Below are 57671 nucleotides of genomic sequence, written 5' to 3'. Positions count from 1 at the left end.
GTTAATTCGGGACGCAAATTGCCATCAATATCCGTAAACCAATTGTGAATGTTGAGGTAATTAGCCCCTTGCTTTTGGGCAATTATAGCCAGTTGGGCGTTAATATTACGAATTCGACTATTGGGGATTTTCTGCGATCGCACAGGTAAAATAGATTGGACAATAATCTGACTACTGGGATGACTCTGACGTAAGCTATGAATAATCCGCGAGGAATTGACCAAAATTGACTTGTCAGTAGCGCCCTTACGTAAATCGTTAATCCCAGTCATCACATAAATTACATCGGGTCTGGTGGCAGAAAATGCCGACAATCTTTTAGAAACGCCCTCAGAAGTGTCTCCAGATATACCTTGATTTAGCCATAATTTACCCGTAGGTAGTTTGTCCTTGGGAAACCACAAACTTAAAGAATCACCTACTAAAATACTCAACCGATTCGCACCTTGACCTTTAGCCATAGCTTTAGCTTCCATAGCTAATAAGCTTTTCCAGTCTTGATAAGTCAGTTTATCTGCCTTATTTGATTCCCCAGACAATGCTAAATTTTCATCATTATCAGTGCGCGTATAAATCTGACCAGATATAAGTGATGCTAATCTTTGCTGGTAGAGTTGACTACCAGAAATAGGTGATTTAGTTGGTGTCGTTGGGGAATTTAAGTTAAAGGATGATTTAACAGGTATTGATAACCCATGCTGTCTAAATTCTGATAAGAGAATCTCTAAGGTGGGGAGGTTTTTCCTGATTACTGATGATTGTTCAACGGTTGTCGGCGCTTGTCTACTAAATTCTGGTAATAATTTATCAGTCTTGACAAGACTCTTATTTGCTGATGAGGAGTTTTCAATTTGATTACTAAATTCAGGTACAGCAATTTGACGTGGAGAATTTCTTTTGCCCTTGTAAACCTGGAAACCCTCGGCTAAATCCAATAGAGATAGAGAATCTTTGGGAAGATTGGTTATTTGTGGGGGCATTGATATTGGTATGACCAATCCTGTTAATAAACTTGCAGCCAACAGATAAGGTTCACTCATCGTTGTTTTGTTCCTTGTGCGTATTCACTACTTTTTCTTATGACAGCGTTAACTAAGTGAATTCAGGAAGATTTCGATTTCTGTCTATACCCCACATTGAAAAAAGCCTTGATTCGTAGCGACTGTCTTGATTGTCAATCGATCATTAAGTGAGACGGGGCTTATTTTGCTAGTTTACAATATTTAATAATATTAAGTTATTCAACGCTTTTCAATCCGTTGAACCACAATAAATATCCTCCCGTCAGGATTAATCAACACTAAATTTTGGGATTTTCTATTTTAGAAGATTTACTGTATAAGCTTTCCGGCTTTTTGAGTATCTCTCTGTTACCATCGGGTTTCACAATCTTATCCCTTGATGATCTACTAAATTTTAGGTTTAATACTTTTGATAGATGACAATAATTAATTGTTTGTGTTGTGAGTTGTAAGAAAAATTAATAAATAATTATATAGGTATCAATTTTTGTTGCTAAAAAAACAGCAATAAAACGCCAGAAAGTCCAATTGATAAGCTTTAAATAGTATTTATTTTTTTAAGATAGCTACGTTTATTTACACCTATCTCTATAAGCAATGTTATTATTGATACTTAAATAAGTTGCGTTATTTTATTGTGTGATTTCAGTAACACGGCTGTTTGTAGCAGAGTAAGTAAATCGTTAAAATGCTTGCTACAGAAGAGTTATGTCCGTAGTCAAAAAGTTAGATTTGCAGAATTATTGAGTCTGTTTGCTATTTATAGTTTGGATTAGACATACAAAGATTTATCGAAACTAAAGTAGATCAGTTCCGGGGATGTAGAATAACTTAGCGAAAAGTGCTAAGATTTATCGGATGTCATTAATGTTTCTTTTTATAACGTGGCTAGAGCTAGTACAGCAATCGGTGTATCTCCCATCATTAAGGAGATTGTGCAAAAACAGGCACATTCAACTCGCTTAACTTTGAAAGAAGTTATTCTCATGGGAATGTTGGCAATTGATAAGTTAGATGATCAAAATTGTCAAGAATTGGCAGATCAAGTTCATCAAATGCAGGTTAATGGTGAAATCTAAAGCTGCTGGCAGGAGTCTAAAATTTAAAGTCTCAAGCCTTCAGTTCACAAGCTAAAAAATAGCAAAAGTGGTAGTGTGATTTATCAAGTCTCTACTTTTGACTAAAACCTTAGCTAGTTGCCATTAAATAGTTTTCGTTTAAGTTCAAACTTAACTAACGGTATTGCTAATTTACAGTAGTAAAGTCCGTTGTGTTAAAGGCAAAAAAGGGATCTGAAACTAGATCCTTTTTGTCTGTAAAAAATTTAATAAAAAACTCAGCGAAAGTTTCATGAACTTTGCTAAATGAGGTTTAATTTCTGCTTGTTTACAGCGGTGCAAATAGGCAATATTAGACTTGATAGCGACGATTTCCAGTAAATTGGCAAGATTGCCTCCATGATTGGGAAACTGATTAAAAATATCATTTCCAATTCGTAAAATATTTTAGCCTCATAGCCATTTTTGAGTATTTTTGCATACTCTGGCTATGGGGCTTTAATATTTTTTAATTATTTGTTGGAATTCTGATTTTACAAGTTTTCTGAATTGGTTATAGCGGTTATTGGTTGAGTGAAATACAAGAACCCCACCCCCAACCCCCTCCCCGCAAGCGAGGAGGGGGCTTATGACTGTATCTCATTCAAGTGCATACCGCTATAATGCTTTTATTGAGTATTATTGATTGTGAATTAAAGAGTTTGGGGTAAATGGTTGGAAAAGGAAAAATTTAAAATAATGCCATGATTGCAGCGGGAGAACCAGAACCTCCTCTTAATCTGAGAATTCCAATAATTAAGGTGATACCATGTGGTGGTAACTGATCTAAATTGGTGAGGTTTTCGAGAACAATTAGCGATAGCTCTAAAAGCAACCGATTAATAGTAAAATTGGTATCTTGCCCAGAATCTACACCATGAGTATCAATACCCACACCAGTAATTTGCCTGTGTGTAATTAAAAACTCAGTCGCATCATAGCTAAAACCAGGAAAGTGCATTTTTCCGTCTTTATCTTGGTTAAAAAATGCCTGGTGATTTAACCATTTTTCTTGCCAGCCAGTATATAATATCACTAAGCTACCTGTGGGAATTTCTCCAAATTCAGTTTCCCAAGTCTGGATATCACTAACAGTCAAGGCATAATCAGGATTTACTGCTGCTTGGTCACAAATATTGATAACTATAGCTGGTAATATTAAAGATGATGCTGGATACTGGTCAATACTTGCGCCGTTTGCATAAAAACTATTAGGGGCATTGATATGAGTCCCGCTATGTTCTCCCAAGGAAAAGCCTCGTAAGTAATAACCATCCTCTGGAATTTCTGCAACACTGGTAAATTCTACGGGAGGATCACCTGTCCATTTTGGTATATCTTGATTAATGAGATGACTAAGATGGATGACACGAGAGTAACTAATATTACTTAATGGTTGGGAATTTTTGCTGATCAAAAGGGTTTTTTTGTAAGTTGAGGATATTTTAACAAATATAGGTGTTATGCACGCTCACTAACTTACCATGATATTAATAAACGAAATTGCGTCGTTTTCAGCTTTGGGAATAACTTACAAAAGTAGGGTGTGTCAGATAAAGGAAATCTGTTCTCTAGTGACATACTCCACTTTAATATTTAGGAAACTTTGTCAATGCCTAAGCCCTAAAATAATCCCCCAAACCTTTTCACTTGAAGGTAATGGGGGGAAATTTTAATGTTGCAGCAAATAGTGAACTTAACCCTACTGAACATTAGAAAAGTTAAGCTTTAAATAAGGAAGAGTTAATTTTACATGAATTTTCTCCAAACGAGATTTCTGTAACGCTTCTTTCTCCTGACTGGGCGCAGGCCCTGCGCCCCTACCTCCTGACTTCAATTAGCCATGACCTTGGGTACTACTAGGACTTTATCAACCCGATTTCCGTCCATATCCATAACTTCAAACCGCATACCATCCCATTCAAAATGATCTGCGGCTGCGGGAATCCGTCCTAAATGGGTGATGACAAAACCGCCTAATGTTTGATAATTTCCTCTTTCTTCATGTTCTAATTCTTCAAGATCAAATAGTTCTAAAAATTCTTCTATGCCTAACATTCCATCTACTAACCAAGAACCATCTTCCCGTTGTACAGCTTCAGGTTCTTCTTGTCCTGGTTCTGTGGGAACATCACCGACGATTTCACTCATGATGTCATTGAGGGTGACTAAGCCTTGAATTACGCCATATTCATCTACGACTAAAGCCATGTGTGTGACGGTTTGTTTGAATAATTCTAAAACTTTTAAACCGCGTGTGCTTTCGGGGACAAATACGGGTTGACGTAATCCTAGAGTTAAGTCTAAGGGTTCGTTGCGTAAACTTCTGGCTAATAGGTCGGTGACGGGAATAATCCCCAGAACGTTATCTAGTCCTTCTTGACAAATGGGATAGCGAGAATAGCCGCTTTCTGCCATTTTTTGGCGATTTTCTTCGGGGGGATTTTCCAAGTCTAACCAAACTATATCAGGTCGGGGTGTCATAAAGGAGGTGACGGGGCGATCGCCTAACCGGAAAACTCTCTCTACCATGTCCTGTTCTGCTTCTTCAAATGTTCCCGCTTCTGTCCCTTGTTCGATGAGAATTTTGATTTCTTCTTCTGTGACTTGTGGTTCAGCAGAGGGTGTGATTCCTAATATTCGCAAGACTAAATCTGTAGATGCACTCAAAAGATAAACTATGGGTGAGGCTATTTTTGCTAAAGCCCGCATTGGTATGGCTACTGAAGCAGCGATTTTTTCGGGGTTATTTAAAGCCAGACGTTTGGGGACGAGTTCACCAACAATTAAGGAAAAATAGGTGATCAGTAAGACTACAATGCCAAAGGCGATCGCATTACTATAATTAGCTAAAATTGGAATTAGCTTGATATAATCTTCTAATCTTTTGGCAATGGTCGCACCACCAAAGACACCATTCAGAATATTGATGAGTGTAATCCCCACCTGGACGATAGAGAGAAAATGATTGGGAGATTCTGCGAGTTTTAATGCAGCCTTGGCGTTAATATCCCCTTGATTGGCTAACTGCTGTAGTCTGACTTTCCGGGCTGAAACTACAGCCATTTCCGACATGGAAAATACACCGTTGGCGAAAATTAGCACCAAAATCGTTAAAATTTCAAACGTGAAGGAAGACATTTTTAAAATTGCTGGTATAAAGAATAGAAGTATACGGTGATCAGAAGTTGCCCAGTGTTCATTCAATCAAACTGATCTTAGTATCCAGTATTTTAGGTAATTCTCTAAATACTTTGACTATACACAAAGTAATAGCTATATTGCTTCTGTCTATGAGTAGTTCGGTTTGATTCTTTCCTATTTATCCTCAAGACAGGGGTTAACACTTTTAAAATGGTTAACAGGAAATAATTCGAGATTTTCACGTCAGCAGCGACTTCCTTTTTTAGCGTAAAACTTATGTCCTTCTCTTCTATTGTGCGTGCTTTGGCGCGATCGCCTCTTACCGCAGAACTAATTACTAAACTCAATAAGCAACAGGAATTGCGGTTAAATGGGATTTCTCGGCTACCCAAAGGACTGGTAGCTTCAGCATTAGCAAATTATGAAGATCAGGATTTATGTGTGGTCTGTGCCACTCTAGAGGAAGCTGGGCGGGTTTTTGCCCAAATGGAAGCAATGGGATGGAAAACTGTCCACTTTTATCCCACGTCCGAAGCTTCCCCTTATGAACCCTTTGACCCTGAAAATGAGTTGAGTTGGGGTCAAATGCAGGTGTTAGCTGATTTGGTCAATGGTCAGTCGTCAGTGGTCAGTGGTCAGTTGCCAAAACAAAGAACTGCCATAATTGTGACAGTGGGGGCGTTGCAGCCGCATTTGCCACCACCGGATGCGTTTAAATCATTTTGTGTCACCTTAGAAAAAGGGATGGAATTTGATTTAGATGGGTTTGGGGAAAAAATCACGATTTTGGGATATGAACGAGTTCCCTTAGTGGAAACTGAAGGACAATGGAGTAGACGGGGAGATATTGTGGATGTGTTTCCCGTGTCCTCCGAGTTGCCTGTGCGCTTGGAATGGTTTGGCGACGAAATTGAACAAATTCGGGAATTTGACCCGGCTACCCAGCGTTCTGCCTTGGATAAGGTGGAAAAAGTTACCCTTACCCCTACAAGTTTTGCACCGATTATCAACACAGCACTTACAGAAAATGTAGAGACGTTTCATGAACCGTCTCTACAAGAGTTAGGAACATTAGAAGGAAGTCGGCGGTTTTTGGGGTTGGCTTTTGCAAAACCGGCTTCATTGCTGGATTATTTAGCAGCAAATACCCTTGTTGCCATTGATGAACCAGAACAATGTTATGCTCATAGCGATCGCTGGGTGGAAAATGCTAATAGTCAGTGGTCAGTGGTGAGTGGTCAGTTGTCGGTTGGATTACCTAAGATTCATCGAAACTTTGATGAGTGTATAGGGGAAATTAGTAATTTTAGAAAGTTATATTTATCAGAATTGTCGGAAGAAAATCATGGTTTAAATTTAGCAAGTAGACCTTTACCTGTTACACCTCACCAATTTGCCAAGTTAGGGGAAACTATTAGAAACGAGAGAGAACGCAATTTTGCAGTTTGGATAATTTCGGCTCAACCTTCCCGTTCGGTTTCTCTGCTACAAGAACATGATTGTCCTGCCCAGTTTATCCCCAATCCCCGTGATTATCAAGCTATTGATAAACTGCAAATTAATCATATCCCGATTGCTCTTAAATATTCCGGTTTAGCAGAATTAGAAGGGTTTATTTTACCTTCTTTTCGATTAGTTATTGTCACCGATAGAGAATTTTATGGACAACATTCTTTAGCTAATTTTGGTTATGTCCGCAAACGTCGTCAAGCCACATCTAAACAAGTTGATCCTAATAAATTACGTCAGGGAGATTATGTTGTTCATCGTAGTCATGGTATTGGTAAATTTGTTAAATTAGAAAGTCTAACAATTAATGATGAAACCCGTGATTATTTAGTTGTGCAATATGCAGATGGTTTATTAAGAGTTGCGGCTGACCAAGTTAGTTCTTTATCTCGTTTTCGCACCAGTGGAGATAAAGCCCCAGAATTACACAAAATGACCGGAAAAGCCTGGGAAAATACTAAGAATAAAGTCCGTAAAGCCATTAAGAAACTAGCAGTAGATTTGTTAAAATTGTATGCTGCCCGTTCTCAACAACAAGGTTTTTCCTATCCCGCAGATATGCCTTGGCAAGAAGAAATGGAAGATTCTTTTCCTTACCAACCTACCACAGATCAGCTAAAAGCTGTACAAGATGTGAAACGGGATATGGAAAGTGAAAGACCGATGGATAGGTTAGTATGTGGAGATGTGGGTTTTGGCAAAACTGAAGTGGCAATTCGGGCAATTTTTAAAGCTGTCACCGCAGGAAAGCAAGTAGCACTTTTAGCCCCAACCACAATTCTCACTCAACAACATTATCATACAATTAAAGAACGTTTTGCCCCCTATCCTGTGAACGTGGGGTTACTAAATCGGTTTCGCAGCGCAGAAGAAAAACGCAATATTCAAAAACGTCTAGCGACTGGAGAATTAGATATAGTTGTCGGGACACATCAATTATTGGGAAAAGGTGTGCAATTTAAAGATTTAGGACTTTTAGTAATTGACGAAGAACAAAGATTTGGAGTTAATCAGAAGGAAAAAATAAAAAGCCTCAAAACGCAAGTTGATGTTCTCACTCTTTCCGCAACTCCTATTCCCAGAACCTTATATATGTCATTATCAGGAATTCGGGAAATGAGTTTAATTACCACTCCACCTCCCACCAGAAGACCAATTCAAACCCATCTCGCACCTTTAAATTCTGATATTATCAGAAGTGCAATTCGTCAAGAATTAGATCGAGGTGGACAGGTATTTTATGTAGTTCCGCGAGTCGAAGGGATTGAAGAAACTACTACAAAATTGCGAGAAATGGTACCAGGAGGAAGATTTGCGATCGCTCATGGTCAAATGGACGAAAGCGAGTTAGAATCAACTATGCTGACTTTCGGTAATAATGATGCCGATATTCTTGTTTGTACGACAATTATTGAATCTGGTTTAGATATTCCGCGAGTCAACACAATATTAATTGAAGACGCGCACCGTTTTGGTCTATCTCAATTATATCAATTACGGGGTCGGGTAGGACGTGCCGGCATTCAAGCCCACGCATGGTTATTTTACCCCAAACAAAGAGAATTATCCGATGCAGCTAGACAAAGATTAAGAGCAATTCAAGAATTTACTCAACTCGGTTCTGGATATCAATTAGCAATGCGAGATATGGAAATTCGCGGAGTGGGAAACTTGCTAGGTGCAGAACAATCTGGACAAATGGATGTAATTGGCTTTGATTTGTACATGGAAATGTTAGAAGAAGCAATTCGAGAAATTAGAGGTCAAGAAATACCCAAAGTTGAAGATACCCAAATTGACCTCAATCTCACTGCATTTATCCCTGCTACCTACATTCCTGATCTTGATCAAAAAATGAGTGCTTATCGCGCTGTAGCCACAGTAAAATCAAAATATGAACTCAAACAAATTGCCGCTGAATGGACTGATAGATATGGGACTATACCAGTTCCAGCAAATCAATTATTGCGAGTTATGGAATTAAAACAATTAGCTAAAAATCTGGGATTTAGTCGCATTAAACCAGAGAATAAACAGCATATTGTTTTAGAAACCCCAATGGAAGAACCAGCTTGGAATCTCTTAGCAGAAAACCTCACTCCCACAATGAAAGCAAGGTTTGTTTATTCTCCTGGGAAGGTAACAGCAAGAGGTTTAGGAGTATTTAAAGCAGATCAACAATTGCAGACTTTAATTGATACTTTTGTAAAAATACAAGGGGCAATTTCAGAAACTGCTGGAGTTTAATTTTATTGGGTAATAGTCACCTAACAAAAAAGGTTCTTCGGTTTTTTTTATGGAAATCCTGGTTCAAAATCATTGGCAGTCTTATTGTGTGGGCATTTCATTGAAAATATGGGGAATCTTACAAAAAAGAATGTAGAGACTTTCCATAAAACATCTCTACAACAATTTTGGAAACCGCACATTTAATCAATTGGATCAATACCCAGTGCGCGTAATTGTTCTGTCAATCTTCTAGCCCGTTGGCTTTCTTGTTCAGCCCGTTGATGTTCTTGTTCAGCCCGTTGATGTTCTTGTTCTACCTTTTCGACTGCCCAGGGTAATAGATTACCTGCTTGATCCCACCATCTTAGCCAGTAACCTATGCGCCCCTCTTTTTCTCCTTCCCACAATCCCAAAAATAATCCCATGTCTGTAATCCAGTAGCGATTATTCTCGTCTATTGGCTGTAATTTATACTGTCCCGACTCAATTTGATGAACTTCTAATTCAGCCGTCAGGGGGTCAAAAATTACATAGGTAGGGACTTGGAGAATTTGTTCATAAAAAAACCATTTTCCGGGGGGGAAGGCGCGTCTAGCTGAGTATTCTTTCCCGTCTGTATCTGAGCAAAATTCCATGACAACGCGGGGAATTTCTCCTTCCAGATTAGGTGTATAACTGCGTCTATCTGTTGTCCCAGACAAGGGTAAAACTGTCTGCACGAAAAACCAATCTGGGGCTTTAACAACTAGTTTGCCATCCATTGTGGCACAAATACCCAAATTAGCAGCTATCAGCATGGTGGGTTGAATGTATCCACTCAGTTCTAGACTTTCTCGTAATGCCCCTGCAATTAATGGTTGTGCAGTGTTTTCCACAGGTTCTTCTTCTAGGATAAAATCTTCGGGTAATCCTTCCCAAGAAATTGCTATTGTTGATAGTTGTGGAGCAGTCGAGATTGGAGTAGCCACCATAACTCTAACTCCCTGTTGTGAGGATTTTTTGTAATTTATTATCGTCCTATTGTAGCTGAATATTTCGATTCTTAATTTAACTGTTGGCGGAGTTGCTGAAATAAACTTGAAGAGTCAACAATTTCCAACTTTGTATTTTGGAGCGAAACATAATTCATCTCGCTATTATAGCGGTTATTGGTTGAGTGAAATACAAGAACCCCACCCCCAACCCCCTCCCCGCAAGCGAGGAGGGGGCTTATAACTATATCTCATTCAAGTGTATAGTGCTATATACAATGGTGACGTACTCCACACACTCCTTTTCAGGTGAGTGTGGGCTTCTCAGTGACTCCTCTATGAGGACATTAACTGAGCTTTAAGACCGTGCGCCCCACGGTTCTTTGGTTTTGAGATTTGTTTTTTGTTTTGTAGGCTGCATTTGGAGCATTTAATTGGACTACACCTACTTTTTTATAATAACATAAAATCAATATTTTGTTCGTTTCGTCGCTGTAGCCTTCTTTGTTTTCGCTACGCTCAAATACAATTTGGGCTACGCAACTCAACTCACGCGCATTCATCCCACGCTTCTAAGAGTGAGACGTGGGGCTTCTGCTGATTAAGCTAAAAATCAGTATTAGTCAGGTTGAGTAGATGGAGAAAAACTTTCCTGAAAATTTAACTCCTCATATACAGCCAATGTTTCTTGGTGTACACGGGCAACATTTAACCATTCTAGATTGTCCTGCGATCGCTGTTTCCATTCCTGAAGTATATTCGCATCACTCAATAATTTCACTAATGCCTGAGCCAATTGATGACTATCCTGCACCGGCACTAAGATCCCCGCTTTGCCATTATCTAACGCCTCTGGAATCCCGTCCACCTTCGTAGCCACAATTGCCAGCCCTGCTTCCCTCGCTTCCGAAAGCACCAAGGGACAAGGATCACGGTGGGAAGCCAAGACAAAAATATCACAGGCTAGTAAATAACGTTGGGGTTCAGGCTGAAACCCTTCAAAGTGAATCCGATGACTCACAGCCGTTGCTTGGGCTTGAGACTCAAATATTTGTTTATCTGGACCATTTCCCACCAAATATAAATGTACTTCGGGAAAATCCTGAGCAATTTCTTCAAAAGCCGCAATTAATTCAGTGATGCCCTTTCTTTTATACATTCCTGCTACGGTGGCTATCGCTGGACTTTGTAAACTTAAAGGTTGATAATCGGATATTTTCCTAGTCCGAGGACTGCCCAATGTCCCATTACAAATTACCCGTAATTTTTGTTTGGGGATTCCCCGTTGTACCATCGAATTTTTGACAGCCTTACTAACAGCAATTACTCGGTCTGCTAAACCCATTAATAGGCTACTAGGTTGAAATTCATTATGGACAGTAGCCACTAAAATATATCTATTTTCCCATCTCAAAGCCCGCGCTAACACCACACCAGTCATCATGTGAGCATGAACTATATCTGGTTGAAATTCTTGCACAATTTTCCGATAAGCGATCGCCGCCTTCATCATTGTTATTGGCTGACGACTTTGGTTAATTTCGTAATGTTTAACACCAAATTGATTTAATAATTTTTCGTACCCCCCTCCCGCTGAAATTACCGCCACATCATCGCCAGATTGGGATTGTAAACAAGCTAAATCCACAGCTACATTGACAATACCATTACCGATTTCCTGGACATGATTTAATATATGTATGATTCGCATAAAGTTAAAAATGTGTATCAAAACTTAAATACATTTCAGCAAAGAAAGATTAATCATCTAATTCAAAGGGAACAGGGAACGGGCAACAGGGAACAGGAAAAACTCATGTTTAAAAACATGAGATTGAAATAATGACACTGTTTTTTTCGTGCTACGCATCTGGTAAAAACATCCTTTTTTTGACTGAAGCTCTAAACTGGTGCAAATGAGTGTTTCTTATTTGCTCCCTGTTCCCTTCTTTTGTAAGTGAATGGAAAAAAGACTAAATATGTAAGGAAAAGTCAAGTTGCCCAAAACCTCTTTTCTGTTCCCTTGCCATAACAACAATTTTTAACGCCAACCTACTTAATTACCTGATAACTGCTATATCTATGTCGGTCTTTCTGATAAGTCATGCTTACTATATACAGATCCAGTATAATCTAACTGTACATTAAGAAACATATATCAAAGATAATTTGGGGTAGTTAACTTATACTGAATTATTAATTAATAATCACCGTTTTTTACTCTGATCAGGATCTTCCTATTAATTATCATTTAAGCATTCAGTATTCAGCTATCAGTTTTCAATACGGAAATACAGAATGTTAAATGTGTATAACTTTCAGGAAATAACTACTTCCTCATCTCCACTATTACTGCTGATAGCTGAATGCTGACATCAAATATTAAATCAAGGTGATAAACGCTCGATTTCCCATCCGTCATTATCTACACGAGTATATAACAGGCGGTCATGTAAACGACTCGATCTTCCCTGCCAAAACTCAATTTTTTGGGGAATCACGCGAAAACCACCCCAATGGGGAGGACGAGGAACTTCCTGAGTTTCGTATTTGCGCTGAAATTCTTGTAATTGTAATTCTAAAAATTCCCTACTCGCAATTACTTCGCTTTGATTAGAAGCCCAAGCACCTAAACGACTATATGTAGGGCGGATTTCAAAATAGCTATCAGATTCTGCTGCGGAAATTTTTTCCACAGTTCCCACAATTCTGACCTGGCGTTCTAATTCCGCCCACCAAAAAACCAAAGCAGCATGGGGGTTTACTGTCAATTCCTGTCCTTTTTGGCTATTGTAATTAGTAAATAAGACAAACCCCCGTTCATCAAAATCTTTGAGTAATACCATTCTCGCCGAAGGCTGACCATCGGACGTACAGGTAGCCAAAGTCATAGCATTAGGTTCAGGTAGCTGGGCTGATAGGGACTGACTGAACCAAATTTTGAATTGTATAAATGGATTTGGATCAATTTGTTTCTCATTCAAATCTTGTAATGTGTAGTCTTTGCGAAGATCGGCTATGTTAGTATCCATTTTTGTTATTTCCTCAAATTTAGATCAGCTAAAATTTATGATCAAAATCAGTAAATAGTTTAGACAATAGTAATACCTTGTCCATTTTCCGTAGGTTGGGTTAAGCGACAGCGCAACCCAACAAATGCGTTAGGTTTCATGCTGATTGCTTGGCGTTCACGCAGTATCCCGCAGGGATACGTTTACGTTCCACGGCTTTTTCCAATTTGGACAAGGTATTGACAATAGGAAATGGAAATTACCAAAGTATGGCTTCCGCCACACTAGGTCTCCTACACCTGAAGTCCTTGCTTATACATTAAATCAGATGCGCCGTCTTGCTTCTCTGCAAACTCTGTTAACTTATGGACTCAGTGGGCCAATTATCGCCCTCAATATCTGGCTACTGTCTGTATTATTCCATTTTTTCCAGAATCCAATTACTATTCTCAGTATTGCTGCAATTCTAGCTTTTCTATTGAATTACCCGGTTAAGTTACTGGAGAAAGTCAGAGTTACCCGTACTCAAGCAGTAATTATTGTTTTACTGCTGACTTTAACTTTGTTTATTGTTTTGGGTGTTACCCTTGTACCAATGGTCATTGACCAAACCATTCAATTGTTAAATAAGATTCCTGATTGGTTAGCGACTAGTCAAGCTAATTTAGATCACCTAGAAAGTTTAGCAAAGCAGCGGCGGTTATCTATAGATTTAAAGCTGGTAACAAACCAAATAAATGCTAATATTCAGAATTTAGTACAGCAAATAGCTTCAGGGGCGGTAGGATTTGCAGGAACATTGTTATCAGGAATACTCAACGTAGTATTGGTCATTGTTCTAGCTTTTTATATGCTCATATATGGCGATCGCGTTTGGTCTGGTTTAGTTAACATTCTCCCGTCTAATATTGGTATTCCTTTTAGCCGCTCATTACAGTTAAATTTTCAAAACTTTTTTTTGAGCCAATTATTGCTAGGACTATTTATGGTCATAGCCCTTACACCCATTTTCTTATTTCTGAAAATTCCATTTGCCCTGTTATTTGCTATTATTATCGGTATTTCTGGGCTTATTCCCGTTGTTGGTGCAACTTTAGGCATTGGTTTAGTCACATTGTTGGTATTAATCCAAAATTGGTGGTTAGCCTTTCCAGTCGCTACAATGGCAGTTATCATGCAACAAATCAAAGACAATTTGTTAGCACCAAAATTAATGGGCAATTTTATTGGACTTAACCCTTTATGGATTTTTATTGCCATTTTAATGGGATTTGAAATTGCTGGACTATTAGGAACACTCGTTGCTGTGCCAATTGCGGGAACTATCAAAGGCACTTTTGATGCCATTAAAGGCAGTGATCACAGCGATTTTGTCTCTACTTTTCGAGCTAATTACGGCTCGGAATTTGAACAAGATGAATAAATTGGTCATTGGTCATTGGTCATTGGTGAAAACCATTCTTCTTCCTCCCCCTACTCCCCCTACTCCCCCTACTCCCCCTACTCCCCCTACTCCCCTACTCCCCCTACTCCCCCTACTCCCCCTACTCCCCTACTCCCCCTACTCCCCCTACTCCCCCTACTCCCCCTACTCCCCCTACTCCCCCTACTCCTGAACTCCTGACTTCTGGTATATGAAATTTTGAATTAAATGGATGCAGTCGAACTATTAGAAACAATTACACACCTCATTGAGCAAGCTGAAAAAGGGGAAATTGACCCTTGGGACGTGCGAGTTATTGAGGTGATTGACCATTACTTAGAATTGATGGCTCCAGAAGCAAGAACTATCAGAGGCTATGAAAGTGACTTGTCTCAATCTGGACAGGCTTTTTTATCAGCATCAATGCTTGTATTATTTAAAGCTAATACATTAATGCAGTTGTCGACAGTATATAATAGCTCAGAAGAAGTTGTAGATGATACACTATTAGAAATTGAGGATGGATTGTTATATCCAGCCCATCGTTTGCAACTGGAGCAACACTTACGCCGTCGTCCAGCAGCTATGCCACCCCCAAAACGGCGGGTAACTTTACAAGAGTTAATAGACCAGTTACAAATTATGGCCAGCCAACTAAAGCTGGTAGAAACAGTAGATAAACCTAAGCGACTGAAACGTCAACCTAGTGTGCAAACTATGAGGGAAGCCCTAGAGTTAGCACACCAGGAAAATTTAACGGAAGTCGCGCTAGAACTAGAGCAGCTATTAAACTCTGCTGCTAAAGGGCAAAATTTAGAGGAACAATGCTGGAATTTAGAACAACTGATAGATTTGTGGATAAAGACAAAACAACCAGAGAAAAAAGCTTCTCATCATGAATCAGAACACGGTGACTTAGTTAGCGTTTTTTGGGCGTTATTACTGCTATCGGCTCAATCTAAGGTAGAACTATTTCAACAAGAATTTTACCAGGAAATTCAAATCCGCTTACTTACTTAAAGGCAGGGAGCAGGGAGTAGAGAGTAAGGGGAGTTGGGGAAGTGGGGGAGGTGGGGGAAGTGGGGGAAGTGGGGGAGGTGGGGGAAGTAAAAGGGGAGAAATATTCTTGTGCAACTGACAACTGACAACTGACAAAGGAAATAAAATTTTATGAAAGCGATGATTCTTGCTGCGGGAAAGGGTACTCGTATCCGTCCCATTACGTATACAATTCCCAAACCGATGATTCCTATACTGCAAAAGCCGGTTATGGAATTTTTGCTGGAGTTATTACGTCAACATGGCTTTGACGAAATTATGGTCAATGTCAGCCATTTGGCGGAGGAAATAGAAAGTTATTTCCGAGATGGTCAGCGGTTTGGAGTGCAGATTGCCTATTCTTTTGAAGGTAAAATTGATGATGACGGTAAACTCGTCGGTGAGGCTATTGGTTCGGCTGGGGGTATGCGTCGGATTCAAGATTTTTCCCCATTTTTTGACGACACATTTGTAGTGTTGTGTGGTGATGCTTTAATTGATTTAGATTTAACTGCGGCGGTAAAGTGGCATAAATCCAAAGGGGCGATCGCTACTATTATTACCAAATCAGTTCCCAAGGAAGAAGTTTCTAGTTATGGTGTGGTAGTTACGGACGACGATAATCGCATTCAAGCTTTCCAAGAAAAACCAACTGTTGAAGAAGCTCTTAGCACTAATATCAATACAGGTATTTATATTTTTGAGCCAGAGGTGTTTAGGTATATACCCTCTGGGATGGAGTATGACATTGGTGGCCAATTATTTCCCCAACTTGTGGCAGATAATGCCCCTTTTTACGCCATTCCTATGGATTTTGAATGGGTAGATATTGGTAAAGTTCCTGATTATTGGCGAGCAATTCGTGGTGTTTTATCAGGGGAAATTAAGAATGTACAAATCCCTGGACATGAAGTTTTTCCAGGTATTTTTACTGGATTAAATGTATCTGTAAATTGGGATAAAGTAGATATTACTGGACCTGTTTATATTGGGGGAATGACTAAAATTGAGGATGGCGCAAAAATCATTGGTCCGGCGATGATTGGTCCAAATTGTTGGATTTGCAGTGGTGCGACTGTAGATAACAGTGTGATTTTTGAATGGTCGCGTTTAGCTCCAGGTGTGCGTTTGGTAGATAAGCTGGTGTTTGGACGTTATTGTGTGGATAAGACGGGGGCATCAATTGATGTCCAAGCTGCGGCTTTAGATTGGTTAATTACTGATGCTCGTCAAACTCCACCTTCTCAAAAGCCTTTAGAACACCAAGCGATCGCCGAATTATTGGGAACAAACTCAATTTAGTCAGTGGTCATTTGTCAGTTGTCAGTTGTCAGCTATCGGCTGTAATTTACTACTAACTAATGACCAATAACTAATGACTAATGACCAATAACTAATGACTATTCAAGTAAGTATACCGTTGTAAACTTTGCTCGTAAGTTTGTAGTAGTCGCTGGGACTCTGTTATGGTGATATGCTGCTCTTCTAAAGCTCGCTCACAACGTTGGCGAATATTTTCTATCATGTCTTCAGAATCATACTGGACATAGCTTAAAACTTCACTCATGGTATCGCCCTTGACAACGTGTTCAATTTGATAACCCTTGGGGGTTAAATTAATGTGAACAGCGTTAGTATCACCGAAGAGGTTATGTAAATTTCCCATAATTTCCTGGTACGCTCCATTCAGGAACATTCCTAGATAATAGGGTTTCCCCGGCTCAAATTTGTGCAGTTCTAAAACTGATTTGACATCCCGTAAATCTATAAAGCGGTCTATTTTTCCATCACTATCACAGGTTAAGTCCGCTAAAATTCCTCTGCGAGTTGGTTCTTCATCAAGGCGATGTATGGGCATAATGGGAAATAGTTGATCTATCGCCCAACAATCTGGTGCTGATTGAAACACTGAAAGATTGATGTAGTAAATGGAAGCCATAATTTTTTCCAGGTCTTCCAACTCATCAGGTACGTATTCTTCCTGACGGATAAGAGTTAAAACTTTTTGACAACAAGCCCAGTAAAGACGCTCGGCTTTAGCGCGTTCGTTGAGGCGCAAAATTCCTAAGTTGAAACGACTGATGGCTTCTTCTTTAAATTGAGCAGCATCGTGATAGAACTCTTGGTAATTTTCCTTATTAATGGATTGGTAGGTTTCCCAGAGATATTTAATGATTGGGGATTCTCCCTCTTGGTGAGGAGAAGGGGGATCAAGAGGCACATCACTGGTGCTGAGAACATCAAAGATTAAAACCGATTGGTGGGAAGAAATCGCCCGACCACTTTCACTAACTAGCGTTGGTACGGGAATATGCTTTTCATCACAGGTGTCTTTTAACTCTGCTACGATATCGTTAGCATAGTTTTGCATATTGTAGTTTTTCGAGGTGTAGAAATTGGTTTGAGAGCCATCGTAATCTACACCTAAGCCGCCACCAACGTCTAAATACTTCATATCTGCCCCTAACATTGCCAATTCTACATAAATGCGGCTGGCTTCTTGGATGGCATCTTTAATGACATTGATCGCGGAGATTTGAGAACCAATGTGGAAGTGTAATAATTGCAAAGAACCGAGTAAGTCGGCTGCACCTAATTTTTCCACAGCTTCCATAATTTCAGGAATTGTTAACCCAAATTTAGCGCGATCGCCTGTGGAAGTTCCCCAACGTCCCATTCCTTGGGTACTTAATTTCGCTCTTACTCCTAAGATGGGCTTAATGCCTAATTGACGACTAGCCGTAATAGCTAAATCTACCTCTTCAATTTGCTCTAGGACGATAACTGGTGTTTGTCCTAGTTTTTGGGCTAACATCGCTGTTTCGATGTATTCCTGGTCTTTGTAGCCGTTGCAAATTAACAATGCTCCTGGTGTATCCAACAAAGCCAGAGCAATCATTAATTCTGGCTTAGAACCTGCTTCTAAACCAAATTGATGAGGTTTACCAAACCGAACTAAATCTTCGATCAGGTGGCGTTGTTGATTACACTTAACTGGAAATACTCCCCGATATACACCAGGATAGTTATAGCGAGCGATCGCCTTAGCAAAACAAGCGTTTAACCGCTCAATTCGGTCTTCCAAAATATCAGAAAACCGGATTAACATGGGCAGACCCAAATTACGCTGCTTTAAAGCATTTACCAACTCAAACAAGTCTAATGACCCACCGCGTTCACCCTTGGGAGAAACAGTAACATGACCAGCCGCATTAATCGAAAAATAAGGCTGTCCCCAACCTTCAATGCGGTAAAGGTCTTCACTGTTCTCAATTTTCCAAGGCGCAGGTAAATCTCCTGTACTTGTACTAGGTACTAACAGTTGTTTCTTTTTTTGGCGTTTTAGTTCGGATTTATGCCCATTAGATGGCATTTTCACAATCTCATCAGCGGTTGACTCGACACCCATTTTTTCCTGACCTCTGTATTGCGCCCACGAAATAACAATTTAACAAAATAGTCTGGTAACGGATATACAACTAGAAATAATTTCTGATTAAGAATTAGTAATTAGAAGTATGGTTAATACCATGTTGCGCTACCCATAGAGGGGTAAGTAAGCCTTGCTAGTAGTTCGTCAAATTTATTTTGACGGGTAATGATCGGAAAAAACTTCTGTTCTTCCCTCCCCTGTCACCGGTGCCTCTCTTCTCCCCCTGCTTGCCTTCACCCGTCATTTTCGGGTTGACAGACTACTAGGTTTTGACCAGAAAGAAAAGAAAACTATCTTTGCTTAATTCCCTGATCTCTGCAAATTTTTCGGGAAAATTCGCAAAACTACTAGACAAGAGACATCAATACAACTGACAATTAACCCATCAAAATTAGATTATGTTTTTGGAGACAGATTTGGAACGCACATTTTTAGCAATTAAGCCTGACGGTGTCCAGCGCGGACTAGTGGGTGAAATTATCCGCCGATTTGAAACCAAAGGCTTTACCCTGGTGGGTTTAAAGTTTATGAAAGTCAGTAAGGAATTAGCGGAAAAACATTATGATGTTCACCGTGAAAGACCTTTTTTCCCTGGTTTAGTGGAATTTATCATTTCTAGTCCTGTGGTAGCAATGGTTTGGCAAGGTGAGGGCGTTGTGGCAGCAGCCAGAAAAATTATTGGCGCAACCAACCCTTTAACAGCAGAACCAGGCACAATTCGCGGCGATTTTGGTGTTAATGTCGGTCGTAACCTCATTCATGGTTCTGATGCTCAAGAAACCGCTCAAACAGAAATTGCGCTGTGGTTTAAGGAAGAGGAGTTAGTCGCTTGGCAACCTCATTCTACACCTTGGTTAAGTGAGTAGTTAGGGATTGGTAATGGGTAATGGGTAATGGGTAGTAAAACTGTTCCCTGTTCCCTGTTACCTGTTCCCTGTTCCCTAATCACTTCGATACTTCAGCTTTTTCCTTTTCTTCTGGGGCTAATTCTACAACGTTGCGTTTAGAGAAGCCCCAGGCTAAGATGATCCCAATGGCAGTCACTACGAGCCATTCTGGTGGGACTAAATCGTCGTTGATGACTTTTAATAAGAGACGTAAACCCACAAATGCTACAGTGATATAGCCTGCGTCTTCTAAGTTTGTATATTCATCTAACCAGCGGATAAATAATCCAGCCATAAATCGGAGGGTGACAATCCCAATGGTTGTACCTGTGATTACTAACCATATTTCTTGAGAAACGGCGATCGCTGTGGTGACACTATCCAAGGAAAAGGCTAAATCTGTAAAGGCAATTACGGGGATAGCTTGCCATAAAGATTTAAAACGTGGTCCATGATGGTGATTGTTTTCATCTTCTTGGGAACTGAAGTGTTGAAATACTAGCCATAATAGATAAACAGCACCCAATAGTTCAAATTGCCAAAATTTCTGTACCCAGGTAGCTGTTAACAGTAGGGTAATGCGGAGAACATAAGCGAAGACTAACCCAATATTTAGGGCTTGACGTTCTAGTTTCTTGTCTTCTAGTCCTTGGGCGATCGCAGCGAGAGCGATCGCATTATCAGCCGACAGTACTGCTTCTAAAATCACTAATATTAAGAGGACTATAGAAGCTTCAACACTGAAATGAAAATTTAAGTAATCAAATATTTGGTCTAACATTCCAATTTCTCAGGCAAAAATTTAAGAATCTACAGGATACGGGATTAGAGATTTTTATTGTCGAAACTACAATAAGTTACAAAAAAGGGAACAGGGAACAGGGAACAGAGAAGAAACTAAAGTTTCAGAGTTTAGAGTTTCAGTCAAAAAAAACAGTTGTCACTAACTGCTCCTTACTCCCACCTTGCCCCCTGCTTCCTGTTCCCTTTGAGTACTTCCATCTATCTTAACGTGCATTTAGCCCACTTTTAACGAGTAACTCTTGTTACCAATTGCTCCCTGCCCCCTGTTCCCTCTTAATTGCTTGATATGTCATATTTTCCTGACATTATGGTAATTCTTATTATTAACAACCTTTTTCCTCATTGATTCCACAGGATTTCCACAGGTGATTTTGGACTTTTCCACAGACGTTCTACGATTTAATCAGTCATTGCTGACTTATTGGGGATTGTTAATTGTTCGCTACTAACAGGGTGGATAACCGAGTTTTTATAAAGTTATATAACAAAAATATAGTTGTAAGCCTGATTATTTCGTCAATATTTATTTTTGACTGCTAATTGTTAACATTTCGCAGCATTGACAAATCCACCCCTGGTGAGCGCAGAATAATGAGTCTTAGTTTGATTTCATTCAGCATCTGAATTTTGTGTTCTGGTTTATTTTAATTTCTCCCTACGTCCCTCACAGGGCATGAATCAGCCCTCAGTAAAACTGAACACCAATAACTTCTCTTGATTGATCTACAGGAAAATTTTATGAACACCACAGTCCCTATCTTTACGGAAATTCCCGAAACATTACAGGAATCCATGAACAACTACTTAGAAACCCATCCTGATTGGGATCAAACCCGTGTCTTAACAGCGGCTTTATCATTATTTTTGCTGCAAAATGGTGAGAGCGATCGCCGAGCGGCGCGTGTTTACTTAGAAACTTTATTTCATCAATAATCCATAAAAATACTGGATTAAATTCGTAAATCAAGTTTATTTATTTGATCCCACCAGGGGATTGGCGGGGGTTTACAGGTGGTAGTCAAATTTTAGGCAGAAGTAGCGCATTCAAATTTGTACCCTACACCACGAATAGTATGAATTAATGTTGATTGAGTAGGATCTATTTCAATTTTCTTACGAATTTGACCGATATGAACATCCACAACCCGCTGATCCCCAACATATTCATAGTCCCAAACTTCTTGAATGAGTTCGGATCGTCGCCAAACTCTAGCTGGATGACTAGCAAGAAAATATAATAAGTCAAATTCCAGCGCAGTTAGGGGAATGGGTTCGCTATTAATCATTACTTCCCGCCGCATAGAATCAATTGTTAATTTGTCAAAAATTAAGCGTTGCTGTTCGGCATTAGTCACAACTCGCTGCCGCCTTAAAATAGCCGCTACTCTTACCTCCAACTCTCCCAAGCCAAATGGCTTAGTGAGATAGTCATCAGCACCTTTAGCAAAACCGCGAATTTTATCACCTTCGTCGGTTCTACTGGTCAGGAGTAGTACAAATACGCCACTACGACTCTGCATTTCTTGACAAAGGTTAAAACCAATTACATCCGGCAGATTAACATCTAAAATTACTAAATCGGGATTAAATTGTTCAAACATACTCATACCAGTCTTCCCATCTTCGGCAGATTCAACTTGATAATTTTGTTTGAGCAAAAAGCGTTGGATTAAATTCCGAACCGCAGGATCGTCGTCAACGACAAGAATCTTAGCAAGAGCCATAGGGATTACTTTTTATAAAAGCGCATAGGATTAACAAACATGATTGCGTAGGGACGCAGGTTCTACTTTGGTACTAATTCAAAATTTACAGGGGAGAGCAATGATTATCCTGATTATTTCCATAAAATGTGATTTTTATTATGGATAGGCAAGAGGTAAATATGCTGGTATAGCAAAAGTTATGAGTAATTCAGTCTTTTTGAATTTGTGTGCGGTTGACCCGACTCGTGCTATGATTCTAGTAGATGTATAAAATTGCCTAAGACATATAATTTAGCTTAGACAGTAGAAGTCTCTCACCTACCCTATCGGGTAGGTGATGAGATGAATACAATACGCGCGAGTGAGGAATTACCCAACGAACAAAATTAAGCGCAGCTTAATCAGTGTTGTTGGGCGATGGGGAATGAACACTTTCTTGATTTTTTTTCAAATATTTGATATAATTTTCAACAGTAGGTGTAACTCAATTAAATAAATGCACCAAAAGCAGCCTATCAAAATAAAAGCTAATTGTTCGGCTTAACCAAAGAACCGTGGGACACACGGTCCTAAAGCTCAGTTAATGTCTTCATAGAAGAGTCGCTGAGAACCCCACGCTCGCCTGTTCGCGCAAGCGTGCCGCAAGGCATAAGGGAGTGTGTGGGGTGTGTCACATAGTTACTGATCTAGTTGTTGTCTTTATTTCTATAAAATCTAAAGTTGTTTTTTTGTAAAATAAAAAGTGCCGCTGATTAAGGCTAAAGTAATAACCTCCCATGAGTGATCAAAGTCCCTACGAAAAACTTGGGGTATCGGAAGACGCAAGCTTCGATGAAATCCAGGATGTTCGGAATCGCCTGTTGGAAAAACATGGTGGTGATGGCAGTGTCCGAGAAGTTATTGAAGCCGCTTATGATGCGATTTTAATGGAACGCCTGCGGATGCGCCAAGAAGGTAAGATTAAAGTGCCTGAGCGCATCCGATTTCCAGAAATGCGAGTTCCATCTTCTCCTCAAACAAGTCAGTCTCTTAGTCAGCAGTCTCCTGCATGGCTACAGCGAAGTTTAGATCAGCCCACGTTAACTGATGTCCTGCTACCAGGTGCCTGGTATCTAGGTTTGGGTGCAACGAGTTTGTTGTATCCCGGTAGTGGTGGACAGGTTTTACAACTGTCCTTGGTAGTTGGGGTCGGTATTGGTATTTACTTTCTCAATCGCAAGGAAGGAAAGTTTGGTAGAGCAGTTCTATTGACGCTGGTGAGTTTAATTGCTGGTTTAATTGCTGGTGGTCTGATTGCTGGCTTGATATTACCACTGCCATTGATAAATATGACGGCGAATCAGTTTTCTACGTTGTTGACTTTTATCTTGCTGTGGTTAGTAAGTAGTTTTTTACGTTAGGTAATGGGTAATTGGTTAACGTGAATTCGATGAACCTCACCCCAACACCTCTCCGTGTTGGAGCTATCGTGTACACACAAGTTAGATTACCCCCCTTAATCCCCCCGATGCTTTGGGGGGAAACCGGAAAAATTAGTTCCCTCCCCTTTGCAAGGGGAGGGTTAGGGAGGGGTCAAAATATTTGATACATGAATCATGACTTTTTAAACACCCTCTTAGGAGAGGTTTACCAGGGGGGTTAAAAATTATTGGTCGAACTCACGTTTGGTTCATTAGACTTCTCCAGATTGTAGAGACGTTCCATGGAACGTCTCTACAAGGGTTTCAAACGACGCACATTTAATTTTCGGAGATGTCTATTGCCGATTCCCATTATTTTTGTTTTTACTCGTTGAGGATGAAATTTACAGCGGTTTTTAAGTCTGGCATAATCAGATCAGGTTGATAAGATTCTAGTTGGGTGCGATCGCGGATACCAGATTCAACAGCGATAATTTTAATATTATGTTTTTTGGCGGCGGTAATGTCGGCCTCTGTGTCTCCCACCATCCAACTATCAGCAGCGGGGGGGAGTTCGGCTAAGGCTTTAGCCATTAACAATGGTTTATCTTCGACATCACGGGTTTTTACATAGTCGTTGCTTAGGCAATAACGGCGATTTTCTGGGAAAAATTGGCTTAAATTATGTTGATTAAAGGCATAGTCCAGTTCTCGTACCCTTCGCATTGTCATTACGGCTAAATCAACACCGGCGGCTTGAACTTGACTGAGTGCGGCTAATGCTGTGGGGACAAGAACATCATGCTGGAAATAAGGGAGGGTGTGGACTGTTTGTTTACGGATTTGGGAAAATTTTTGCCCTTGTTGGGCATCTAAACCTGATTTTAGGGCAATTTGGAGTTCGGGAGTGTGCGATCGCTTGAGTTGCCAAAATTCGGCTTTAGACAGTTCTGTAATTGTTTGTTGAGGATATCGAGTTTTCTCTAGACACAATTGATAAACACGGTAATAGCGTTCCGAAACATCCATGATTGGACCGTCAAAGTCAGTAATTAATCTCAGCATGAGTAGATAATTGGATATAGATCCCCGACTTCTCCAAGAAGTCGGGGATATGGGTATTACATCAATAATTGTAACTGTGAACCTTGCTGATTTTTACTCACTTCGATTCTGGCTTGGAAGGCTTCTTTGAGGTGGGGCATATGGGTAACAGTAAGTATACAGGCAAAATCAGCGGATATGGCGTTAATGGCGGCAATTAGGCGATCGCATCCTTCCCCATCTTGAGTCCCAAAACCTTCATCTACTACTAATAATTGTAATGATGCTCCTGCTCTTTGTGCCAATAATTTTGCCAGTGCTAAACGAATGGCAAAGTTAATTCTAAAAGCTTCCCCTCCTGAATAAGTTTCATAGGATCTCGTTCCCCTGGCATCAGCAATTAAAATATCTAAAGTATCTATTAATTTGGCATTTTTCTTACTGGATTTGCCACTGCGTCCGGCTTTTTGGGTAATAAATTGGACGTGAAATTGATTCGCACTCAATCGAGAAAGTAGTTGATTGGCTTCTGCTTCTAGTTGAGGTAAAATATTTTCAATCATTAAAGCTTGAATCCCATTTTTGCCGAAAGCTTGGGATAATTCCTGATACACACGCTGTTGTTGTTTACAATTTTGTAATTGTTGTATTCCTTGTTCATACTGATTTTGTAAAGTTTCCAATTGCAGGGACATTTGTTTTAATTGTCCTAACTGAGATATTTTATTATCTAGTTCCTGTCTGCGGTTTGCTAATTGTTGTTCTAAATTATTAATTTGGGCTGTGGGGTTGGCACTATTAGATAATTGTTTAACAATATGATCAACTTCTTGAGTTGATATTTCTCTTTCTTTCAGGATTCTTTGCCATGAATCTTCTAAATCTTGGCTTTTATTAAGTAATTGCGGATATTGTGCTTGTGCTGATAATAATTGTTGATGACGTAATTGCCAAACTTGCCCTTGTCGCACACCTTGACGCAAATAATTATGCTGTTCAGAACTATAGGCAATTTCCACAATTTGCTGTTCTAAATTAGCAATTTCTTTGGCACAATCAGAATCAGTTTGTCCCTGTTGCAGTTGCCATTGTAATTGAGTAATATTCCCTGTTAATTCTGGCTTTTTAGCTGTTAGTTGTGCTTGGCGTTTTAAGGCATCTTTAATTTGTCCTTGTTTAATTTCTGCCCACCGTAATTTATCCACCTCACTGCGGGCAAGGGCGTGGTCTTGTTCACTATAATTAAGTTGTTGAAGAGATTGATCTAATTGCTGAATTTCTGTCTGTTTTTCAGGGGCATAATCACCACTTTCTAAAGAACGTTCTAAATGTTCTTTTTGGGCAATAATTTGTAATAACTGTTGTTGGACATCACTTGTAGCTTCTAACTGTGCGGCTAATTGTCCCCGTTGTTCTCGCAATGAATCATAACCTGATAATTTTTGGGATATTTCTCGATATTCTTGTCGGAGTACCTGAATTTCTCGATCTGAAACTGCGAGTTGTTCCCGCACTACCCAAAATTGTCCTTGAGTATCCTCATATTCTAATTGGGTTTTTTCGATAACTTTACTCCAATGATGTTCATCTAAAGGACGTTCACACAAAGGACAACTAGCATCGGGATTTTGTAACATTTGCAATTTTTGTTCTAGTTCTGCCAACAACCTTTCATAATCTCGTTGGTGGGCTTGCAAACGTTCAATAAAATGTCGTCTTTCCTGTCCTTTTTCCTGGACTCTTTGGAGATAAACGCGCTTTTTGTCTAATTCTTCAATTTGCGTGCCTATTTCTATGACTGCTTGTTGTAATTGGGGTTGCCGGTGATGTTGATTTTGCAGTTGTTTTTCTGTGGCTTGCATTTGCTCTAATCGCGCGACTAAACTAGCATGAGTGCGATCTAACTGAGTTTGCAAACTGGCTCTTTGTTGTAATAATGGTGTTACCTGCATTTGCAATTGATCTAAGTTAGTCAAATGCTGACGGGCGGTATTTAATTGTAATATAGCTGTTTCGATATCCCCAGCTTTACTCAGGGTTTGATTAATTTCTTGTTCTTGCTGTTCTAAAGCTGCTAATTGAGCTTGGGCTTGTTGTAATTGACGTTCTAAATCTTGAGTTTGTTTATATAGCTGTTGTTGTTTTTGTTGTTTTAAATTGGTAGCGCGGGTATGTTGTTCAAATTTAGTGGCAAAGATTTCTTCTTGAGATTGCAGATTTTGATATTGAGTATAACCAGCTTGAATATCAGTTTGTTGATTGATAATCTTTTCTAAATCTGCTAGTTGGGACTTTACGGCTATTTGTTCTTGTTGTAAGCGATCGCTATCTTGACTGAGATTATCATATCGTTGCCGCAGAAAATTTAATTGCTGTTCCCAACTTTGTCTTTGATGTTGGATAACCTGTAAACTTTGTAACTGAATATTTTCAAAAGCCTGCACCTCTTGTAGATTATTTAGTTGCGCTTCTAACTCAGTGCGTTGAGTTTCCGTTATTTCCCGTTGTTGGAGTTGAATTTTGATATTTGCTAAAGAATTTTCTAACTCTTCTCCTTGGATTCTATAAAGTTTAGCTTTATCCTTGGCTCGTTCTTCCAACTCATCATACTGATTTAGTTTCAATAACTCTGCTAAAATTTCCTTGCGTTCAGCAGGACGTTTGAGCATAAATTCATCGGCTTTTCCTTGACGCAAATAAGCCGAATTAATAAAAGTCTCATAATCTAGCTTAATATGTTCGAGAATGACATCCTGAGTAGCTTTTAATCCCTTACCCGTCAAAGGACGAAACCCAGTAGGAGTTTCAATTTGAAATTCTAAAATACTAGTTCCACCCCTAACCCGGTTGCGAATTACCCGATAAGTTTGCTGACCACTTTGGAAAGTGAAATCAATTCGGACTTCTTTCGCACCAGCATGAATCACATCATCCTCAACAGTAGCACGGCTTTCACCCCAAGTTGCCCAAGTGATAGCTTCTAAAAGGGAAGATTTTCCCGCACCATTAGAACCACAAATGCACGCCGTATGCAAGCCGCTAAAATCTAAACTTGCATCACGGTAACTGAGAAAGTTTTTAATGATAAGTTGGACTGGGATCATTCAGGCTATAGTGCCACATTTAGAATTTTGATTGTTAACAGTACAGATGCACTTAGTTTTTAGTTTAGTCATGTAATTAGCAGGTTTCTAGTCTTGAAGACATCAATTTTACAAAAATTTACAATATCAAGACAACTTTTTTCAAATGCCATCTGATGCCATCGTCAGATATTCTGTTTTTGTTGATACAATAGGCAATAAGTGTGCTGAAGCTATAATTAGACTTAATTCTATGGACTTTGACAAAAAAGCCTTCAGCGAACGTGACATCTGTACTAAATATATTACTCCTGCCATAGTGCAAACAGCAGTTAATAGCCATTACGGGTTGGGGTAAATAAATTTCATGCTGTCATTGATGAATCGTTTCTGGGCGCAGACCCTGCGCCCCTACTTTCTGAATTTTTCATGGTCAGAATCTACTAAGTAATTGGACAAAAATATTTACAGTCATTGCGAGGGAAGGGAAGCAATCGCCAGGGTTGTGATTGCTTCATTTCACTTCGTTCCATATGGCTAACGCCACGCTGCGCTAACGCAATGACATTGTGTAATGAATTCTGTCTTACTACTTATAGGCTTTTGGAGGATTTAGAATGGTTGGTTTATTTACGCCTTTTGTACTAGTGAAGAAACTCATCATATTTCAAGCTTAAATTAGTCTTGGATTGAATATTCTCTCTTGAGAAGGATTCTGAAAATATAAAGAATCTATAGGATGGATTATATATTTTACCCTGAGTGAAGTTGGGCTTGGTTTACCCTCCAAGCCTTTTTATTTATTTGCTCGTCCTTCAACCTAATAAGTAATTGGACAAAAATATTTACAGTCATTGCGAGGGAAGGGAAGCAATCACAACCCTGGCGATTGCTTCATTTCACTTCGCTCCATATGGCTAACGCCACGCAACGCTTACGCAATGACATTGTGTAATTAATTCTGTCTCACTAAGTAGGTGAACACAATAAAACCAAACTGTATAAAGAAACGTAAAATCGCTGAAAACTTCTTTACTCTTGCCTCTTCCCTTTCTATAACGACAATTTTCAACGCCAACCTACTTACTTATTTATTTATTGGCTGTCATACCTGGACTTTGTGCTTCTTGTATCATCTCAGGAGAAAGTTCTCGCACTGTGCGAAAGGGAAATAGACGAGTTGAGGAAATTTGAGCGTAGTCGGCGGTCAGAAAAGGAGCATATTGACTAGCTTCAGGAGTTAACTGTGCTGCCATTGCTAGGGTAATACCTTTGAGAAACTTCCGCACATCTTTAGATTGTTCTCCAACTACTTCTTTGTTCAAGATAGGTGTATTTGATTTCCCCATTTGATATGGGGTCAGACTAGGATCTATGATGCTCAAATGAGAAGCACCAACCACACCCACCAACCACTTTGGGGCAGGAATTTTCGCAAAACCCATAACTTGTTCAGTTAACGGAGGGGTAATTTTATCTGCGGAACTAGAGAGGATTAATGTGGGAATTTGTACTTTTGTTAACCCAGTTTCCCCAAACATTAAAGAGGTGGTAGGATTAAGAGCGATCGCCTGTTTAATTCTCGCATCTCGCAATTGATAGGTTTTTTCTGGTAATGCTTGAGCCACACATTGAAGAGTTTCACCCAAGTTAGCATTAGCTAAGTTTTGCTGACAGCGTTGTTTGAGGGTTTCGATTTGTAATTCGCCCCCAGCTAATGCTAAAGCCGTTCCCCCACCAAAGGAATAACCTACAACCATCACATTGTTAGTTGCTAATTTTCCCCGTAAAGGACTATTAGCAGTTTGGTTAACTTTTTCCAATTCATCAACAATAAAACTAACATCTTTGGGACGGTCTAAAAATTCTTGGGGTTCAACAAGTTGTTTTCTACCTTTACTGACTGCCTTAAAAGTAGTTTCATTACTACCAGGATGTTCCAAAGCACCAACAACATAACCATGAGAAGCCAAATGTTCGGCTAAATAACGCAAGTCAGTCCGCACCGAACCCCAACCATGAGACAAGACAATTACAGGTTTATTTACACTAGCAGCAGTAGAGAAATAAACATCCAGGGGAATTTGTCGTTGACGCTTTTGGTCATTGAAACTTAACTTGAGTGTCTGTACCTGTGCGCTTCCTGCTTGAGTAGGATCTAGAGAAGAGGCAACTTTGATATCTTTGGGGTTAACTTGGGGAGAAAGACCAAACATAAACCGCTGAGTGCGGACAAATGCACCATTTAAACTCCCCGCCACAGTTAAAGCCTGGGGTAAATTAATTTCTAGGCGTTTACTGGGATAGGCAGCAATAAAACTTAGTATAGATAAACCCTGTGGAGAATTAGCAGCTAAAACCAATCCCCCTTTCATAGCTTGTAATCCCGATTGATCTCGACGGGTAATAGCTGTAGAGACATCGCTGAGGATTGTAGTCCCAATTTGGGTATTGATTAATCTACCTAAAGTAGCAACATTTATGGGAATTCGGATTTTTAGTCCCTCTACCAAAAAACGACGTTGTTCTTCAGTCATTCTTTTGGTATAAGTTCCCAAACTATCTGGTAATTTGCCAGTTTCCGTAGATTTTTTTAACTCCTCCAAGGATACAGATTCCTCTATGGGTCCATAACGAATCACAACCGTATCTGCTGCGTGGACAGAAGAATTAATTCCAAAAAACGGTGTCAGCGCGACAACACAAAATGCCCCTGCAAATACCTTAAAATTCTTCCAGCTTTTCTCTGTGAACATCTTTATATTGCCCTATTATCAAATAACTATCTGGCGTTGCTGATTAAATGCCAACTATCTTAATATCAGTAAGCTTCTCAAACGGAAGTATAAAAAATAAGCGTGAAAGTTAGTGCCGTACTACGGTACTAAAAACTAAAGAAGCTAATTACACAGGCTTTTCAGAAGATATTGAATTTTTGTTTGACTCATGCAGTTGTATTAAAGTTTCTGTCCTGTGTAGATAGAGCGAACTTCACCGTTACGGCGAACAATAGCTTCTCCGTTACTGACTTCTACTAGTGTCCAACCTGTAGTACCAATATTTTCACCTATATTAATTCGGCGACTAATACCATCTACCTTAAACAAAGCCACAGATTTATTACCCAACTCCAATAGTCCCTCTAATTGGGCAATATAGCTAGGTGCTACAACCTGTTGTGGTATATCCTTGGTTTCTTTGATAGGTGCAGGGGGAACAACTGTTGGTAATTGCGGTGGTGCGACTTTTAGTGATTGAGGATTAACGGCTGCTGGTTTGAGATTAACCTGTGTTGTTTTGGATATCGGCTTAATTGCTGGTTGTATAGTATTAATATTGGGAGAATTCTTAACTGTTAAAGATGAAGGTAAGGTAGGTGGTGCTGGGACTGCGGGAACAGTTGGTATTTGATATTTGGGTGCGGGAGACTGATAAACTGGAATATATATGCGCTCAACCACATTAGGAGTAGTTAAGCGATTATTAGCAAGTGGCATATTGCTCGCTGCTATAGGTAGTGGTGGCGTTTCTGTTGGTTGGGTATTTGGTAAAGCTAAGGCAGTGGTTTGATTCAGATTAACAGTGGGAAATCCTGGTTTAGCAATTGTTTTACCATTGGTTGTCCCTTGCTGTTCTATCACAGTTAAGGCTTCCAACATATAATCTACTAAGTCTAACTGAGGATCTGTGGTTACAGATGCAGGTAATGGTGTCTGATGATTTGGTAAATTTTGGGAAGTTAATTGGGCATTTATTGTATTTAATAAACCAGACTCGGTTAAGTAGACCATTCCCAAAGTCCCCACAGTTAGGCTTAATCCCATAAATATCAGTTTACCTAAACCATTGGGTTGTTGTTCAGTAGTTGCGATTGCTCTGATAGATGGATGATTAACTACTAGGGTAGTGGTTTGGACGTTTTTAATCGGTGCAGTAGATTGTAATGGACGATTAAGTTTTGATGGCAAAACCACATCTGGCATTTGAAATGTCATGGTTTGTACGGGAACAGATTCGTTTCTGCCTCTATGATGATTTCGCTTGCTTCGACCATCAAGAATGTTGTCAATATCATGAAAAAGTTCGTCCATTAAGCTTTCAGCATAGGTTTCTATTGTCCAAGGCTCGTTATTGACGAAATCTATGGCTAAAGACATACTGGTGCTATCGGACGCTTCTGAAACAAATAAATCAGTGCTGGATTTGGGTAACATAAGCTTTTTCGGTTGTCATGTGTTAATTGTCAGTTGTCAGTTTTCAGTTGTCTAAGAGGCAATACTGCTCGATTAAGCCTGAGAAGTAAACGTTCACGGATCACCTTTACAAGGGGGGAAACAATAAAAATCCAGTTCCCTCCCCTTCACAAGGGGAGGGTTAGGGAGGGGTAAAACATTTGATACAGCAATCATGACTTTTCAAACACCCTCTCAGAGAAGGAATAAGGAAGAAGAAAATTTTCCATACTAGAATAGTTCTCCTCCCTATTACCCATTATCCATTACCTATTACCTATTACCGTCTTGTTTTTAGCTAGTTCTAAATATATCAAAAGAGCGTTGATATCGGCTGGGTTAACTCCGCCAATTCTTGCTGCTTGTCCAATGGTGAGGGGTTTAACTTTGTTGAGTTTTTCTCTGGATTCTTTAGATAAAGTCTCAATGGTTGAGTAGTCCAAATCACTAGATAGTTGGCGATTTGCTTGACGGGCAACTTGGTCAATTTGGTTTTGCTGTCTGGCTAAATAACCAGCGTATTTGATGTCAATTTCTGCTCCTTCTTTTTCGGCTTGTTTGAGGGCGGGGTTATGCAGTCCGTGGCGTTCTAAATCAAGATAATGAATACCTGAACGACGCAGTAAATCCGCCAGGGTAATAGAACCTCTAATTGCTTCTTGGGTATCGTGAGCGATCGCCTGTCCCACTGCCTCATTCTCTTTTATTCTAGTAACATGAAGGCGTTTTTTCTCCCCTGTAATTTGTTCTTGTTTTTGACTATACAAATCCCAGCGCCGGTCATCAATTAAACCTATTTCCCGTCCCAAAGGTGTCATGCGGATATCAGCATTGTCAGAACGCAGTAATAACCGATACTCTGACCGACTGGTAAGCATCCGATAAGGTTCGCGTAAATCCTTCGTACACAGGTCATCAATTAACGTGCCAATATAACTTTGTTCACGGGGGAAAATAATCATTTCCTCACCTTTAACAAACCGCGCTGCATTGATTCCCGCCACTATTCCTTGGGCAGCAGCTTCTTCATAACCAGTCGTCCCATTTACCTGTCCGGCACAAAATAACCCTGGGATTTTCTTGGTCATCAAGGTGGGAAAACACTGAGTTGCGGGCAAATAATCATACTCTACAGCATAAGCCGGACGCAACATCACACAATTTTCCAAACCAGTCAAACTCCGCAACATCAAAATTTGCAAAGTTTCGGGTAAACCAGTGGAAAAACCTTGAATATACAATTCAGGAATATCTCTTCCTTCCGGTTCAATAAAGATTTGGTGACTTTCCTTATCGGCAAAGCGGACAATCTTGTCTTCAATACTCGGACAATAGCGGGGTCCTTTTGCTTCCACCCAACCACCATACACCGGCGACAAGTGCAAATTTTCCCGAATTAAACGATGAGTTTCTTTGGTTGTCCGGGTCATGTGACAAGGCATTTGTTCCCGTTCTACCCACAATTGGGGGTCAAAACTGAACCACCGCACAGCTTCGTCTCCCGGTTGAATTTCCATTTGACTGTAATCAACGGAACGCTTATCAACCCGTGCTGGTGTCCCGGTTTTGAGTCTGCCGGTTTCAAATCCCAAACGATTGAGAGTTTGTGTTAACCCTTCTGCTGCAAACTCTCCCGCGCGTCCTGCGGCCATGGATTTATTCCCCACCCAAATTTTACCGCCCAAAAATGTCCCAGTGGTGAGAATGACGGCTTTGCAGTGAAAAGATACGCCAAAATAGGTTTCTAAACCAATAACTTCATTACTATCATTTAAGATTAAATCCGTTACCATGCCTTCCCGAATTGTCAAATTTTCCTGATTTTCGACAATTCCCTTCATTATCGCTGCATATTCCCGCTTATCAGTTTGCGCCCGTAATGCCCACACTGCTGGACCCCGTGAAGAGTTGAGGATGCGTTTTTGTAGGTATGTCCGGTCTGCCATTTTGCCGATTTCCCCACCCAAAGCATCTATTTCATGGGTTAATTGGGACTTAGCAGGACCACCCACTGCGGGGTTACAGGGTTGCCAAGCGATTTTATCTAAATTTAGGGTCAATAGCAGTGTTCGACAACCGAGGCGGGCAGTAGCAAGTGCTGCTTCGCAACCGGCGTGACCTGCACCGACGACAATCACATCATAAGCGTCTCGGAATTCAGCAGAATTGTGCATGGTCTTAGTTACAGAATAAGTCAGTTATGAATTATAGTCTGATTTTAGCGGATACAGGGGTTTATTGGAGTTTAATTGGTAGTAAAGAAGTAAGAAAAGGTACTAAAGATTTCAAGTAACAAAAGCTATTTATACTCAACACGGCTTAATTATTTGATTCTATAGGTAGGGGTTTAGCAGTGCTAAACCCCTACAAATCCAGGTTTTTCGTAATTTGCCAAAAGTCCATATTTCAACCATGTTGAGTATAATTAATTTTACTGAGTTTATTGACAACATGACAAAATACTGTAGAATATTTTGATTAACTTCCTAGAATCTTCTACTGTCATCAAGTTGAGATAGTAGATATTTTGGTATTTTCTCAACAGTAATATGTTTCTATTTTATATTGATGAAAGTGGCACTAACGCAAAAGATAGTGGAACAAATTATTTTGTTCTAGCTAGTATTGCTATCTATGAAAAAAATTACTCAAAAAATTATGAAGAAATTTCCGCTCCCAAAAGAAGTATCTTTAAAACAAAAGAACCTGAAGATTGGGAGTTAAAAAGTAACGAACTTTGTAAAGGGAAGGAAATCTTTAAAGGATGGAACTTTGAAGCTCGTGTTCGTACATTTTTAACTGTATCAGAAACTTTGAATAAAATCCCATGCCATATATCTTCTATTATAGTCAATAAAAAATTACTATATGAAAATAGAGAATTGCTGAAAGATGATATTATACTTTACCGTTTTACCTTCCACCGTTTATTAGAAGAATTAGATAGTTTTCTGAAATCCTCCAATGAAAGTGGAATTTTATTTTTGGACTCACGTTCAACACACAGTACAAGTAAACAAGATGATCGTTTGGTCAGGGCTTAGAGGGTGTTTGAAAAGTTTTTAATGTATAAACAGACCCCTCTCCAAACCTCTCCCCGAAGCGGGGAGAGGCTTTGAAAACCCCCTTCCCTCGTAGGGAAGGGGGCAGGGGGGTTAGGTTTTTGGAGATTATCGGTTTCATCTAATACTTTTAAAACATCCTCTTACAGAGAGTGGGTAAAATCACGAAAACATGATTGCAATTTTGTAGAACAGCCTTGGTTAGGTGCTTCACAATTCTATGTGGGTCTACAATTAGCAGATTACGTTGCTTACTTAATTAGTTTGAAGACACAAGATATACAAAAAGATGATCGTAATTTTGAATTTTTAAAAGCTTTCGATATTTTAAAGGATAAAATTCATTTAGTTGAAATTCCTGAAAACTAGAACATTTAATGGCGAACCCACGGCTATTGCAGCCGTGGGTTCATCCCTTGATAGACGATTATAAGACCGCCTCGACCCAATTAGGGGCGTTAGTTAATTTATAACCGAAAGTAATTCAAGGAAAGTTACAATTTCATCATGTCCTTCTCCTGATTACATAACTAGTTTGACAGGCGCACGGCGTTTCAACCGCACCATACCTTCCCGTGCAGTTCGGGATACCTTGTCTTCTAACAGGCGCACGGTGTTCCAACCGCACCATACCTTCCCGTGCAGTTCGGGATACCTTGTTGGACTATATATTTACAATAGCATAATTTTTTATTTGTGTATCTATAATAAGTTGTATCCTAAACTCTAGATTTTATGACTAGCAGCACAGTTTGATGTATCCCCGTCAACCACCCATCACTTCCCTTCGGGTAAGTGAGGGCTTGTAAAAGCCTAGTTGGACTCAGTTCTTAACCGAACTACGTTAGAGGTAAGAGTTAAAGACCTACCAGGGGATGCGTAGCTAGTTCCCTGCTCTAGAACTTCAAAGTTAAACAGGCTTAAGGGTTAAACCAGTGCTTTTAAGATAGTTACAGACCTCTAACATTGTCAAAGCTAACATGACCCCAGAAATGGGAGGCTCTTCGGAGCAAAATATTATGTCCAAAGTATTTGTTTTAGACACTGAAAAAAGACCACTAGTACCGCAAGGCGGAAGTCAAAAGTCAAAAGTCAAAATGAAGACAGTATAGGCTCTTGGAGGATTTAGAATGGTTGGTTTATTTACGCCGTTTTGTACTAGACCTAATTAATCCAGTAAATCAATTCACAAAAAGGACGGTTACGAATATGGAAAATCAAAGATTTGTTAATTGCTCAACTGTCCCTCTCATTGTTTGTGCTGGCGCACAAAATTACTCAAGGGACGTTTCACAATTAACCCTCCATTCCTCCCATCACCAAAACTGTACTCAGTTTGGTGATGGGAGGAATGGAGGTTTAGATGAATATGAACAAGCTAACCAAATTTAGCAACAGCCAAAAGCCTGGAAAATTAAGTCAAATTTAACAATAAATAAATATGGTATAATGCCTTAATAATGTTAACAAGTAGAATAGAATATTTGTCTGTTGTCAAACACTGCTGCTATATATGTCCAAAATTTACACCGTAGAAATTAACCACCAAGGTACAAAATATACCCTGCAAGTTTCTGAAGATGAAAATATTCTCAACGCCGCCTCAGCTAATGGTTTAGACTTACCGACTTCTTGCGGTGCTGGTGTTTGTACAACTTGTGCGGCTTTGATTACAGAAGGAACTGTAAATCAAGAAGATGGTATGGGTGTAAGTCTAGATTTGCAAAAACAAGGCTACGCGCTGCTTTGTGTTGCTAAACCTCTTTCTGATTTAAAAATCGAAACAGAAAAAGAAGAGATTGTTTATAAAGCGCAATTTGGGAAAGGTTGATAATAATAATTAATAATTACCAATCACCAAAAAGTTTCTGTATTCTCAAAATCATCAAGGCAAAGGATTTAGGATTATGACAACTCACTTTATTTCCGCTGAAATCGAATTGCAAGAAACTCCCACAGAATTAGAAGAAGCGATTACAGCAGAATTGGAGAAACAAGGTGAACCCCTGCGTTGGGCTATTACCGCTGTTAATGAAGAAGCACAAACCGTAACAGTAGAAGCCGTAGTTACCGCTTAAACTTTTTCTTTGTGTCTTTGCGCGAAAAAAACCTGTGATACCCATCCAAAAACCATACACCGTAATTTTAATTATACCTACCGGCATTGGGGCAGCGATTGGCGGTTATGCTGGTGATGCGTTACCAGTAGCTAGAGTTATATCACAGGTATGCGATCGCTTGATTACTCACCCCAATGTTATGAACGGCGCAAGTCTATACTGGAATATCCCCAATGGCTTCTACGTTGAAGGATATGGTTTAGATAAATTTGCGGCTGGAGAATGGGGTTTACGTCCGGTTCGCAGTAATAGAGTCGGTTTGCTTTTAGACCAGGGTATCGAACCGGAATTAATGCTGCGACACTTGCAGGTAGCCGATGCAGCTAGAGCCACTCTAGGATTAAATATTACAAATCATGTTATTACTGATGCACCGCTAAACGTAGAATTACGAACTTCTCCATCAGGTGCTAGTTGGGGAACAATCGGCAATCCTGATAGTTTATTACGGGCTGCTGAAAAATTAATTATAGAAGAAAAAGCCGAAGCGATCGCTGTTGTTGCCCGTTTCCCCGACAATATGGACGAAACCGCAGTTAAAAACTATCATCAAGGTCAAGGAGTAGACCCTATAGCCGGTGTAGAAGCCGTCATTAGCCATTTATTAGTTCGTACCTTTAAAATTCCCTGCGCCCATGCTCCTGCCCTTGCCAGCACCCCACCAGAAGCAAATTTATCCCCCCGTGCAGCAGCGGAAGAATTGGGCTACACATTCTTACCTTGCGTTTTAGTTGGGTTGAGTAACGCCCCGCAATTTATTATTAATACAGAAAATCACAATTTTTTATCCACTGATATCTGGGCAGATCAAGTTGATGCTTTAATCATTCCTGCTACAGCTTGTGGAAGTAGTGCTTCATTGAGTTTAAGCCAGAAACAATGTCAAATAATTACAGTTGCAGAAAATAAAACTTTGATGCAAGTTCCTGCATCCATGTTAAGAATTCCCACCTTGCAGGTAAACTCATATTTAGAAGCAGTAGGTGTATTAGTCGCTCATAAAGCAGGTATCAATCCCTCCTCATTAACAATTAACAATCACCAATTACCAATTATTTTTTAAAATCCTGTGATTGAACAACAAAACCAAGAACCAGAAATACCCTATTTAACACGCACCCAAGTCTTAGTAGCAATGGGTGTAACCGCAATTATTCTCTGGACAGTTGCTAAATTATGGTTGCGCTGGGGTAATATCGCGCTTTTTAAGTGGCACTGGCAAGAACAAGATTTATTATTAGGAATTAGTTTAGGTGTAATTATTACCATATTAAGTGGTTTAGCTTATCGTCTTTCTCCTCCCTACCGCAAAAGTGCCGATTATTATCTAGAAATGGTTCTTAAACCGTTAGCTTTACCGGACTTAATTTGGTTAGGACTACTTCCTGGTTTAAGTGAAGAATTATTATTTCGAGGTGTAATGCTACCCGCTTTAGGCGCAGATTATACCGCTGTGATCGTATCCAGTCTTTGTTTTGGAGTCCTACACCTTAGCGGTCCCGAACAATGGCCTTATGTAATTTGGGCAACCATTGTTGGTATTATTTTAGGTTGTAGCACCCTATTAAGTGGCAACTTGTTATTACCAATAGTTGCCCATATCGTCACAAATTGGCTATCTAGCTACTTATGGAAAATTCAAAAACTTTAGATAAGTAATTGGACAAAAATATTTACAGTCATTGCGAGGGAAGGGAAGCAATCACAACCCTTGCGCTTGCTTCATTTCACTTCGTTCCATATGGCTAACGCCAGGCAACGCTTACGCAATGACATTGTGTAATTAATTCTGTCTCACTACTTAGCAGAGTAGGGATTTTTTTAATTTTTAATTTTTGGTGTTGCTGATAGCCTGCGTGGCGTAGCCATATTGAGGTATGAAATTCCCAAATTGAACCTTTAAAACTCTTACCTCTGCGCCTTTGTATGAGACTAGTAGTTCGTCAAATTTATTTTGACGGGTAATGATCGGAAAAAACTTCTGTTCTTCCCTCCCCTACCCCCCACATCCCCTACCCCCCCACATCCCCTACCCCCCCACATCCCCTACCCCCCACATCCCCTACCCCCCACATCCCCTACCCCCCCACATCCCCTACCCCCCCACATCCCCTACCCCCCACATCCCCTACCCCCCACATCCCCTACCCCCCCACATCCCCTACATCCGTCATTTTCGGGTTGACAGACTACTAGAATTCATACCCTTAATCAGCAATGCCTAATTTTTCTATAGGATTTCACTTCTTCTTTCTGAATCCTGACTCCTGAAACAAAATATCCCACCAATAACACCGCAATGGCTTATTGGTAGGACTTGGGGTAGTTTGATTAAGAGTTTTTTTCAAAGTCAAAACCAGGAAAAACCCAGTTATTGCTTAGAAATCATCAAGGAACTGACCAATCCGATTAATTACGGGGTCTACTTCTTGAGGTTCATATTCAGGTATGGCTTGCGCCACGCTAACGCTATCAGGAGGAATATAAGTAAGTGGTTGTTGATTCAGGATAATTGCCAAATTTGCCACTTGTTGAGTAAGTTGCAACATTTGACTTTCTATCGCCTCCAAACGATGAGACTCCCTCGCCAAAAAACGTTCCTCAAAACCAGCTATTTGATTTTGCATCTCACCGATTTTTTGTTCAACCGTAGTTATATTTGCTGTCTTAGCAACTGGTTGTACAGTTTCTGGGACACACAAAAATTTCCAGAGAGCCTCCTTACACAGATCACTGAAAGTTTTATCTGGCTGTGTCTCTAAGGAGTTTTCCACCTGCGCTAACAAACTCTCATCAGCAATTTCTGGATTGAACGTAACGGATTTAACTACCTTTTTTGACCATTGGAACATCAGTTTTATGACCTAGCGCGAACAGCAGCAGATAATTGCGCTTCTCCATAAATATACTGCCCCAAAGCATTAGCTTGCCGAGAAGGTGCAGCTAAGTAAGCGTTGATTTTAGCTTCCTTGAGTAGACGTTGGACATCTTCCCAGAAAAACTCTCCACCACCACCTGTAATAATCACATCAGTTACTCGCTCTGGCAACCAAGCTAACACACGAGAGCAAATTTCCCGTGAAAACTGCTCTGTTAAGTTAGGCAGAAAATCATCTAAATTAGTAGGCTTACTAGCACCTTTGGGACGGTAAAAGCGATCGCCTTTAGGCTTATTAACCGCAGAAATCAGTGCCAATGATTGACTATCAACAGCACCATCTATTTCCTTAGCTACCAGTTCATAAAACTTACTCATCCCAAAGTCTTCACTCTTAGAAGCAGCCCTAGCAAAGCGGAAATTATCCACCATGATCATATCAATGGTTTGATGACCAATATCCACAATCCCCACAGATATTTTTGTAAAATCGGGAACTGCTGTTGCTTTATTCGGTTGAGTTTCTGACCACAGCAAACTACCATATCCTTCTGGCATTACCCAGACTTTGGCAATATGCAAAGTTATGGATTCACCTCGGAAATTTACTACATGAGGTCCAGTTACCAAGCTAGTTAACTGTGCCTTTTCTCTTTCAAATTGTTCCAAAGATAAAAAAGGCAGTCCCAGGACAACATAAATTTCATCTCTGAGCTTAAAGTAACCAGCAGATGATAAAACTTTGACCAGAGCATCTTCTACCTTAGATTGGCCAACGCCAAGATTAGCCCCAAAATCGGCTGCTAATTGCCCTACAGCATAGCCACTACCTTGATACTCCAACCACAAATCCATTAGTGGGTCAGTAGCCTTAGCTTCAAACACACCACCACGGATCTGCTCAATTGATGTTTGCTTCACATTAGCAGGAATGAAAGCCACATTAGCGGGTTCACGGCTCACACAAGTCTTTGTGGAGGTTCTACCTAAATCCACACTCAGAATAGTTTTACCCGTAATATTGGTTGGCTTGACGGAATTTCCAGAATTTATGGGTGTGGCTGCTGATGGTGCTGCTGGATTCCGGTTCATAGGAATAGCAGCAGCGTTCATGGGATTAGCTACGGGCGGTTGGTCTGTCATGAAATCTCCTCTGTAAAAAGTTATCATGCTCATCTTACAAAAAGGTGAGCTACAAAAAATTTTAGGTTGGGTTAAGTGTAACTAGAAATACGTCAAAATTCATAACAGGCGATCGTCAATTTTTTATGATTTAGTATTTCTGATGTCAGTCTTGGGAAATGTCAAGTCAAGCTTTGCTTTTTTCTTCCCCCTCTTGACATCCAAGCACAGAATAACTACAGGGCAGCCACAGGGGGTTGCCCCTACTCCTAACCCGTCATATTGGCGGGAGAAAAATCATTAAATTTCTCCCATTACCAGTTTTAGCTAAATTTTGCTAAATGGTTGATGTCAAAGATTGGACTCTGGATTCCGAAGACCACTCTAATGGGTTCCAAACTCTCTCTTCTAAAGCCATTTGCTCAATTAGACTAGCCAAGCGTAAAGCTTTGAGAGCTTGTTCACCACCGACAGAAGGCTGATTGCCACCGCGAACACAGTTGACAAAATGCTCTAACTCTGCACTAAGAGGCTGAACATTGGTGGTATAAACCTTTTCAATTAAACCATCTTGTCTATATAAGACTTTTTGATGGTCAATCAGCGGATTAACAGGGGTTTGCCGATGTACCAAAATCTCATTATTGAGAAAATCTGCTTCTGTAAATGAATTTTTACAATGGGCAACTAAACGGCGAATTTTCCGGTGGGTAACTTTGCTGGCTGTGAGAGTGGCAACAATCCCATTAGCAAAACCCAAGGTAGCCGTTACATAATCTAAATAACCTGAGTCTAAAGAACGAGTCCCACTAGCAGTCAGTTTCACCACTGGTGAGGCGGCTAATTCTAGCAGTAAATCAATGTCATGGATCATTAAATCCAGCACTACGGAAACATCATTCGCCCGCGCCGAATAAGGACTCATACGGTGAGATTCCAAAGCCAAAACTTCCTCGGTTTTGAGGACTTGACTAAGTTCCCTAAAGGCGGGATTGAATCGTTCTATGTGACCAACTTGCAAAATACACTGGGATTCAGCAGCAGCATTAACTAGGGATTCTGCCTCGGAAATACTGGCTGCTATCGGTTTTTCAATTAAAACATGGATTCCTGCTAACAAACAGTTTATACCCACTGCATAGTGTAACCTTGTAGGCACAGCAACACAGATGGCATCTACATGGGGTAGTAAGTCGCAGTAATCTTCAAAAAACCGGACTTTGTGTTTGCTGGCAGTTTCTAGACCACGTTCGACATTAATATCGGAAACGCCGACTAATTCCACGTCTTTCATGGAACTCAGTACGCGGGTATGATGTTGTCCCATGTTACCAACCCCAATCACGCCTATGCGAATAGGGTGCGGCTGGCTGCGCTGTGAATAAAGATTTGGCTCTGACACTGATATGCTATCTTGCACTATTGTTCTCTCCTCAACCACCAAATTTAGAGACGCTACGGTCGTTGGCTTTTATACTTAAACGCCAGGTCTGATTTGTCTTGGTAGAGTCGAGGGCGGGTATTATCCCGCACCCCTCTCTGTTAAATCTGGACGTGCCATTTTCACGGCATCCAGCTTCCGATATTCTTAGCTTTCGCTTTTGCTCATGTGTATATAGTCGTGGCAGCTTTCGTGAATAGCTAGAAGGTTTTTAGGCTTCCAATTGCTATGATTGGCATCAACATGATGTAAATGCACCTTCTCATCACTGAGCATTTTTAATCCACAATGTCCACATTTATGGTTTTGCCTTTTGATAGCTTTAGAGGTATGGTTGTCATAGAGTTTGCTGTTACGCTCGCTCCAATAACTTAAATCTCCGTCGTAGGGTGATTTCTCACCTTTGACATTGATGTGTTTATTTTCGGAGCAGGGAACTGTTGGGAATGCCTTATCTAGTAATTTCTTACTGGTGTAGCGGTCCTGTTTCGGTTCCCTGTTGAATACCCTAAATGCTCTTGTTTTGATGTGGAATAACGAGTTACGTGACCCGTCCATCTTGCAGAAGCGGTGGTAATTCCTCCAACCTCTAACTACTGGGGCTAATTTCTCAGCCTTTGTGGTAGCACCATAATTCGAGTTGTTGACGATGTGTTTTACTTTCTTGCGAAAAGTTTTATAATTGTCCACTGATGGGACGCATCTGAACTTTTCGTTTTTCTGGACTTTAAAGTGCCAGCCGAGGAAATCAAACCCATCTGTCGAGGCGGTTAGCTTCGTCTTTTTCTCACTGACTTTCATTCCCCGCTCTGCTAGGAACTGACTGATTTTGTCAAGTATAATGGTAGCATCGTCTTGGGGTCTGAGTATTATTACCATGTCATCCGCATAACGGATTGTTGGCTCAATAATGTCTTCCCTTGAGGTTTTGTCTGTAATTCTATAATTAGATATCCTATGATATCTGTGAATACTTTCAATTCCGTTTAAGGCGATGTTAGCTAAAAGTGGACTTACCACACCGCCTTGAGGTGTTCCTTGTTCGGGAAACTCTGGGTTAACTCCGGCTTTGAGACATCGGAATATTCCTTGTCTAATGCTATAAGGAGCGATGAGTCTGTCCATAATGGCGGTGTGGTTTATCCTGTCAAAGCATTTTTCAATATCGAGTTCTATAACTCGCTTATCTATTCCATTGGCTTTGGAACTGAGATTGGTAAACAGGATTTTCTGAGCATCGTGAGCCGAGCGTCCAGTCCTAAACCCGTAGCTCCTGGCATGGAAAGTTGCCTCGTGTGCTGGTTCTAATGCGTATTTGATGAGGCATTGATAAGCCCTGTCTGCAATAGTGGGGACTTTGAGAATCCGGGTTTTACCGTCCTTCTTAGGGATGGGTATTTCACGTAATCCCTGGTGTTTCCATTCGTTACATTCGGTTCTAAGTTTTTCACTTAGTTCAAACCTTTGCTCGAATGAGAGCGCGGTCTTCCCGTCAATTCCCGCTGTCTTTTTCCCAGTGTTTAGCTGTGTTACTTGACGGATAGCCATTAATCTTGCTGCGGTTGATTTCAGAATCAGCTTTTGTAAGGACTTCGCTTTGCGCTTGTCTCCAACTTGAACCGCTTTATACACTCGTTTTTGTAGGCGGAATAAGTTACGGCGGAGTTTCTTCCAGGGTAACGTCTTCCAGGATTCACTAGAGTTGTCTCTGTGTCTAATCATGCTCTGCTCCAATTTGTGTATTCTGAACACCTCAGACCAATTACGGTCTGTCCTACCCGAATTGAGGGGATTCCGCTGCTCGTCCAGCCTACTCAGGGTTCGACCGCCCTTAGACCTTTAATCCGTTTTTATTCGTTCCCTCGGTTGATTGTTCGTTCCGTTAGGTGTAGCCATTTCAACCGCTGGATTCCCTAGACTCTTGCCGCTATTTGGCTTAGATGCGGCGGGAATTGTCTCCAACGTAGTCAGGTTTTTGGGTTGTGTCCTGCTTTCTGGTAGGTTGCTTTTCTAGGCTCTGTTTCACCGTGGGAACCCCCCATTAGCACCAGTGTCACCCCACAACGGATGTCTGATTGCGCCCTGTTCCCAGCTTTGACCTCCCGAAACCGAGTCGGGTTATCATGGGCAGGTAGGGAGTCATACCTGAGTCTGGTAGATGGGACTTTCACCCATATCAGACCGAGAGTTCAACCTTTTCCCATGATTGGATTGGGTTGGTTAGCTTATGTACGGACTGATTACCGTGATTCAACTAACAACGAATCGCACAAACCATCCAGATGGTAACATAGTGATTATCTTTATGAAGAATTTCAAAGTTTGGGTTCAGTTCCCGCCATCTGGTGATCTTTTCCGTTAACAGTTGTCAATCATCCTGTTTTTATTCATCTATTAGAAAAATTATGTGTTTTTTCTTTAACTCTGTAATTTTTGTAACTTTTGACAGAAGTTATCAGGTATGTATTTAGGAAATTAACTAAATTCAATACATACTTTGTTTTGATAGCGGTAAATTAATCACCCTCTCTATAAGTAAAATTACAAGCCATTACATAGTTAATACTCAGAGTATAATGTTTTAGGCGATTTATACAATTAATGTTTTGATTCCTGAGAGTCTTTTTGTCCATATTTAATTTTTGTTGGTTGTATTTTGTTAATTTTCCCATCTTTTGGATGCAATTTATGAAGGAATTGGTAATTGTGAAAATTTCCCTCTCCTCTTGCTATTTCTTGATCTCCCATTTCCTCTTCTGAATATGAAAGCTGTAATTTTGTTATCTGGTGGTTTAGATTCTTCTACTGTTCTTTACCAAGCAAAGGCTGATGGCTGTGAATGTTACGCTATTTCTTTTAATTATCAACAGCGTCATAGGGAAGAGTTACATTCTGCTTTTATGGTTGCTAATGCGGCTGGAGTAGTTCAACATCAGGTGGTAAATTTTGATTTACGACAATGGGGTGGTTCAGCACTAACAGACAACAAGATTGATTTACCTGAAGGGCGATCGCTCGACGAAATGGCAGATAATATTCCTGTTACCTATGTTCCTGCCCGTAATACCATCTTTTTAAGTTTTGCTTTGGGCTATGCCGAAGCGATCGCCGCCCAAAGAGTATATATTGGCGTTAATGCCCTAGATTATTCCGGCTACCCAGATTGTCGTCCTGACTATATCGAAGCTATGCAGCAAGTTTTCCAGTTGGGGACAAAACAAGGACGCGAGGGAGAAGCTATTAAAATTATCGCCCCATTAATTGATTTGAAAAAGACAGAAATCATCCAACTAGGCAATCAATTAGGAGTACCTTGGCATCTCACATGGTCCTGCTATGCCGGTGGTGATTCAGCCTGCGGTGTCTGTGATTCCTGTCAATTGCGGTTAGCAGCCTTTGCCGAATTAGGTTTAGAAGATCCCATTGATTATGTCACTTATACTGAAAACGGTTCATAGTTTAACCAAATATGAAACCCCTCTAGTAACCCTCTCCTAAGAGGAGAGGGAAAAGGAATAATATTTAATACTGGAGAGGCTTTCAACTTGTTCTTTGTATGATAAAAAAGTCCAGCTTCTAGCCGTTTTGAGTATAATCAGGTAGCGATCGCCCTTTAATAAACTATAAAACCATACTTAATCCTATAAAATACGATGAATCAAATCTATACAACCGATGTCCTAGTTGTTGGCGGAGGCACCGGCGGAACTGCTGCGGCTATCCAAGCAGCGCGACGAGGTGTAAACACAATCCTCGTGAGTGAGTTTCCCTGGTTAGGAGGAATGCTGACCTCAGCCGGTGTATCTGCACCAGACGGCAACGAATTGCAAGCCTGGCAAACAGGTTTATGGGGGGCTTTCCTCCAAGAATTACAACGCAGACAACCAGGCGGATTAGATAATAGTTGGGTCAGTTTTTTTACTTATGACCCGCGAATAGGTGCAGAAATATTTGCCGACTGGGTACGAGAATTACCTAACCTGCAATGGATTTCTGGACAAGTTCCCTTAGAAGTATTGCGAACCCAAGAGAGGATCACAGGTATACGCTTTGCAAACTTTACCATCAACGCCAAAATCATTCTTGACGGCACAGAATTAGGAGACCTATTAGCTTTAGGAGAAATCCCCCATCGTTGGGGTTGGGAATTACAATCAGAATGGCAAGAACCCAGCGCACCAACAAATTTTAACTCCCTGACCCAAACCTATCCAGTCCAAGCACCAACCTGGGTAGTAGTCATGCAAGACTTTGGAGAAAATACCGCCCCAGAAATTCTCCCCGCCCCCAACTATAATCCATCCCAGTTTACAGGAGCTTGGGATAACTATGGCTCAGAAAAATTTTTGAACTATGGACGCTTACCGGCGAATCAATTTATGATTAACTGGCCTATTGCGGGCAACGATTACTGCGAAAATGCCAATCGGTTGCTAGATGTAGGGGAGAAAAAGCGCGAATTTATGCAAGAATCTTATTGGCATAGTCAGAATTTCGCCCATCACATTCAAAGTCAGTTTGGTAGGCGTTACGGATTAGCAGAAAACCTGTTTCCCCATCCTAACTCCGCCTTTGCCCTCCATCCCTATTATCGGGAAAGTCGCCGTCTAGTAGGCTTGACAACTGTTTGTGAACGGGATATCCTGCCTTTAGCCAACGGTAAAACCGCATTACCATTTCATGATGCCATTGCCGTCGGTAACTATGCCAACGATCACCATTATCCCGGCGTAGAGTTCTCACTGCAACCTAAATCCATCCGTTGGGGTGGAAGATGGACAGGAACACCCTTCACTATCCCCTATCGCGCTCTTGTTCCTGCCACCACAGATGGTTTGCTAGTTTGTGAAAAAAACATTTCCGTTTCTCACATCGCTAACGGCGCTACTAGACTTCAACCAGTAGTCATGGGAATTGGACAAGCGGCAGGTATGGCAGCTTCTCTTTGTATTGTGCTAGAATGTCAGCCCAGGGATTTACCAGTGAAGAGTTTGCAGGCTGCATTATTGACAGACGACCATGCACCTAGCGTAATTGTTCCCTTGTTTAACTTATTAACTAATCATCCCGATTGGTTGTACTGGCAAACTTATTATTTAGACCATCCAGAAGCTTATCCTGCTGATGGTAACTGCCCTTGTATTGTGGTGAGACCAGACAATAAATTAAACCTCAACTGCTTTACAGGCAAATTCCAACGACTAGGTGAGCAAAATTACCAATTTAATATTACAAATGAAACCAATTTTACTACAACAAATTGGCAGCTTGTTGCGTTGATACCTGATATAGATCAGCAACTACAAGCTTTACCCCCAGAAAAAATACTCAAGATTTGGGGGCGGCCAAATTTATCTGGGAATTGGTTACTTGTTGAATATATTGAAGAAGTATAAAATGAACATTTATTCAGTAAAATACAATACTTTTTTGCAAATTTTCCGGATAGACATATAATAGTTAAGTATTAGTGAAGTAGAGAGTTCTAAAATAGACATCTACTATGCGTGCTGCCATTTCACTTTTAGTATCGAGTCTGGTATTTGGCTCCTTAGCTTTTAACTGCGAAGCAGTACAGACTCGTTTTTCCGCTCTGTCAATGGCTAAGTCCGATTACCAGCTTTCACCTTTGGTGTTAAACCAGAGTTTCAACCTGGCTGATAACTCCAAACCTAGCCCCAATCAACCCGAAAAGCCCAATCCTCATCGAGGTAGTGGTCGTAGAGGATTAGATGGATAAGTTGACAATTTCAGTTCTGTTATTTAATCCTTGGAGCGCAATACCTGCCAATCCAGAAATGATGTTACCGGATTATTGGATCTTTTAAATCCTACATACGACTTCTTGAATTGAAACGATATAGACAGTTACAGCACTACACTTGTTTGATTTTATCGTTTGTAAATTTCTCTTTGACTGACACCAGATATAGATAGTTACAAGCACTATATCTTTAATCAGTTGCATGGCTCTCGCGTCATCACGCCAGCTATCAATATTGCCATTTCTCTGCTAAAAACATAGACAGTTACAGCACTTCATCTCTCGAAAATTGTTCAATATTTCATCAAAACATCCGGTAATTGCTCAACCCTTGGCGTGTATTGGTGACCAAGTCACTAATACACGCACCAATCTCACCTATGGTAATCGCGTTCAGTACACATTGGGCGTTAGTAGGTGGGAATAATTACCGGAAGTGAGGGAACAGAAAACTTTTCTTAGTTATCAACCCTCATTGTGAATGCTAAATTTCTAGTAACTTGGCTTGTGAGCAATCCAATATTTACTTACGAAGTGAACTTGGGTTTCTATTTGCTCAAATCCCGCCTTTTCTAAACGCTCTACCAGGTTATCTGTAATGTAATGCTTGTAATAAGGTTCATGAAAAGTCTCTGAGAAGTTCTTGACAACTACTTCCATCTCCGGTACATCATTTACCTGAATAGAATCACAGATAATAAAAATGCCTCCTGGTTTTGTGACCCGAAAACATTCTTCAATTACAGTTTGACGAACTGCCGCTGGTAACTCATGAAACAGAAAAATACAAGTTGTACCATGAAAGTAATTATCTCGATAGGGCAACTCTTCGACATTCCCTTGTACGAGTTGCGGTAATTCTCCAGGAATTTGGGATAATAGTTCGTTGGCTTTCCGCAAATAGGCTGGGGATAAATCTATACCAAATAAAGATATGTTGGCTAAAGCTGCTCTGATTAACTTCAGTGTTCGTCCAGTACCACAAGCAATATCTATGACTCGGAGTTGTTCTTGGGGAATATGGTCAAATGCTGTTAGTTGGGATTTGAGAGGACAGAGGATGCGTCTTCTCATAGCATCAGTTGAGCCACCAAACAGAATTTCCACCTGTAAGTCATATAAATTGGCGGACAGTTCACTCAAATAGCCATCTGTTTGGTAATGGAAGTTCTGTACATAGTAGCTGGGATAGTTATCTGTGGATATTTCCTGGGAAAATTCTTGATATCTCCGATTTTTAATTCGTTCCCAGATATTTGGTAAATCTAAGCATATTAATGGATAGTAACGGAAGAAATCTTCCCAAGAATTATCAAATAATAAATTTTGTGGATACACACCGGCTTGACTATCTTCCCAGTCTGTTGCCAATAACTGGTTCATATTGTCTTGGAGTTGTGTGAGCAATTTCCGGGATAAAGGACTGATATTTGGCTGAAGTGATGGATAAATTAGGTTTTTGATCTGTGAAATTACGATTTTGTGAGCAAAAGCAAAGTAATTCTTCCCTGATTGCAGGGCTTGGTAGCTTGATTTTGTGAAAATATCAAACATAGATAAAAGATAAAATTAGGTTTTGTTGATTGTGTCGAGTTTCATGGCTCGTCCAGATTTTTATAGCCAAAAAAATGGAAAATGTAAATCATTCATAACAATTTTTACCTGTTAACAGGTGTGAATGGTTTATTTTATGGAACTGCAAACTGCGATAGTCGCTCTTTTAGTCTTCTATGTCGCCTGGAATTTGGGTGCAAATGATGTTGCTAATGCGATGGGAACTTCTGTGGGTTCTGGGGCTATTACTCTCAAACAGGCGATCATGATTGCTGGCGTGTTAGAGTTTCTTGGTGCTGTCTTGTTTGGACAAGAGGTAACGTCTACCCTCGGCACGAAAATTGCGAATCCGGTTTTATTTGCGACGATACCACAAACTTTAGTGATGGGGATGATTTCGGTACTGCTCACGGCTGGGATCTGGCTACAAATTGCCACAGCTAGGGGTTTACCGGTGTCTTCGTCTCATGCCATTGTGGGAGCGATCGCTGGCTTTAGTTGGGTAGCATTGGGAGTAGAAGCAATGGATTGGTCATCCATTGGTTTAATTACCATAGGCTGGATTTTAACACCAATAATTAGTGGAGCGATCGCCGCTAGTTTGTATAGTTTGATTCAACAATGGATTTTTAATCAACCCCAACCTCTCTCCCAGCTACAAGAATGGATTCCCTGGTTAAGTGCATTGCTATTGAGTGTATTTGGTATTATCGTTCTCCCGACAATCACTCAACCCTTGAGCCAGTTCTTACTCACAGAGGGAAAATTTAATGTTCCCGCTCACGACATTACCCTATTCATTGGTGGAATCGCCGTAATTAGCTTGACCTTGATCAGTTGGCGACAATTGGTAAATAGTCAAATTGAAAACAAAATTCAAGGTTTATTTGCCAGATTTCAAGTTTTGAGCGCTTGCTTTGTGGCTTTTGCTCACGGTTCTAATGATGTTGGTAATGCGATCGCTCCTCTAGCAGTAATTGCCTACATCAACCAACAAGGTAAAGTTCCCAGTGATGAACTCACCATCCCCTTGTGGATTCTGGTTCTCGGTGCGATCGGCATTGTGGCAGGATTAGCAGTTTGGGGTAAAAAAGTTATTGCCACCATTGGCGAAAATATTATTTCCTTAGAACCTAGTAGCGGATTTTGCGCCGAACTAGCCACAGCCATCACTATCTTATTAGCCTCCCGCTTAGGTTTACCCGTTTCCACCTCCCATGCCCTTGTCGGTGGAGTTGTGGGGATTGGACTGGTACAAAATATTAAATCAATAAAATTTGCCACTATCCAGAATATCGCCGCCGCTTGGTTAATTACCATTCCCATCAGCGTCGCCCTGAGTGCCACTATTTTTACCATTATGGCACTAAACTGGCACTAAACTGGCACTAAACTGGCACTAGTAGTTCGTCAAATTTATTTTGACGGGTAATGATCGGAAAAAACTTCTGTTCTTCCCTCCCGCACCCCCACCTCCCCCACCTCCCCCACCTCCCCTACCTCCCCTACCTCCCCCACCTCCCCCACCTCCCCCACCTCCCCCACCCCCCACCTCTCTTCTCCCCCTACTTGCCTTCACCCGTCATTTTCGGGTTGACAGACTACTAGATAGGTGGACATGAAAAAACAAAATATGTTATGTAACAAACAGTAGAATCTCCCAAAACCTATTCCCTGTCGCCTTCTATAAATTACAGCAGTTTGCGATCATGATGGCAACTATCAAGCAATAGGTATTCCGCACGGATTTGGTGCTTGTAGTTAGGTATTCATTTGTAAGGCTTTCATAAGTTAATTAAATTGATAAGTTCGGTGAAATTGTTCAGTTTCCTGCCTTTTCTCCAGGAAACTTAATACAGGTGTTGTTCGCGCAGAGTGCCGAGTAACTTAATCATCAAGGTGTTAGAGGCTAGAAACCGATGGGGCGATTTGAGAAGCGACCAGAAAACCCACGCATTAGAGGTGAGCTATCCAGAGCCGCAGAAAATGCTCTATGGGATGTAGTTGAAGATTTAGAAAATCTTCAACAAAATCTGCTGAGGTCGTTGCAGGAAGACGTAAAACGGCTAGAAACCGAAAAAAATCGCTTATCTGGCGATATTCAAAGGTTAATTGAGGAAAAAGAAAATCTACAACAATCGCGGCAAATCACTGAACAGCAAGTGTTAATCCGTCAATTAGCAGAAGTTCTAGCCAAACATATATCTTCCCAATTACAATCGTCACTGAAAACTTTAGCTACTCAATCCGTAGAGCATAACTCCTCTGATTCATCTGCGCTGCAAAATACTCAATTAAACAATAATGCTATTCATGAAATCGGACAGAATGTCACTAATATGCTAGACAGTCTGGATGGAACGGTAACTATTGCCTTTAATTCACTATTACAAGAACTCAAAAACTATCAAGGTGATCTTTCCCAGCAGTTGTCACGGATGTATAGCCAACAACAGCAAGGGGAAGCCATACTAGCAGAATTTGTCAATCGTCTGCGAAGTGAAGTAGAAAAAAATCGAGATGCTAACTCCGTCAAAACAACAACAGGAGGCGCACCTACAGTTTTACAACTAGCTGATAATCTGCGTGGTGAAGCCATAACTCATCAAAATGGTTCTTCGGAAAAATCCCCACAAAGAATCATGGTTGAACCAGTTGCTTTGATTCCTCATGAATCAGCACACAGTGATTCTACATCAGCAGCCAATGCGGTTATATTATCTTCACCAATAGATAACACTTCCAAACCCAGTTCTTTTGTAAATCCAGATTTACCAACAGTAATACCGGACAATAAAACCCCTGAACCCAGTTCTTTCGTAAATCCAGATTTACCAACAGTAATACCGGACAATAAAACCCCTGAACCCAGTTCTTTCGTAAATCCAGATACATCAGCAGCAGATAAAGCATCTGTACCTAGTTCTTTTGTAAGTCTAGATACACCATCGGAAGATCCAAATTCTGAACTTGGTGCTATTTTGACTTCTAAGGTATTAACAGCACCATCCCTGGGAGATACAAAACCTGAACCACTTTCTGTTTTAACTCCTAATTTACCCACAGGACGACCGCCAACACCAAAATTAAGACGGGAAACAACTCCTAAACAACCAACAACACCTGAACAACCAATTACACCTCAACAACAAATAACTCCCAGACAACAAAGATCCCGGACATCTCCTAATTGGTCACAGTTGCAGATAGGCTTCCTTTTTATTGCTTTGTCTACAGTGGTTTCGTCTCTTTACAACGTAGCAATTAAAGCGATTTTCTTTACAGCTTCTAACCCCTTGGGGGGATTGCCAACACAGCAGTTAATCTTTCCGACATTGGGGAATATTTTCTTGATTTTGATGCTGCGCTTATTAGTGGTTGTGCCATTAATGTTACTTTTATCACCTATATTACATCCTCCTATTTGGCAAGAATTAGAAAATTTATTTGCTTCATTGGGAGCAAATGCAACGCCTACTCAGAATAAAACTAAACAGGCTCTATTTTTGTCAGTAATTAGCGGTTGTTTATTATTTGTATCACAGGTATTTATTTACATTGCTATTGGTGAAGTAACAACAGGAATGGCGATCGCTCTCTTCTTTGTCTATCCAGTTATGAGCGTGTTTCTGTGCTGGTTTCTATTTCAGGAACGTCCTAATTCACTAGTTACTGGAGCAATGGCGGCAATTTTTTGCGGTGAATTATTAGTTTTAGGTAGTCAGTCTACAGGGGTGAATAACACCGCATTGGGAAGCACCACAGCCATTCTATCTGGAATCGCATTTGCAATTTACGTTATTCTCACCAGGATATGTGCTACTAAACTCAAGTTACATCCTGTATCTTTGACTTTAATTAACTTCACCACCATGTTGTTATTAAGTCTTATCTGCTTAATAATTCCATTACCCGGTAATTTAAGTGTAGCAATTAGTTCATCTAACATCCTTGAACTGGTATTAAGTGCATTTATATTAGGTGTTTTAACTTTGTGCGGTTACTTATTCAATAATTTTGGCATTCGTAAACTAGGCTCTCCGTTCTCCTCTTTAATTGGAGCTACAGTCCCGATTTTAACCGTAATTTTCGCCGGGATTATGCTGCAAGAATCCCTAAATATTGTCCAAGTTATAGGAGTTATCTTAGTGACCCTGGGTGCAGCAAGTATTAGCTGGAAAAAACCACCTAATCAGTTACAACCTACTAAATGAGTTGGGGGAGTTGGGGGGGTTGGGGGAGTTGGGGGGTTGGGGGAGTTGGGGGGGTTGGGGGAGTGGGGGAGGTTGGGGGAGTTGGGGGAGTGGAGGAGGTTGGGGGAGTGGAGGAGGTTGGGGGAGTTGGGGGAGTGGGGGAGGTTGGGGGAGTTGGGGGAGTTGGGAGGGGGGGTGGAGAATTTTCTTTTTTCTCTGACTCCTGACTCCTGACTCCTGACTCCTGTTAAAAAAATTCTTGTAAAAATATATGGATATTTCAGAAATAGGCAGTTATGATAAGTTGTTAGATACAAAATGTAAATCAATCTAACGTTCCTCCGTCTTACCCTATACCCCTGCATCCCAACACCCTGAGTATCTAAAGTCTTTGAGTTTACCAGGGGAAGGGGCTAGTTAGTCCGATGTGAGAAACTATCAATTTACACCCTCAGTATTTACCGCCTAAAAATTCCCGAGTCAAACAGTAATTTTTAGGTTTAGATTTAAAATATTTGTGTCCAACTGGGTGTATAATTCTTAGTCTGATTTCAATATCACACTTGTAAACAAGCCATTTATCCGTCTGTAGAATATGACCAACGACATCGATCTGATCAAGCGTCTTGGACCTAGTGCGATGGATCAGATCATGCTTTATCTGGCATTTAGTGCCATGCGTACAAGTGGCCATAGGCATGGAGCATTTTTAGATGCAGCCGCAACAGCAGCCAAGTGTGCAATTTACATGACTTATCTAGAGCAAGGTCAAAATCTGCGAATGACTGGTCATTTGCACCACCTTGAGCCGAAACGAGTAAAAATCATTGTTGAAGAAGTAAGACTTGCTTTAACCGAGGGCAAACTGCTAAAAATGCTGGGTTCTCAAGAACCGCGCTATCTGATCCAACTTCCCTATGTTTGGATGGAAAAGTATCCTTGGATACCAGGAAGATCCCGCGTCCCCGGTACGAGTTTGACTAGTGAAGAAAAAAAACAAATTGAGCAAAAGCTCCCAGACAATCTTCCTGATGCGAAGTTAGTCTCCTCTTTTGAATTTATGGAGTTAATTGACTTTCTTCATAAGCGATCGCAGGAAGACCTACCCCCTAGCCATCAGATGCCCTTGAGTGAAGCATTAGCCGAACATATTAAGCGTCGTTTACTGTATTCAGGAACGGTAACACGCATTGATTGTCCCTGGGGAATGCCCTTTTATGCTCTCACCCGTCCGTTCTATGCTCCAGCCGATGACCAAGAACGTACATATACAATGGTCGAGGACACGGCTCGGTATTTCCGCATGATGAAATATTGGGCAGAGCGCAAACCAAACACAATGCGGGCTGTGGAAGAATTGGATATTCCACCTGATTGGATTGAGCCAGCAATGGAGGAACTAGATGAAATTATTCGGTCTTGGGGTGATAAATATCACAAAGAAGGCGGAGTTCCGATGATCTTACAGATGGTTGTTGGTAATAAAGATGAATAGAAAACAAAATTTTTATGTTGCGTAGGGTGGCATATTTACCAGCCCTACGTTGTAAATCTATTTACTCATGGGAGTTGAGGGTCAAGGCGAAAGTCTCCGGCTTGGGGTTAAAACCCAATGGCTTTGTAGACACGGCACCAAAACCACTAGATCCTTCACTGGCACTAATACAAGTATTTAATGCTTGAACAGGACTCAAATCAATTTCCCGACGTAAACCAACTACACACTCAGCAAAGGTTACTGGTAACAAACTGCGACCACAGGATGTTAAGGTAGCTAGATTTTCTGAACCCTGATAACTTTTACTAATGCTAACTACACAGGTTGCTAAATCCTGTGGACTGCGACTCTGACGACAGGAAGAAAGGGCATCCACAGGTGTGATTTGTGTAAGCTTATGAATTTTTGCTACACATGAGGATAACTCTCGTGGGCGAATTGCCGAAGCACAACTTTGAGATGCTGATGTAGCTGTAACTCCCACACTCAAAAGTTGGGCAGCACAAACTCGATAGTCATTCTCGTAGGAATCGGTGACAGCCAGAGTAGGTAAACTACCGATTAGTAATCCACCTATAGTTATAAATGATGCTGTAAATCCTCTGAAGGAATAATTGTTTTTTTTGTTCCCAAAGTTACTCATTTTTTTCGCTTGTTAACATAACCGGTTTCGATTCCACCAAGGTTATGCTACCGTAGAATCTAGTCCCAATTTTCTACCATCAAGGAATGTCGGTGCTTTTCCCCAAAAATCCACCGAAAAGTGGTGAATTCAAGGGATTGATTTCTTGTGAATATTAGCGGTAAATAAAAGACAATTTAGCTATAAAATGTCTATGCTTTTGGGAACTATGCCATAATGGTAGGTCTGAATAAAATTTTAGAAGGATTAAATTAAGGAAACTCATGTCCCGATATAGAGGACCCCGCCTCAGAATTGTCCGTCGTTTAGGCGAATTACCAGGCTTAACTCGCAAGAGTGCTAGACGTGCTTATCCCCCTGGACAACATGGTCAAAACCGTAAAAAGCGCTCTGAGTATGCTATCCGTTTAGAGGAAAAGCAAAAACTCCGCATGAACTACGGTTTAACTGAAAAACAAATGCTGCGTTATGTCCGTAAAGCTAGACGAGTAGCTGGTTCTACAGGACAGGTGTTGCTGCAATTGTTAGAAATGCGCCTGGACAATACGGTTTTCCGCATGGGTATGGCTCCGACAATCCCCGCCGCCCGTCAATTGGTAAATCACGGTCATGTAACTGTTAATGGCAAACCAGTAAATATTGCCAGCTATCAATGCCGTCCTGGTGAAGAAGTCGCTGTGAGAAACAGAGAAGCTTCTAAGAAGTTGGTGGAAGCTAACTTGCAATATCCCGGTTTAGCTAACTTGCCTAGTCATCTAGAGTTTGATAAAACCAAGTTATCTGGTAAGGTCAATAGTGTAATTGAACGGGAATGGGTAGCACTACAAGTTAATGAACTACTCGTGGTGGAATACTACTCACGTCAAGCGTAAGACAATTTTGGATTTTGGATTTATGATTTTGGATTGGAATTGTTTTTCCTTGAATCTACAATCCAAAATCTAAAATCTAAAATTTGCTTAATTGACTAGCCGCCAATTTGCGACATGGTACGGGTGTACGTGCCGACAGTACCAGAGTCGCGTTGCTTAAAGTTGATTTCTGATTTGATATTTAAAATTTGTCTGACTTGTGATTGTAAGTCGGTGGTGCTAATGCCAGCACGTAAAGCAGTTTTTAAGTCGATTTGACCTGTTTCGTTTAATAAGCAGGGACGTAGCCAACCATCGGCACTTAAACGCATCCGATTACAGCGATCGCAAAAACATTCTGACATTTGGCTAATAAATCCTATTGTACCTTTAGCTCCAGGAATCTGAAATACATCAGCCGGTCCGTTACCACGAATTTGGGATTCTGTCAAGCCCCAACGCTCACGGATTGATTGACGCAAATCGGCTGAAGATACCCAACCGCGATCGCC

At 40.5% G+C, this 57671-nt stretch carries 42 protein-coding genes (2 of these 42 only partly in view); 20 read left to right on the top strand and 22 right to left on the bottom strand.

All coding sequences use genetic code 11. The features are described from left to right. Nucleotides 1-1040 carry the 5' portion of an SGNH/GDSL hydrolase family protein gene (locus tag NG743_RS24895; protein WP_257121101.1) on the bottom strand. It extends 94 nt beyond the left edge of the window, so the window shows 1040 of its 1134 coding nt (coding positions 1-1040); its start codon is at nt 1038-1040; its stop codon lies off the left edge, out of view. Between the two features lie 866 nt (nt 1041-1906). On the opposite strand from NG743_RS24895, the gene NG743_RS24890 reads away from it, so the two are divergent. After that, nucleotides 1907-2101, top strand: a complete 195-nt coding sequence (locus NG743_RS24890; RefSeq protein WP_015083627.1) for a hypothetical protein — start codon at nt 1907-1909, stop codon at nt 2099-2101. A gap of 709 nt (nt 2102-2810) precedes the next feature. Here NG743_RS24890 and NG743_RS24885 read toward each other — a convergent pair. Continuing rightward, complete coding sequence (locus tag NG743_RS24885) at nt 2811-3536, bottom strand: cyclase family protein (RefSeq protein WP_228043893.1); 726 nt, start codon at nt 3534-3536, stop codon at nt 2811-2813. Nucleotides 3537-3952: 416 nt separating this feature from the next. After that, nucleotides 3953-5260 (bottom strand): hemolysin family protein, encoded by a 1308-nt coding sequence (locus tag NG743_RS24880; RefSeq protein ID WP_027401359.1) that lies wholly within the window; start codon nt 5258-5260, stop codon nt 3953-3955. A 279-nt stretch (nt 5261-5539) separates the two neighbouring features. On the opposite strand from NG743_RS24880, the gene mfd reads away from it, so the two are divergent. Then, on the top strand, nt 5540-9019 hold the full coding sequence (gene mfd / locus NG743_RS24875) for a transcription-repair coupling factor (RefSeq protein ID WP_027401360.1): 3480 nt from the start codon (nt 5540-5542) through the stop codon (nt 9017-9019). A 182-nt stretch (nt 9020-9201) separates the two neighbouring features. Here the strand turns inward: mfd and NG743_RS24870 are convergent, their stop codons facing one another. The 3 genes from NG743_RS24870 to pdxH all read right to left on the bottom strand — a co-directional run bounded on the left by NG743_RS24870 (nt 9202) and on the right by pdxH (nt 13004). Further along, nucleotides 9202-9972: a Uma2 family endonuclease gene (locus NG743_RS24870; RefSeq protein WP_035081386.1), complete on the bottom strand. Its 771-nt coding sequence runs from the start codon at nt 9970-9972 to the stop codon at nt 9202-9204. A gap of 619 nt (nt 9973-10591) precedes the next feature. Further along, on the bottom strand, nt 10592-11683 hold the full coding sequence (locus NG743_RS24865) for a glycosyltransferase (RefSeq protein WP_168465602.1): 1092 nt from the start codon (nt 11681-11683) through the stop codon (nt 10592-10594). Nucleotides 11684-12359: 676 nt separating this feature from the next. Continuing rightward, the gene (pdxH, locus tag NG743_RS24860) at nt 12360-13004 is read right to left on the bottom strand and encodes a pyridoxamine 5'-phosphate oxidase (RefSeq protein ID WP_027401363.1); all 645 of its coding nucleotides are present in this window, start codon (nt 13002-13004) and stop codon (nt 12360-12362) included. A gap of 307 nt (nt 13005-13311) precedes the next feature. On the opposite strand from pdxH, the gene NG743_RS24855 reads away from it, so the two are divergent. The 3 genes from NG743_RS24855 to NG743_RS24845 all read left to right on the top strand — a co-directional run bounded on the left by NG743_RS24855 (nt 13312) and on the right by NG743_RS24845 (nt 16746). Next, nucleotides 13312-14406, top strand: coding sequence for an AI-2E family transporter (locus tag NG743_RS24855; RefSeq protein WP_027401364.1), 1095 nt, complete (start codon nt 13312-13314; stop codon nt 14404-14406). 228 nt (nt 14407-14634) lie between these two features. After that, the gene (locus tag NG743_RS24850) at nt 14635-15426 is read left to right on the top strand and encodes a segregation/condensation protein A (RefSeq protein ID WP_027401365.1); all 792 of its coding nucleotides are present in this window, start codon (nt 14635-14637) and stop codon (nt 15424-15426) included. A gap of 150 nt (nt 15427-15576) precedes the next feature. Further along, nucleotides 15577-16746 (top strand): nucleotidyltransferase family protein, encoded by a 1170-nt coding sequence (locus NG743_RS24845; RefSeq protein ID WP_027401366.1) that lies wholly within the window; start codon nt 15577-15579, stop codon nt 16744-16746. 91 nt (nt 16747-16837) lie between these two features. Here NG743_RS24845 and speA read toward each other — a convergent pair whose 3' ends face one another. Further along, on the bottom strand, nt 16838-18853 hold the full coding sequence (speA, locus tag NG743_RS24840; RefSeq protein WP_027401367.1) for a biosynthetic arginine decarboxylase: 2016 nt from the start codon (nt 18851-18853) through the stop codon (nt 16838-16840). A gap of 440 nt (nt 18854-19293) precedes the next feature. Here speA and ndk point away from each other — a divergent pair, with 440 nt between their 5' ends. Next, complete coding sequence (gene ndk, locus NG743_RS24835) at nt 19294-19743, top strand: nucleoside-diphosphate kinase (protein ID WP_027401368.1); 450 nt, start codon at nt 19294-19296, stop codon at nt 19741-19743. A 79-nt stretch (nt 19744-19822) separates the two neighbouring features. Here the strand turns inward: ndk and NG743_RS24830 are convergent, their stop codons facing one another. Next, the gene (locus tag NG743_RS24830; protein ID WP_027401369.1) at nt 19823-20545 is read right to left on the bottom strand and encodes a TerC family protein; all 723 of its coding nucleotides are present in this window, start codon (nt 20543-20545) and stop codon (nt 19823-19825) included. 761 nt (nt 20546-21306) lie between these two features. On the opposite strand from NG743_RS24830, the gene NG743_RS24825 reads away from it, so the two are divergent. Next, nucleotides 21307-21501 (top strand): DUF2811 domain-containing protein, encoded by a 195-nt coding sequence (locus NG743_RS24825; RefSeq protein WP_027401370.1) that lies wholly within the window; start codon nt 21307-21309, stop codon nt 21499-21501. A 92-nt stretch (nt 21502-21593) separates the two neighbouring features. Here the strand turns inward: NG743_RS24825 and NG743_RS24820 are convergent, their stop codons facing one another. Next, on the bottom strand, nt 21594-22292 hold the full coding sequence (locus NG743_RS24820) for a response regulator transcription factor (RefSeq protein ID WP_027401371.1): 699 nt from the start codon (nt 22290-22292) through the stop codon (nt 21594-21596). Nucleotides 22293-23050: 758 nt separating this feature from the next. On the opposite strand from NG743_RS24820, the gene NG743_RS24815 reads away from it, so the two are divergent. Continuing rightward, nucleotides 23051-23674 carry a CPP1-like family protein gene (locus NG743_RS24815; protein WP_027401372.1) on the top strand — a complete coding sequence of 208 codons (624 nt, stop codon included), beginning with the start codon at nt 23051-23053 and terminating at the stop codon, nt 23672-23674. Nucleotides 23675-24058: 384 nt separating this feature from the next. On the opposite strand, the gene NG743_RS24810 is transcribed toward NG743_RS24815, so the two are convergent. The 5 genes from NG743_RS24810 to mnmG all read right to left on the bottom strand — a co-directional run bounded on the left by NG743_RS24810 (nt 24059) and on the right by mnmG (nt 34207). Further along, nucleotides 24059-24739 (bottom strand): HAD family hydrolase, encoded by a 681-nt coding sequence (locus tag NG743_RS24810; protein ID WP_257121097.1) that lies wholly within the window; start codon nt 24737-24739, stop codon nt 24059-24061. Between the two features lie 56 nt (nt 24740-24795). Then, nucleotides 24796-27822 carry an exonuclease subunit SbcC gene (gene sbcC / locus NG743_RS24805; protein ID WP_257121096.1) on the bottom strand — a complete coding sequence of 1009 codons (3027 nt, stop codon included), beginning with the start codon at nt 27820-27822 and terminating at the stop codon, nt 24796-24798. A gap of 1070 nt (nt 27823-28892) precedes the next feature. Next, nucleotides 28893-30557, bottom strand: a complete 1665-nt coding sequence (locus tag NG743_RS24800) for an alpha/beta hydrolase (RefSeq protein ID WP_193962185.1) — start codon at nt 30555-30557, stop codon at nt 28893-28895. Between the two features lie 201 nt (nt 30558-30758). Further along, nucleotides 30759-32015: a hypothetical protein gene (locus NG743_RS24795; protein WP_257121095.1), complete on the bottom strand. Its 1257-nt coding sequence runs from the start codon at nt 32013-32015 to the stop codon at nt 30759-30761. A gap of 284 nt (nt 32016-32299) precedes the next feature. Continuing rightward, entirely contained in the window at nt 32300-34207 is a 1908-nt protein-coding gene (mnmG, locus tag NG743_RS24790) for a tRNA uridine-5-carboxymethylaminomethyl(34) synthesis enzyme MnmG (RefSeq protein ID WP_027401377.1), read from the bottom strand. A gap of 375 nt (nt 34208-34582) precedes the next feature. On the opposite strand from mnmG, the gene NG743_RS24785 reads away from it, so the two are divergent. The 5 genes from NG743_RS24785 (at nt 34583) to NG743_RS24765 (ending at nt 38866) form a co-directional block, all read left to right on the top strand. Further along, nucleotides 34583-35077: a DUF3800 domain-containing protein gene (locus NG743_RS24785; protein ID WP_027401378.1), complete on the top strand. Its 495-nt coding sequence runs from the start codon at nt 34583-34585 to the stop codon at nt 35075-35077. Between the two features lie 1531 nt (nt 35078-36608). Next, nucleotides 36609-36926: a 2Fe-2S iron-sulfur cluster-binding protein gene (locus NG743_RS24780; RefSeq protein WP_257121094.1), complete on the top strand. Its 318-nt coding sequence runs from the start codon at nt 36609-36611 to the stop codon at nt 36924-36926. Nucleotides 36927-37002: 76 nt separating this feature from the next. Then, nucleotides 37003-37173 (top strand): DUF8621 family protein, encoded by a 171-nt coding sequence (locus tag NG743_RS24775; protein ID WP_173401694.1) that lies wholly within the window; start codon nt 37003-37005, stop codon nt 37171-37173. A gap of 43 nt (nt 37174-37216) precedes the next feature. Continuing rightward, the gene (locus NG743_RS24770; RefSeq protein ID WP_027401381.1) at nt 37217-38278 is read left to right on the top strand and encodes a DUF3326 domain-containing protein; all 1062 of its coding nucleotides are present in this window, start codon (nt 37217-37219) and stop codon (nt 38276-38278) included. A 6-nt stretch (nt 38279-38284) separates the two neighbouring features. After that, on the top strand, nt 38285-38866 hold the full coding sequence (locus NG743_RS24765; protein ID WP_027401382.1) for a CPBP family intramembrane glutamic endopeptidase: 582 nt from the start codon (nt 38285-38287) through the stop codon (nt 38864-38866). 727 nt (nt 38867-39593) lie between these two features. Here NG743_RS24765 and fcmC read toward each other — a convergent pair. The 5 genes from fcmC to NG743_RS24740 form a co-directional block, all read right to left on the bottom strand. After that, the gene (gene fcmC, locus NG743_RS24760) at nt 39594-40067 is read right to left on the bottom strand and encodes a filament morphology membrane protein FcmC (protein ID WP_027401383.1); all 474 of its coding nucleotides are present in this window, start codon (nt 40065-40067) and stop codon (nt 39594-39596) included. Nucleotides 40068-40072: 5 nt separating this feature from the next. Next, nucleotides 40073-41236 carry a filament morphology actin-like protein FcmB gene (gene fcmB, locus NG743_RS24755; protein WP_027401384.1) on the bottom strand — a complete coding sequence of 388 codons (1164 nt, stop codon included), beginning with the start codon at nt 41234-41236 and terminating at the stop codon, nt 40073-40075. 316 nt (nt 41237-41552) lie between these two features. Next, entirely contained in the window at nt 41553-42635 is a 1083-nt protein-coding gene (locus tag NG743_RS24750; protein ID WP_027401385.1) for a Gfo/Idh/MocA family protein, read from the bottom strand. 168 nt (nt 42636-42803) lie between these two features. Continuing rightward, entirely contained in the window at nt 42804-44378 is a 1575-nt protein-coding gene (locus NG743_RS24745) for a group II intron reverse transcriptase/maturase (RefSeq protein WP_257121092.1), read from the bottom strand. Nucleotides 44379-45254: 876 nt separating this feature from the next. Continuing rightward, nucleotides 45255-45404 (bottom strand): hypothetical protein, encoded by a 150-nt coding sequence (locus NG743_RS24740; RefSeq protein ID WP_160170600.1) that lies wholly within the window; start codon nt 45402-45404, stop codon nt 45255-45257. A 14-nt stretch (nt 45405-45418) separates the two neighbouring features. Here NG743_RS24740 and queC point away from each other — a divergent pair, with 14 nt between their 5' ends. From queC to patX, 3 genes are all read left to right on the top strand, one after another. Next, nucleotides 45419-46114 (top strand): 7-cyano-7-deazaguanine synthase QueC, encoded by a 696-nt coding sequence (gene queC, locus NG743_RS24735; protein WP_193963111.1) that lies wholly within the window; start codon nt 45419-45421, stop codon nt 46112-46114. 195 nt (nt 46115-46309) lie between these two features. After that, nucleotides 46310-48052 (top strand): FAD-dependent oxidoreductase, encoded by a 1743-nt coding sequence (locus NG743_RS24730; RefSeq protein WP_027401388.1) that lies wholly within the window; start codon nt 46310-46312, stop codon nt 48050-48052. A gap of 107 nt (nt 48053-48159) precedes the next feature. Beyond that, a complete protein-coding gene (gene patX, locus NG743_RS24725; RefSeq protein WP_027401389.1) occupies nt 48160-48396 on the top strand; it encodes a heterocyst-inhibiting protein PatX in 237 nt (78 codons plus the stop codon). 516 nt (nt 48397-48912) lie between these two features. Here the strand turns inward: patX and NG743_RS24720 are convergent. Continuing rightward, the gene (locus NG743_RS24720; RefSeq protein ID WP_193963114.1) at nt 48913-49974 is read right to left on the bottom strand and encodes a class I SAM-dependent methyltransferase; all 1062 of its coding nucleotides are present in this window, start codon (nt 49972-49974) and stop codon (nt 48913-48915) included. A gap of 136 nt (nt 49975-50110) precedes the next feature. Between NG743_RS24720 and NG743_RS24715 the strand changes: the two genes are divergently transcribed. From NG743_RS24715 to hetR, 3 genes are all read left to right on the top strand, one after another. Continuing rightward, a complete protein-coding gene (locus NG743_RS24715; RefSeq protein ID WP_027400600.1) occupies nt 50111-51355 on the top strand; it encodes an inorganic phosphate transporter in 1245 nt (414 codons plus the stop codon). Between the two features lie 538 nt (nt 51356-51893). After that, nucleotides 51894-54188, top strand: a complete 2295-nt coding sequence (locus NG743_RS24710) for an EamA family transporter (RefSeq protein WP_257121091.1) — start codon at nt 51894-51896, stop codon at nt 54186-54188. A gap of 574 nt (nt 54189-54762) precedes the next feature. After that, nucleotides 54763-55662, top strand: a complete 900-nt coding sequence (hetR, locus tag NG743_RS24705) for a heterocyst differentiation master regulator HetR (RefSeq protein ID WP_027401391.1) — start codon at nt 54763-54765, stop codon at nt 55660-55662. Nucleotides 55663-55723: 61 nt separating this feature from the next. Here hetR and NG743_RS24700 read toward each other — a convergent pair whose 3' ends face one another. Beyond that, nucleotides 55724-56308, bottom strand: coding sequence for a hypothetical protein (locus tag NG743_RS24700; protein WP_051424238.1), 585 nt, complete (start codon nt 56306-56308; stop codon nt 55724-55726). Nucleotides 56309-56571: 263 nt separating this feature from the next. On the opposite strand from NG743_RS24700, the gene rpsD reads away from it, so the two are divergent. Continuing rightward, nucleotides 56572-57180 carry a 30S ribosomal protein S4 gene (gene rpsD / locus NG743_RS24695; RefSeq protein WP_027401392.1) on the top strand — a complete coding sequence of 203 codons (609 nt, stop codon included), beginning with the start codon at nt 56572-56574 and terminating at the stop codon, nt 57178-57180. A gap of 95 nt (nt 57181-57275) precedes the next feature. On the opposite strand, the gene moaA is transcribed toward rpsD, so the two are convergent. Continuing rightward, on the bottom strand, nt 57276-57671 hold the end of the coding sequence (gene moaA, locus NG743_RS24690) for a GTP 3',8-cyclase MoaA (RefSeq protein WP_257122177.1). It continues 591 nt past the right edge of the window; only the last 396 of its 987 coding nucleotides appear in the window; its start codon lies beyond the right edge, outside the window; its stop codon occupies nt 57276-57278.

Origin of the sequence: Dolichospermum heterosporum TAC447 (genome assembly GCF_024584745.1) — a bacterium.
GTDB lineage: Bacteria > Cyanobacteriota > Cyanobacteriia > Cyanobacteriales > Nostocaceae > Dolichospermum > Dolichospermum heterosporum.
This window is presented reverse-complemented; position numbering and strand designations above follow the sequence as displayed.

Bases quoted from the DNA above. Each gene is read 5' to 3' on its own strand.
- sbcC (WP_257121096.1), bottom strand. From the start codon at position 27,822: ATGATCCCAGTCCAACTTATCATTAAAAACTTTCTCAGTTACCGTGAT.
- rpsD (WP_027401392.1), top strand. From the start codon at position 56,572: ATGTCCCGATATAGAGGACCCCGCCTCAGAATTGTCCGTCGTTTAGGC.
- queC (WP_193963111.1), top strand. From the start codon at position 45,419: ATGAAAGCTGTAATTTTGTTATCTGGTGGTTTAGATTCTTCTACTGTT.
- NG743_RS24830 (WP_027401369.1), bottom strand. From the start codon at position 20,545: ATGTTAGACCAAATATTTGATTACTTAAATTTTCATTTCAGTGTTGAA.
- NG743_RS24740 (WP_160170600.1), bottom strand. From the start codon at position 45,404: ATGGGAGATCAAGAAATAGCAAGAGGAGAGGGAAATTTTCACAATTAC.
- mfd (WP_027401360.1), top strand. From the start codon at position 5,540: ATGTCCTTCTCTTCTATTGTGCGTGCTTTGGCGCGATCGCCTCTTACC.
- NG743_RS24730 (WP_027401388.1), top strand. From the start codon at position 46,310: ATGAATCAAATCTATACAACCGATGTCCTAGTTGTTGGCGGAGGCACC.
- NG743_RS24880 (WP_027401359.1), bottom strand. From the start codon at position 5,260: ATGTCTTCCTTCACGTTTGAAATTTTAACGATTTTGGTGCTAATTTTC.
- NG743_RS24855 (WP_027401364.1), top strand. From the start codon at position 13,312: ATGCGCCGTCTTGCTTCTCTGCAAACTCTGTTAACTTATGGACTCAGT.
- NG743_RS24815 (WP_027401372.1), top strand. From the start codon at position 23,051: ATGAGTGATCAAAGTCCCTACGAAAAACTTGGGGTATCGGAAGACGCA.
- mnmG (WP_027401377.1), bottom strand. From the start codon at position 34,207: ATGCACAATTCTGCTGAATTCCGAGACGCTTATGATGTGATTGTCGTC.
- fcmC (WP_027401383.1), bottom strand. From the start codon at position 40,067: ATGTTCCAATGGTCAAAAAAGGTAGTTAAATCCGTTACGTTCAATCCA.
- NG743_RS24785 (WP_027401378.1), top strand. From the start codon at position 34,583: ATGTTTCTATTTTATATTGATGAAAGTGGCACTAACGCAAAAGATAGT.
- NG743_RS24715 (WP_027400600.1), top strand. From the start codon at position 50,111: ATGGAACTGCAAACTGCGATAGTCGCTCTTTTAGTCTTCTATGTCGCC.
- hetR (WP_027401391.1), top strand. From the start codon at position 54,763: ATGACCAACGACATCGATCTGATCAAGCGTCTTGGACCTAGTGCGATG.
- NG743_RS24820 (WP_027401371.1), bottom strand. From the start codon at position 22,292: ATGGCTCTTGCTAAGATTCTTGTCGTTGACGACGATCCTGCGGTTCGG.
- NG743_RS24720 (WP_193963114.1), bottom strand. From the start codon at position 49,974: ATGTTTGATATTTTCACAAAATCAAGCTACCAAGCCCTGCAATCAGGG.
- NG743_RS24850 (WP_027401365.1), top strand. From the start codon at position 14,635: ATGGATGCAGTCGAACTATTAGAAACAATTACACACCTCATTGAGCAA.
- patX (WP_027401389.1), top strand. From the start codon at position 48,160: ATGCGTGCTGCCATTTCACTTTTAGTATCGAGTCTGGTATTTGGCTCC.
- speA (WP_027401367.1), bottom strand. From the start codon at position 18,853: ATGGGTGTCGAGTCAACCGCTGATGAGATTGTGAAAATGCCATCTAAT.
- NG743_RS24825 (WP_027401370.1), top strand. From the start codon at position 21,307: ATGAACACCACAGTCCCTATCTTTACGGAAATTCCCGAAACATTACAG.
- NG743_RS24810 (WP_257121097.1), bottom strand. From the start codon at position 24,739: ATGCTGAGATTAATTACTGACTTTGACGGTCCAATCATGGATGTTTCG.
- NG743_RS24795 (WP_257121095.1), bottom strand. From the start codon at position 32,015: ATGTTACCCAAATCCAGCACTGATTTATTTGTTTCAGAAGCGTCCGAT.
- NG743_RS24775 (WP_173401694.1), top strand. From the start codon at position 37,003: ATGACAACTCACTTTATTTCCGCTGAAATCGAATTGCAAGAAACTCCC.
- pdxH (WP_027401363.1), bottom strand. From the start codon at position 13,004: ATGGATACTAACATAGCCGATCTTCGCAAAGACTACACATTACAAGAT.
- NG743_RS24780 (WP_257121094.1), top strand. From the start codon at position 36,609: ATGTCCAAAATTTACACCGTAGAAATTAACCACCAAGGTACAAAATAT.
- NG743_RS24870 (WP_035081386.1), bottom strand. From the start codon at position 9,972: ATGGTGGCTACTCCAATCTCGACTGCTCCACAACTATCAACAATAGCA.
- fcmB (WP_027401384.1), bottom strand. From the start codon at position 41,236: ATGACAGACCAACCGCCCGTAGCTAATCCCATGAACGCTGCTGCTATT.
- NG743_RS24710 (WP_257121091.1), top strand. From the start codon at position 51,894: ATGGGGCGATTTGAGAAGCGACCAGAAAACCCACGCATTAGAGGTGAG.
- NG743_RS24700 (WP_051424238.1), bottom strand. From the start codon at position 56,308: ATGAGTAACTTTGGGAACAAAAAAAACAATTATTCCTTCAGAGGATTT.
- NG743_RS24845 (WP_027401366.1), top strand. From the start codon at position 15,577: ATGAAAGCGATGATTCTTGCTGCGGGAAAGGGTACTCGTATCCGTCCC.
- NG743_RS24800 (WP_193962185.1), bottom strand. From the start codon at position 30,557: ATGTTCACAGAGAAAAGCTGGAAGAATTTTAAGGTATTTGCAGGGGCA.
- NG743_RS24745 (WP_257121092.1), bottom strand. From the start codon at position 44,378: ATGATTAGACACAGAGACAACTCTAGTGAATCCTGGAAGACGTTACCC.
- NG743_RS24865 (WP_168465602.1), bottom strand. From the start codon at position 11,683: ATGCGAATCATACATATATTAAATCATGTCCAGGAAATCGGTAATGGT.